Genomic DNA, 55100 nt, shown 5'->3' with positions numbered 1-55100 from the left:
GGCCGCAGCCGGGGCTCGACCGGGTCGCACCACTGGCCGTCGATGAAGAGTGGGTGGGTCGCCATGCTCGTCTCCTGGGTTCGGACTGAAGGTGGCGTCACTGTCGGCCAGGCCGCTGGCGTGCGGTTGATGAAATGCGGCGAAACGCTGGCGCATTGCGTCGGTTGAACGAACGCGCCAGGGAAGGTCGCTCCATATCAAGTCGCCCGGCTTCGGCTCCCTAGACTCGAAACCAGCAACCCACCCACATGGAGCCCCCATGGACAAGCTCGATCACTGGCAGGCGCGGGTCGACCTCGCCTGCGCCTTCCGCTGGGCCGCCCGCCTGGGCCTGCACGAGGCCATCGCCAACCACTTCAGCCTGGCGGTATCGGCCGATGGCCGGCAGTTCCTGATCAACCCCTATGGCAAGCATTTCTCGGAAATCCGCGCCAGCGACCTGATCCTGGTGGACGCCGACGACCCGGGCACCCTCGACCGCCCCGATGCTCCGGACATCACCGCCTGGGCCCTGCACGGCGCCCTGCACCGCAACCAGCCCCAGGCCCGTTGCGTGCTGCACACCCATTCGAAATACGCCACGGCCCTCGCCTGCCTGGCCGACTCGACGCTGCCGCCCATCGAGCAGAACTGCATGCGCTTCTTCGAGCGCGTGGCGATCGACGAAGGCTTCGACGGCATGGGCCTGGGTGACGAAGCCGAGCGGGTCAGCCGCCTGCTGGACGGCAAGCCGGTGCTGCTGATGGGCAACCACGGCGTGATGGTCGCCGCCACCAGCGTGGCCCAGGCCTTCGACGACCTCTACTACTTCGAGCGTGCCTGCGAGACCTACATCACCGCGCTGTCCACCGGCCGGCCGCTGCGCATCGCCAGCGAGGAGGTAGCGCGCAAGACGGCACGGCAATGGCTGGACTATCCGGACTTCGCCGAAAGGCACTTCACGGCGCTCCGGCGCATTCTCGATCGGGAAGAGGTGGAGTACCGGTTGTGAAGGTGACCTTGTGGGGGCGAATTCATTCACCAGGCTTTGGGAGCGACTTCAGTCGCGAAAGCAGGCCGAAGGTCTGCCCTTGAGAGTCCGAGCGGGGCTTACAACCCTCTCCCCCGCCCCCTCTCCCTGAAGGGAGAGGGGTGACTCGCGCCGGCCGCTCCGTGCTATCCGGCATGCACCGCCCCTGTGGGGGCGATTTCAATCACTTAGCGGATCGCAGATCCGCCCTTCCCTACGCGCCCTTTCGCGTCAGCGGCTGGCGCATCACCGGGGCGGTCCAGGTCTGGCTGCGGTCCTCGCTGGGTGGGCAACCGAAGCGGGCGCGGTAGGCGCGGGAGAAATGTTCCAGGGAGCCGAAGCCGGAACTGGCGGCGACCTGGGCGACGCTGAGGCTGGTCTGTTGCAGCAGGTTATGGGCACGGGCCAGGCGCAGGGCGATGTAGTACTTCAGCGGCGACAGCCCGGTGTGCTGCTTGAACTGGCGCTCCAGTTGCCGGCGCGACAGGCCGACGCGGCTGGCGATGGCCTCGCAGTCCAGCGGCTCTTCCAGGGTCTGCTCCATCAGCCGGACGGCGCGGCGCAGCTTGCCCTCGTGCAGCGGTTCGCCTTTCTGGCCGTCGTCCAGCTGGCTCTCCGTGGGCGCACGGACCTGGCCCACCAGCAGGTGCATGCCGATCTCCCGCGCCAGGTCCGCGTCGATCCGGCTGCCCAGCCAGGTCAGCATCATGTCCAGGATGGCGGCGGCACCGGCGCAGGTCAGGCGCTGGCGGTCCAGGCAGTAGAGCTGGGCGCGGGAGCGCACCTTGGGATAACTCTCCTGGAAGCCCGGCAGGTTGTCCCAGTGCACCGCAGCGTCATAGCCATCCAGCACGCCGGCGGCGGCCAGAAGTTCGGTGCCGGTCTCAACCCCCACGAGTACGGAGCCGAACAGCGCCTGCTTGCGCAGCCAGCTCTTGAGCAGGTTGTTGCGGCAATGCCGGTGCACGTCGAAGCTGGCGATGACGAAGCACAGGTCGAATTCCTGCTCCGGGCTGATGCCCGCCTCCACCTGGCTGGACAGGCCATTGCTGGCCTGTACCGGCTGGCCGTCCAGCGACAGCAGGGTCCACTGGAACAGGGTCTTCTGGCTCAGCCAGTTGGCGATGGCCAGCGGCTCGGCCACCGCCGCCAGGCCCAGGCTGGGGAATGACGGCAACAGCAACAGGCCGACACGCAGCGTGCTGTCGCCGCCCAGCGGGCGTTCCCGGGAGTTCAGGCCTTCCACGTTCGGCATCTCTGGTCAGTGCTCCGCTTATCGTTGTTGTCCACGCCAGTCCGGATGGGTCCACACCGGGACCCTGGCCGCAGGCAGGGGTGCCTGGCCCCGGATCATATCGCTGGCCTTCTCCGCGATCATCACGGTCGGTGCATTGGTATTGCCACTGACGATGATTGGCATGATCGATGCGTCCACCACCCGCAGTCCTTCCAGCCCGTGTACCCGCAGCTGCGGATCGACCACCGCCTCCGGGTCGGACGCCGGCCCCATCTTGCAGGTGCCGCTGGCGTGGTAACCGGTTTCGGTCACGCGCCGGGCCCAGGCGTCCAGGGCCTGGTCGCTGAGGTTCTCCGGCCCCGGCACCAGCTCCTGGCCTTTCAGCGCACGCATGGCCGGCTGTTCGATGATCTCCCGCACCAGCCGCGCGCCGGCGCGCATGTCGGCGCGGTCCTGCTCGGTCTGCAGGTAGTTGAAGCGGATGCGTGGCGGCAGACGCGGGTCGGCGCCGCGCAGGGTGACGCTGCCGAGGCTGGTGGGGCGCATCAGGTCGATATGGATCTGGAAGGCGTGCGCCGGCACCAGGTCGACACTGCCCGGCTGTACCGCGAGCGGCATGAAGGTGAGTTGCAGGTCCGGGTGCTCGACGCCCGCCCGCGAACGGATGAAGGCCCCGGCCTCGAAGTGGTTGCTGGCGGCCAGGCCGTCGTGGCTGGCGAACCAGCGTGCGCCGATCCACCATTTGCCCGGCGCGCGGGTCCAGGGGTAGATGGACACCGGTTGCTTGCACAGGTACTGCACCACGGTGTCGGGGTGATCGTTGAGGCGCCGGCCGACGCCGGGCAGGTCATGCACGACGGGCAGGCCATGGGCGCGGATTTCCTCCGCCGGGCCGACGCCCGACAGCAACAGCAGTTGCGGCGAGTTGATCGCCCCGGCGGCGAGTATCACTTCGCGGCGCGCTCGGGCCTGATGCACCTGGCCGTTCTGCTCGTACTCGATGCCGCTGGCGCGGCGCCCCTCGAAGAGAATCCGCAGGCTCAACGCGCCGGTGGCTACCGTGACGTTGCCGCGCTGCAGCGCCTCGGCCAGGTAGCCACGGGAGGTGCTCCAGCGCCGGCCCTTGCGGGTGGTGCGATCCACCGGGCCGAAGCCTTCCTGGCGGTAGCCGTTGAGGTCGCGGCTGCGCCCGTAGCCAGCTTCCACGCCGGCCTGGACGAAGGCGGCGCAGAGCGGCGTATCGATATTGCCCGCCGTCACGTGCAGGTGCCCGGCATCGCCGTGGTAGTCGTCAGCGCCGTGCTCGTGGTTCTCGGCACGGATGAAGTAGGGCAGCACTTCCTGGTAGCTCCAGCCGTGGCAGCCCTGCTCCGCCCAACTGTCGTAGTCGCGGGCATGGCCACGGATATAGACCATGCCGTTGATGGAGGAGGAGCCGCCCAGGGTGCGCCCGCGCGGGGTACCGATGCGGCGGTTGTCCAGCCAGGGTTCGGGTTCGGTGCTGTAGCTCCAGTTGTAGCGGCTGCCGCCCACCACTATGCCCACCGCCGAGGGCATGTCGATGGTCCAGCTGTGGTCCAGCGGGCCAGCTTCCAGCACCAGCACCTTCACGCCGGGCTCGGCGCCCAGGCGGTTGGCCAGCACGCAGCCGGCCGAGCCGGCGCCGACGATCAGGTAATCGAACTCGGACATGGCGCGTCCTCCGCAAGCGGGCTCAGGCCCGCTCCTGGCCGTGGATGCCCTGGAACACCAGGCGATGGAAGTGATGCACCAGGTGCTCGCTCTCGTTGCTGCGCTGGGCGTCGATCATGTAGCGGCCCTGGTCGTAGCCGAGGGAATGCAGGCCCTTCTGCACGGTGATGTTGAGCTCGATGTCCTCCGGGCCCAGCTCTTCGTTCATCCAGCGCATGCAGGCCTTGCTCACCTCGGCGGTCTCTTCGTTCGAGCTGTAGTAGCCGAAGCGCAGCAGCGAGCGCTCGGCGTCCAGCGGAATCATGATGAAGGTGCCGAGGAACTCGGAGAACGGGAAGGTATAGAAGGTGTTGTTCGGCCACATGCCGATGTTGAAGAAGCACTCGTCCGGGTTCAGGTCTTCCCGCAGCTTCACCCCGTAGGCTTCGCCGGCCTGGAGGTTGGCCGGGGCGATGTAGGTCCACCAGTTGTCCCGCTTGGTCAGGCGGTAGCCCTTGAAGTCGATCAGCTTGGCCAGGTCGATGTGGCAGGGTCCGGACAGCTTGAAGTGATAGCCCTCGATGGAGTTGTCCATGATCACCTTCCAGTTGGCCGGCACGATCACGTCCTGCTCCTCGATCAGGCGCATGCGTTCGAGGTCGGGGAAGACCCGGTGCATTTCCTCGTTGGCGCCGGGGAACAGCTCGTCCAGGGACGGCGCATTGGGGTCGAGGTTGAAGTAGATGAAGCCACCCATTTCCTCCACCCGCACCTGCGGGATGTTGAATTGCTGCATCTCGAAATCCTTCATGCGCTCGCAACGCGGCGCGCTGCGCAGGCTGCCGTCCATCTCGTAGCACCAGGAGTGGTAGGCGCAGCGCACCACCCCGCCGGTGGTGCCGCGACGGCCTTCCAGCAGGCGGTTGCCGCGGTGCTGGCAGACGTTGTGGAAGGCGCGGATCTCGCCCTTCATGTTGCGCGCCACCACCACGCTCTGGTCGAACAGGTCCACCACCACGTACTGGCCCGGCTCGCGGAACTCATTCTTGTGCCCGGCCACGTGCCAGGCGTGCATGAAGATGCGGTCGCGTTCGGCCTTGAACAGGCTCTCATCGAAGAAGTAGCGCGACGGCAGGGTGAAGGCGGTTTCCGGGTCCTGTTCGGCCCAGCCTTCGATGGAGGTTTGCAGCTTGATGGCTTCGACGGATTGCATGATCGGTACTCCTCCCAGGTGTTGTTCGTGCGGCTCGGCGGCCTGCTTCGGGAGCCAATCTAGGGGAGCGAAATTCAGCGGAATTGACGTCAAGCGACGAGTTGCCAGCGCAAAACATCAACACCTTCCCCCGCCATTCCTGGCTGCGGCAGAAGATGTCGTTTCCCATCAAGTGGCCGGTTCAGCCCTCCCTATGCTCGGGCAGGCGAAGGGGCCCGAAGAGCCCCGCTGCATCCCGCTGACTTCTGCCGTAGCCGCCCGATAGGAGCGTCAACCATGTCGAAGAAAGTCCTGTGCCTGCTCGCTGCATCCCTGTTCACCAGCCATTCGCTCACCGCCCTGGCGGCCGAGCCCGCCAGTTGCCGGACCGTGCGCATGGCGGAAGTCGGCTGGGCCGATATCTCCGCCACCACGGGCCTGGCCAGCACCCTGCTCAAGGGCCTGGGCTACAAGCCGCAGACCCAGCTGGCCTCCATCCCCATGGCCTACATGGGCATGGAGAAGAACAACATCGATGTGTACCTTGGGGCCTGGATGCCTTCGATGGAAGTGATCGCCAGGCCCTTCCTGGACAAGGGCAGCGTGGAGAAGGTGCGCACCAACCTGGTGGGCGCCAAGTACACCCTGGCGGTGCCGGAATACACCTTCGATGCCGGGCTGAAGGACTTCAAGGACATCGGCCGCTTCCGCCAGCAACTGGATGGGCGGATCTACGGCATCGAACCCGGCAACGACGGCAACCTGCTGATCCAGGGCCTGATCGACCAGGGCCAGTTCGGCCTCAACGGTTTCAAGCTGGTGGAGTCCAGCGAAGCCGGCATGCTGGTACAGGTGCGTCGCGCCGTGCAGGCGCAGAAACCCGTGGTGTTCCTGGCCTGGGAACCGCACCCGATGAACACGAAGTTCGCCATCCGCTACCTCAGCGGCGGCGACGCCAGCTTCGGCCCCAACTACGGCAGCGCGGTGGTGGATACCCACACCCGCAAGGGCTACAGCGCCGAGTGCGGCAACGTCGGCACCCTGCTGAAGAACCTGGAGTTCAGCCTGGCCATGGAAAACCAGATCATGGGCGCCATCCTCGACGACAAGGAACAACCCGAGGCGGCTGCCAAGGCCTGGCTGAAGGCCAATCCGCAGGTGCTGGAACAATGGCTGGCGGGGGTGAAGACCTACGACGGCGCGGAGGCGCTGCCGGCGGTGAAAGGAAGCCTGGGGCTGTAGGCAGGCCGCTCGCGGCATTCACGCAGGGTGAGCGGCGCGAATGAATGGGCTGTGTCTGCATTGGCTGTAGGAGCCAGCTTGCTGGCGAATGGCCCCGTTTCGCTAGCAAGCTAGCTCCTACAGGGGGACTTACCCCTCGATCTGCTCATCCAGCAGCGGCAACCCCGCTGCCCTTTCCAGCAGGTCATTGGGCAGGCTCTTGCTGGCGCGGGCGCCGAGAAGCTTGAGGTTTTCCGCCCGGCCGATGAGGTTGCCGCGGCCCTCCACCAGCTTGTTGCGGGCGTTGGCGTAGGCCTTGTCCAGCTGTTGCAGGCGGCTGCCCATCTCGTCCAGGTCCTGGACGAAGGCAACGAACTTGTCGTACAGCGCCCCGGCGCGCTCGGCGATCTCGCGGGCGTTCTGGCTCTGCCGCTCCTGGCGCCAGAGGCTGTCGATCACCCGCAGGGTAGCCAGCAGGGTGGTCGGGCTGACGATCACGATGTGCTGCTCGAAGGCTTCCTGGAACAATCCGGGATCGGCCTGCAGGGCGGCGGCGAAGGCGGCTTCGATGGGCACGAAGAGCAGCACGAAATCCAGGCTGTGCAGCCCTTCCAGGCGCTGGTAGTCCTTCACCGACAGGCCCTTGAGATGGCTGCGCAAGGACAGCACATGCTGCTTCAGGGCCTGGCTGCGGGCGGCCTCGTCGTCGGCGGCGATCAGCGCCTGGTAGGCGGTGAGGCTGACCTTGGCATCCACCACCACCTGCTTGTCCCCCGGCAGCTGGATCAGCACGTCGGGCTGGAAGCGCTCGCCTTCGGCACTCTTCAGGCTGACCTGGGTCTGGTACTCGCGCCCCTTCTCCAGGCCGGCATGCTCCAGCACCCGCTCCAGCACCAGCTCGCCCCAGTTGCCCTGGGTCTTCTGGCCTTTCAGGGCGCGGGTCAGGTTGGTGGCTTCGTCGCCCAGACGCTGGTTGAGCTGTTGCAGGCGCTCCAGTTCCTTGCCCAGGGAGAAACGCTCGCGGGCTTCCTGTTGATAGCTCTCTTCCACCCGCTTCTCGAAGGCCTGGATGCGTTCCTTGAGCGGGTCGAGCAACTGGCCGAGACGCTGCTGGCTGGTTTCGGCAAAGCGCTGCTCGCGCTCGTCGAAGATCTTCCCGGCCAGCTCGGCGAACTGCGCCCGCAGGTCGTCACGGGCCGCCTGCAGGTCGGTCATGCGCTGTTCATGGGACTCGCGCTGCTCCCGCAGTTCAGCTTCCAGGCTGGCGCGGTCGGCATCCAGGCGGCGCAGTTCGGCATCCTTGCGCTCGCGTTCCTGGTTCCAGGCCAGCAAGGCTTCCCGGGCGCTCTGGCGTTCGACTCCAAGCAACTCGGCCTCGCGGCGCAGGGCCGCCAGTTCGGCCTGCTGGGCGGCGTTGAGCTGGTTGAGCTCGCGATTTTCCTCGCGGCTGTCGTCCAGTTGCACGGCCAGACCGTCCTGGGCCAGTTGGGCATTGGCCAGGCGCTCTTCGAGCAGGGTGCGTTCGGTTTGCAGGGCAGTGAGCTTGCGCTGCTGTTGCCAGACCAGGCCCAGGAGGGGCACGGCGGCGACGAGCAGGCCGATCAACAGGTTGGGGATATCTAGGGGCATGAGCGGCTCCGCGCTGGAATGCCGGGAGTATACCCAGCCGCGCGGCGCGATCAGGAGTGCCGCGGGAGGCGGCTGAGCAGGTGCCTGGCTTCGTGGGAACCCTGGGAGGCCGCCTGTTCCAGCCAGTGGCGGGCCTGTTCCGGTTCGTTGACGCGGGGCTGGCTGCACAGGCGGCCCAATTCGAGCTGAGCGCAGCGGTCGCCGGCGCGGGCGGCCTGGCGCAGCATGTCCAGGCCGATGCGGCGGTCACGCGGGTTGCCGCAGTCGCGGCAGAGCATCTGGCCCAGGCGGCTTTGTGCCACGACCACGCCTTCCCGTGCCGGCTGCTTGAGCATCTTGCCGGCAATCCGCTTCACGCTCTGCGCCTGGCCCAGGCGCGGGCTGTCCAGCAGCCAGAGGGCAACGCGGGTGGGCAGGGTTTGCTGGCTGGAAACGGACTCAGCGGGGACGCGGAACTTCATGAAAAAGGGGCAGCTGGCGAGAAAGGCGCGCAACTCTACTCCTTTTTTCTGGCAGGTAAAGTCTTGCAATTGCCGAATGTGGCGTTCTAGAGCAAGTGCTCAGGACAATCCACAGAACCTGTGGATAACTCTGTTGAGAAGATGATCGAAACGTCACCGAGTGCTTATGGTTCGTGGCCTCCGCTCAAACTGATGATTTTTTCACCAATTATAAAATTCCTTATTTTTCATGTAGTTACGAAATCATCACTGCGAATCAAGCGCTTACGGGACATTTCAGCAGTCCTTTGCGAAGCTGCATCGCAACTGTGCACAACTTGAAACTGTCAACCCCCTGCCCGCTCCATTGCGGGGCATTTTGCTCCGAAAAGCGCCTGGAACCTGTGTTGTACGGGCGTTCCAGGCGGCGACAAATGGCACGAGAAAAGTACTCCGGGCACCCTGCTTAAGCTGGTACGGACGTACTCCTGCGCCAACACTGTGCACAAGTTCGTTCCCGTCTTGTACGAAGCCGTTTTCCTCCCGCACGGGAAGGCTTTTAGAATGCCGGCTCCAGCCCTTCGCCACCTCCTGCCTCCATGGACAAAGCCCGCATACATCGCCTGATCCTCGACAAGCTCGCCGCCGACCTGCAATTGCTGCAACGCGCGGCGCAGACCGCCTACGAGGCGGCGACCCACGAGGAAAACATCGCCGAAAACAAGTACGACACCCTCGGCCTGGAAGCCTCCTACCTGGCTACCGGCCAGGCGCGTCGGGCAGCGGAGATCAAACAGGCCCTGGGGCTGTTCGAGAACCTCAACCTGCGCCCCTTCGACCCGGCGCGCGGTATCCAGCTCAGTGCGCTGGTGCTGCTGGCCGCCGAGGATGGCAGCGAACAGCGGTTGTTCCTCGGCCCCGAGGCTGCCGGTCTGAAAGTGGTCGACAACGGCGAGGAAATCACCGTGATCAGCCCGCGTTCGCCCCTGGGCCAGGCGCTGCTGGGCAAGGGCGAAGGCGCCGAGGTGATCCTGACCATCGGCAATGGCCAGCAGGCCTTCGAGGTGCTGGAGGTACACTGATTTCCTGCCGCCCCACCGCTTCGGAGGCACCATGGCTCGCCCACGTCGCATCCTGCGCATCAGCTTCAACCCCCTGGTCCTGACCTTCAGCGTCGCCCTGGGGGTCTGGCTCGGTTTCATCGCCATCGGCCTGACCACCTACCTCGGTTACCAGCTCTATACGGACGGCAACCAGCCTCCGGTGGCCGAAGTCCTCACCCCGCCACCTGCCCCGCCACAAGCGGAACCGCAGCCGGCGCCCGTGCCAGGCACGGGCGACGAGCGCCTGCAGAAGTACGAGGAGAACTACAACGCCGCCCAGCGCGCGGACAACGAGCGCCAGGAACGGCTGGAGGAACAGCGCCGGCTGAACGATGCCAAGTGCCAGTTCTGGACCGAGCAGTACCGCAACGCGCCAACCGAGAAGGCCAAGCGCAACATGGCCCAGGAGTGTGGCTAGCAGGTGCACCTCGTCTGATTTCAGTGTGCCAGCCGACCAAAGGCAGCCGGCTTCGATCGGCCGTCATACTGACCCGGCTAGACTCTTGTCGTGCGCCTTCCACTTCGGCGCCAGAGGCGGTTCGCAATGGGTCCCGAAATTTTCATAGCCCTGATGATCATGGGCTGGCTGCTGGCAGCGGTCGCGTTGCTGTGGGCCATGCTCAGGATCTCCCACCATCACCACCACCATCACAGCCGGCCTTCGCCCCCCCACTCTTCCCGCTCGTTCCGACGGCACAAGGCGAAGAACGCACCGGTGGTTCCGCACTGAACGTCCTGTAGAGCCGGGGCGCTCCGCGCCCCTTGGCGAATGAATTCCCCCCTACAACATTGGCCAATGCGCACATCGCCCGGGCCTCACCCGCCCTTGTGGGGGCGATTTCAATCGCGAATGAATTCCCACAGTAGGTAGCCCGTATATGAAATCCGGGGAAGTTCCATCCACCGTTCCCGGATTTCATCCAGGCGACGATCTACCCAGGCCCGACCGTAGGATGGGTCGGGCGGCGTTCCGCAAGCGCAGCGATACCCATCTTTTTCAGCCAATGAGCAGCGATCTTCATCGATCTAGTGAAAATCGCGGCTTCTCACATCCAGCCCCGACAGCAGCGGTGTGAGGTCGTGCAGGCGGCGGGCGATGAGGTGGCGAACGCCGTCCACCGACTCCAGGCGACCGTCCACCTGCAATAACTGAGAGCCCACCAGAACGCGGCGCTGGCGTTCGGCCAGGTCGTGCCAGACCACCACATTGACCATGCCGTATTCGTATTCCAGGGTGACGAAGATCACCCCGCTGGCGGTCTGCGGGCGCTGGCGCCCGACCACCAGGCCGGCGACGCTGAGGTTCCTTCCGTGCTCCACCGCCTGCAACTCCCGCGAGCTGCGGCAGCGCCGCTTGCGCAAAGCCGCGCGCAGCAGGGAAAGAGGATGCGGCCCGAGGGTGGTGCCCAGGGTAGCGTAGTCGGTGAGCATGTCTTCGCCCACGCTGGGCAACGGCAGGGCCACCTGGGTTTCTTCCTGCTCCGGCAGGCCGGCGAAGAGCGGCGCCTGCACCTCCACCCCGGCGACCACCCAGCGCGCCCGGTGACGGTGCCCGGCCAGGCCGCGCAGGGCGCCGGAGTCGGCCAGGAGTTCGCGGGCGCGAGCGTCCAGCCGGGCACGCCGGACCAGGTCGCCGACGCTGCTGAAGGGGGCGGCCTGGCGCACGCTCTCCATGCGCCTGGCATCGTCCTCGCGAAAGCCCCGCACCATCCGCAGCCCCAGGCGTATGGCCGGTTCTCCAGCCTCTCCCGCCGGCTCCAGGGAGCAATCCCAGTCGGAAAAACGCACATCCACCGGACGCACCTCGATCCTGTGGCGGAGGGCATCCTGAAGCACCTGGTCGGGGCTGTAGAAGCCCATCGGCCAGCTGTTGATCAGGGCGCAGGCGTAGGCGGCCGGCTCGTGGCATTTCAGCCAGCAGCTGGCATAGGTGAGCAGAGCGAAACTGGCGGCGTGGGATTCGGGAAAACCGTAGCTGCCAAAGCCCTTGATCTGCTCGAAAATCCGCTCGATGAAATCCCGCTCATAACCCTTGGCGAGCATCCGCGAGGTCAGCCGCTGGCGGTGGTGTTCCAGGCCGCCATGACGCTTCCAGGCGGCCATGTTACGGCGCAGTTCGTCCGCCTCGCCGGGCGTGTAGTCGGCGGCGACTATCGCCAGCTGCATCACCTGTTCCTGGAACAGCGGCACGCCCAGGGTGCGCTTGAATACCGGGATCAGCTCAGCCTTGGGATAGGTGACCTTCTCTTCCCCCTTACGCCGGCGCAGGTAGGGATGGACCATGTTCCCCTGGATCGGCCCCGGACGGACGATGGCGACCTGGATCACCAGGTCGTAGAACGCCCTGGGCTTCAGGCGCGGCAGCATGGACATCTGCGCCCGCGACTCGATCTGGAATACGCCGATGGTGTCGGCGCGGCCGATCATGTCGTAGGTGGCCTCGTCCTCCTTGGGCAAGGTGGCGAGGGTCCACTGGATGCCGCGATAGCGCTCGATCAGCGCGAAGCAGCGGCGCAGCGCGCTGAGCATGCCCAGCGCCAGCACGTCCACCTTTAGCAGCCCCACCAGGTCGAGGTCGTCCTTGTCCCACTGGATGACGGTGCGCTCGGCCATGCTGGCGTTTTCCACCGGTACCAGGCTGTCCAGCGGCGCTTCGGAAATCACGAAGCCGCCGGGGTGCTGGGACAGGTGGCGGGGAAAGCCGATCAACTCGTTGGTCAGCGCCACGACCCGGCGCAGCACCGGGCTTTCCGGGTCGAAGCCCACTTCCCGCAGACGCTCCGCCGAAGGTCCCTGGTCGCTCCAGCCGCCGCAGCAATCGGCCAGGGTGTTGACCTGGTCCGGTGGCAGGCCGAGGGCCTTGGCCACATCGCGTACCGCGCCGGCGCCGTGGTAGGTGTTGACCACCGCCGTGAGTGCCGCCCGGCCCCGCCCGTAACGGCGGAACAGGTACTGGATGACCTCCTCGCGGCGCTCGTGCTCGAAGTCGACGTCGATATCCGGCGGCTCGTTGCGCTCCTTCGACATGAAGCGCTCGAACAGGAGTTCGGTGAAGACACAGGGGTCCAGCTCGGTGATGCCCAGGGCGAAGCACACCACCGAGTTGGCCGCCGAGCCGCGCCCCTGGCAAAGGATGCCCTGGCGACGGGCGAAATCGACGATGTCGTACACCGTGAGGAAGTAGCTCTCGTAGCCCAGCTCGGTGATCAGCGCGAGCTCCTTTTCCACCAGCGCTCGCGCCTTGGCCGGCACGCCGCCGGGCCAGCGTCTCAGCAGTCCCTCCTCGGTGACGGCGCGCAGCCAGGTGCCGGGGCTGTGCCCGTCCGGCACCAGCTCGCGGGGGTACTGGTAATCCAGCTGGTCCAGGCTGAACTGGCAGCGACGGGCAATGCGCACCGATTCGGCCATCAGCTGCGCCGGGTAGAGGCCGGCCAGCAGCTCACGGCGGCGCAGGTGGCGCTCGCCATTGGGGAACAAGCGGAACCCGGCCTCGGCTACCGTGCAGTGATGGCGCACGGCGGTCATGCAGTCCTGCAGGGCGCGGCGGCCACGGGCATGCATATGCACATCGCCGGTCGCCACGGGCGGGATGCCGACACCCGCGGCCAGGGCCAGCAGGCGCGTCAGACGGCCGGCGTCGTCCGGCCCCTGGTGCAGTTCCACCGCCAGCCACAGGCGTTCGGGGAAGCACTGGCGCAGCCAGGGGCCTTCGCGGTCGTCGTCTTCCCGGTCCGGCACCCAGAGGGCCAGCAGGCCCTCCGTGGGCTCGGCCAGGTCCTCGCGCAGCAGGCGGTACTCGCCCTTCTTCGCACGCCGCCGGGCCTGGGTGATGAGCCGGCAAAGGCGCTGGTAGCCGGCCAGATTCTCCGCCAGCAGCACCAGCTTCGGACCGCCCTCGACCCGCACTTCGCTGCCGATCACCAGGGGCACTCCGGCGTCTTTGGAGGCCTGCCAGGCGCGGACGATGCCGGCCAGGGTGCATTCGTCGGTGATCGCCAGCGCCGCGTAGCCATGTTCCCCGGCCCGCTTGAACAGTTCGCTGGCACTGGAGGCGCCGCGCTGGAAGCTGAAATTGGACAGGCAGTGCAGCTCGGCGTAGGCGTTCATGCGAACCAGCCGTGCAACAGCAGCGGCCCCTCCCCGTGCACCGGGCGAAAGGCCCAGCCACGCTGGCCGCCACGGGTTTCCACCAGGTAGTAGTCGCGGCGCACGTCGCCGCCATCCCACCAGCCGGACTCGATGCGTTCGGGGCCGGCGAGGATGCGCACGGACGATTCCCGCAGGGGCACGGGCTCACGCAACAACCAGCCGGGACGGGGCGGACCGGGCGGAAGCGGCGCCTGCGGGCCCTCGGCATCCAGTTGCCAGGCGCATTCGGGACGATGATCGGCACGGGCGGCCAGGCTGTGCACCGCGTCGTCTCCCAGGCGTGCCCGCAAACGTTCGCGCAACTGCTCCCAGGGCAGGGATTGCTGCGGGCGCTCGTCGAACAGCTCGCGCCGCTCCGGGACGAAGGCCGGCAGGTCCCGCGCCTGCAGGCGGAAGGCGCGCACTGGGGCCGGCACCTGCAACTGCTCCAGGCGCCCACGGGCCAGTTCGAAGAGCATGGCCGCCTCACGCTCGGCACTGAGCAGCCCCACCGGCACCCGGGTTTCCGGCAGGTCACGGTGTTCCAGATGGAGGGTGAAGCGCTGCACGCCGCTGTCACGGCAGGCGAGGAACGCGGCCAGGTCGGCGGTGAGACGGCGCAGGGGGAACAGCAATGCCTGGTGGGATTCCACCTCGAAGTTCAGCTCGATGCGCAGGTCGAACTCATCCGGAGGCCGATAGCACTCCAGCGCCAGGGGACGCTCGCCCAGCAGGGTGTCGAGGTGCTGCAGTACTTCGCCCGGAAAGCGCCTGGCCAGCGTCTCCCGGGGCAGCGCCAGCACCTGTTCCAGATGCCGCAGGCCCATGCGGGCGAAGGCAGTGGCGGCTTCCCGTGCCAGACCGGCGCGATCCACCGGCAGGCGCCCGAGGGCGGCACGCAGTTCATCCTGGTTCGCCACCGCCAGGCCATCGTAGGCATTGGCCAGCACCCGCGCCGCCGCCGGGTTGGGCGCCGCGACGATGCGATGGCGAAAGCCCAGGGCCGCCAGCTCCCGCCGCAAGCGGGCCTCGAAGCGCGGCCAGGGGCCGAACAGGGCGAAGCTGGATTCCACCTCCAGCAGCAGGCAGCGCGGATAGCGCAGGCTGACCTGGGAACTGAAGCGGTAGGCCCAGGCGGCCAGCAGTTGCTGCCAGTGCTCGATCCGCGCCGGGTCGTACTCCACCAGGGTGAAGTCGCGGGTCAGGGCATGGGCGGCGGTCAGCGACTGGCCGGGCCGCAGCCCCAGCGCCCTGGCGGCGGGGTTGAGGGCACGCAGCACGCGGCGCTGGGGCGTGCCCGTCACCAGCGCCAGGGGCGCTTCGGGGTCGGGGTGGACGCGCAGCACGCCATCCAGCGCCAACTGCGGCAGCAATATGCAGGCCCAGCGCATGACGGCATCACCGGGACAGGGCGATCGGCGCCGCGGGCGGCAGACCGCCCCGGCACTTGAGCACCCGCAGCTGCGCCGGCCAGCCGTCGACGGCAATGCGCAGGGCCGCCGGCGAGGGGTTCAGGGCGGCCTCCTGCGGGCGGTAGGCAAAGGCCAGGGTCTGGCCGGTTTCGGCGGCCACCTGCAGGCGGCGCAGGGCGCGATCATCGGCCTGTTGCGGCCAGCACAGCACCGCCCCGCAACTGCCGGAGCGCAGGCATTGCTCGGCCGCCCAGAGGGCATCGCGACCGCTGGCCTCCACCAGCGCCAGCCAGCGCAGGTCGACGCCGGCGGCCTGCCAGGCCTGGGGATAAGGGATATGTGGCGGCGCCACCAGTACCACGCGTTCGGCGCGGGAGGTCAGCCGTGCCAGGGTGGGCCAGAGCAGACGCAACTCGCCCAGGCCAGCGGCAGGGACGAGAATTTCGCTGAGTGCGGCCTCGGGCCAGCCGCCACCGGGCAGGACCCGGTCCAGGGCGTCGAGACCGGTGGGCTGGTCGCTGCCAGCCGCCAGCGCGCCGGGCTGTCCCTTCCAGACCCGCCGTTCGTTGAGCAGGGCATCGAGGGCTACGACGGCGCCCATCAGCCCTGCCCGTTAGCGGAAGAGAAAAACGGCAGCCCCGGGGCGGGGCTGCCGAAAGGGCCAGGAACAATCATCAAGGCCATTAGGGGAAATCCTAAGATCACTGTATTTATATACAGTAGATCGCAGAGGCCTTCTACGGTCAATTCAGAAAAGACGGAAGGCCTGCAAAAGCACGAGACTCCGCAGGCCCGCCGTCCTTCCGTCATTTCACGAAGTGATTACCCCAGCGCTCGGCCTGGCGCACCGACTGCATGCGCAAGGTCCTGGCGCCCTTCGCCTGCTCGGCGGCAGCGGCGATCTCGTCGTCGATGATCTTCGTCGACAGCGACAGCCAGCTGGTGGCGAAGGCCATGGCGTCCCCGTTGATCTCCAGGGCGTTCAGGTCGATGTTGGCGGTGTTGTCGCAGGCCTGGTGGTAGCAAGGGTCGAAGGGCTGGCCGGCAGCGCCGCCGTACTTCTGCGCCTGCTCTTCGCTCTTGATGTCTTCGGCGCCGGTGAACAGGCCGCCGAAGGGAATGCCCACCTCGAAGAACTGCGCATAGTCGGAGCGGAAGTCGATCTGGGTGCCTTCGGCAGACTCGCCACGCAGCTTGAAGTAGGCCTCGAACAGACGCTCGATGGCAGCCGAGCCGGGCGGGCCCTGCAGGCCGAAGGACGAGCCGTCGCCGTCATAGATGAAGTTGCCGAAGTTCGGCGACCCGATCATGTCGAAGTTCAGGTACGCCTTGATCTTCCTGCGTTCCTCATCGCTCAGGCTATTGACGTAGAAGGTCGAGCCCACCAGCCCGGACTCCTCCGCGCCCCACCAGGCGAAACGCACCTTGTTCTGCGGGTGCGCCTTGCGCAGCAGCACGGCCATTTCCAGCAACGCCGCGCTGCCCGAGCCGTTGTCGTTGATGCCGGGGCCCTCGAACACCGAATCCAGGTGCGCGCCGGCCATCACCACGTTCTGCGGATCGCCGCGCCGGGTTTCGGCCACCAGGTTGAAGGTCTGCGTCTTCTCACGGATCACGTCCGCCACCATGCGCACTTGCAGGCCGGGGGTCTGGGACCAGGCCACGCCGTTGTCATAGGTGGCGAACAGCGCCGGAATGCCGCCCTCGTAGGTATCGCCCAGGGTGACGTTCTCCAGGCCCTTGCGCTCCTCGGTGTTGCCCTGGTTGAAGATGATCACGCCCACCGCGCCAGCCGCCGCGGCGTTCTCCGCCTTCACCTCGAAGTTGCAGCTGCCACGCTGGATCAGGGCGATGGAGCCGCTGGGGAAACCGGCGAAGTCCTCCGCCTCGCAGCCGCTGGTGGAGGCGTTGCCGGCGCCGAGGGACAGGTCCACCGGCACCACCGGGGCGCTGACGTCGCCGGCATCGGTCTGCGACAGGTAGTTGAAGTCCTCCTCCCAGACGTATTCCACCGGTTGCGGCGTCAAAGCCTGCAGGGTGCCCGGCCCCTTGGGAAAGTAGGCGGTGAAGGGGAACGGCTGTACCCGCACTTGGTAGCCGGCGCGCTCCAGGGACTGCTTCACGTAGTCGATCGACGCCTGGTAACCCGGCAGGCCGGCAGCACGGTTGCCATCGTTGAGGGTGGCGATGTCCTGCAACTCCTGCAGGCGGTGCATCACGTTGCTCGCCTGCAAACATCGCGGCAGGCCCAGAGGCGTGCCGACCAGTACCGGTGAATTGCAGAGCGCGGGGTTGGGCTTGCCGGGAGTCCAGAATTCGCCGAAGGCTTCGCCTTCGGGCGCCGGAGCAGCAAGGGTGGACGTGGAAGCAGCGAGAATCAGGGAACCAACAACACGTCTGACGTTGTTCTTGTGGGTCATGACTTCAATCCTTTTGAAGTGGTTGTAGGCGGCCTGCCGTGGCATCGCGCCACTATCCTGTACGGCATCCTCGGGAGCAGGCCTGAGAGAACAGACTGGCGCAAGGTCATCCGGTTCTCCAGCCAACCGTAAAAAACGTGCACTTTGTCGCCTTTTTCGCTGCAACTTTCCGGAAATTAGCCACTGCATTGCCATCAAATAGATGGCCGCCTCATATCACCAGCCCATTTGGCAGGTACTCGGGTTCTATGCTGAAGGCATCCCCCGAAACAGGAACCAGCCATGTGCGGCCGCTACGTCAGCCCCTCCGATCGCGCCATAGAAGACTACTGGCACATCGGCGCGCGGGACTCGGGGCGCTGGATCCAGCGTTTCAATGTGGCCCCCACCAGCCAGGTGCCGATGCTGCGTCTGGATGAACAGGGAGAGCTGGAATTGGTGCCGGCGCGCTGGGGCCTGATCCCCTCCTGGTGGAAGGAGGCGAAGCCGCCGACCCTGTCCTTCTTCGCCCGCAGTGAAGAAGCCGCCGGCAAGCCCCTGTGGCGCCAGAGCCTGCGCAGCCACCGCTGCCTGATGCCCGCCAGGGGCTGGTACGAGTGGAACCCGAATCAGCAGGTGCGCAACGCCAGCGGCCGCCTGGTCCACCAGCCCTACTACCTCTACAGCCCGAATGACCCGCTCCTGGCCTTCGCCGCCATGTGGGCCACCTGGACCGGCCCGCAAGGACAGACCGTCATCTCCTGCGCCCTGCTCACCCGGGAAGCGGCACCGGCCATCCGCGCCATTCACTCGCGCATGCCGGTGGTGCTGCCGCCGGAACAATTCGCCTTGTGGCTGGCCCCCGACACACCCGGCGAACAGCTGCAGCAGGTCATCGCCCGGGCACGCGACGACTTCACCGGGCATGCGGTTTCCACACGGGTGAACAGTGCTCAGAACGATGACGAAGGATTGATCGAAGCGATTGCCGTGCCAGGCCGCTGAAGGGCCCGGCCTGTCGAAGGAGGCCTACTCGCTGGCTACCTGCCGCATTCCGGCCGGTGTCGACAAGCGCACGTCGATATACGAATAGAGCGTCGTGTACGCGCTGATGGCTATCCGCTCGGCCGCCAATAGCCGCTCGAACTCCAGCATCTGCTCATCCGACCAGGGCACTGTGGCCTCTTCCAGAAAGGCCACCACAGCGATGTGCGCAGCAGAAACGTTGAGCGAGAGGCGGCGCAGCTCCGCCCAGTAAACCGGTTCGATCACGAATCGCTCCTGGCGCATCACCTTTCCAGATGCACTTGATTAGCGATAGCGCACCCACTTCAAGCCCGCCAGCCGGGAAGCAGAAATCCGGTGAACGGCATTTGCCGACCCACAAACGGAGCTCTTCAAGACCAGTGCCCTTTCGTTCGCCCGATGCCGGCATACACTTGTCCGGCACAGGCAGCGGCCAACCGGGGGAGGACTCCCGCCCCCTTCGTCGACGGCCTCCGCCCCCAGGCGCCCTGCCCCAACGGCTAACCGACGACAAGCCGGGTAGCCACATGCACCAGCCTGGAGCAACAGCCATGAAAACCACCCACCCTGGCAACCCTTCAGTTTCATTCCTCGGCGGCAGTGTTCTGATCCTTTCCACCCTGCTGATCGCAACAGGCTGTGCGCAGAACCCCGATATCAGAAGCAGCCGGGACGGAACGTCCGGCGTCAGCAGTCGAGCCAATCCCGACTACATGAACTGCGTGAAAAGCGGCATCCGCCACGACGCCCAAACCTTTACCTCCGAAGAAAACAGCAAGACCCTCCTCTTCGTCGGCAGCACCGACCCCGAGAAGGCCTCGGGACTGGTGGAACTCTCCGACGCCCAGGGGCAGAAGCAGTTCTCCGTCTTCCAGCGCAACGCCTGGCAGGACAAGGGCCGGCTGATCAATGCAGCCATGATGTGCGCCAACTCCTGAGCCCCTGAAAGCGAAAAACCCCGCAGCCATTGGACTGCGGGGTTTTTCTGGGTATGCCGGGGGAGGGGGATTTGAGTCGTTCCGGGGGCTGGATCAGAGCGTTGCTGACCTGCTCAGTTTGGGGTTTCCAGCCATTCGCCCGCGTCGATTTTCGACAGGCTAATCGCTCTCATAAGCTAACCGACAATCGAAACCAGAGTTTCGAAACCCACCTGAATCGCCCTGCTGAATATCAAAATAGAAACCATCGTTTCGATTCGGCTGACCGCACCTTGCCCCCGGCCAGCCCGGCCGATGACAACTACTTCGCAGCACTGCGCAACCGGGTACGAAACGCCGAGGTATGAAGGACGGGGCTGTTCGCAGCGCACCGCCCGATCCATCCAGCGAACGGTTCGCGAGCAAGCTCGCACCTACGCAAACGCCGGGTTCATCCCGCAATCGAGGATTCCGGTCGTCACGGGTGGAGCCGCTGATTCATGGCAGTGCCCCTGGGACGTGGTTTTCCGGGCTCAAATGAAAAGTAAGCGCTCCACGAACCCCACCTTCAACTGAACTGTCCGCTTGCGGATGCTGGGCACCCGTTTTCCCAGTGGAGCCCCGTCATGATGCGTCCGAACGCCAAGGTCAAAGCCGTCTATCTCTATCCGAAGCCAGTGGACTTCCGGAAATCCATCGATGGCCTGGCGGCCCTGGTGGAGCTGGATATCAAGGTGGCCGTGTTCGACCCGGTGTTGTTCGTCTTCCTCAACAAAACCCGCAACCGGGTGAAAATCCTCTACTGGGAACGCAACGGCTTCTGTCTGTGGCTCAAGCGTCTGCAGGCCGAGCGTTTCAAGACCAAGCGCGATGCTGACGGGCCCATCGTGTTGACGGTGCGGGAACTGAATCAGCTGCTGGCCGGTTTCGACCTCTGGGGGAACCAGCCACACAAGGTACTGACCCCGCGTTTTGTGAGCTGAGCCGGTATAATCCGGCGCCATGAAATCCGGCGCTGACTCCCTTCCCGACGATCCCGTCCTGCTCAAGGCCCTGGTTCTGCAATTGCAGGAGCAGGTCGCCCTGCTGCGCCACAAGCTGTTCTCGCCCAAGTCCGAGCGCAGCCTCGAGGATGCCGACTCCCCGCAACTGGCCATGTTCAACGAGGCTGAAGAGCTGCTCGAAGAACCTGCCGGCGGATCAGGTGAGGCCGAAGCCGAAGAGGTTGTTGCCCCGGTGAAGCGCCGCGGCAAGCGCAAGCCGCTGCCGGCCAATCTGCCGCGCGTGGAGATCATCCACGAACTGCCTGAGCACGAGCGCACCTGTGCCTGCGGCGCCTGTAAGCAGGTGATCGGCGAAGAGACCAGCGAGCAGTTGGAGATCATCCCGATGCAGGTACGGGTGATCCGCCATATCCGCAAAACCTATGCCTGCAAGGCCTGCGAAGCCGCCCCGGTCACCGCTGACAAACCGGCGCAACTGATCGAGAAAAGCCTGGCCAGCCCTAGCGTGCTGGCCATGCTGCTGACCACCAAGTACGCCGATGGCATCCCGCTGTACCGCTTCGAGAAGATGCTCGACCGCCATGGCATCGACATCCCGCGCCAGACCCTGGCGCGCTGGGTGATCCAGTGCGGCGAGCAGCTACAACCGCTGCTCAACCTGTTGCGCGACCAGTTGCTCGGCTACCCGGTACTGCACTGCGACGAAACCCGCCTGCAGGTGCTGCACGAGCCGGGTCGCGATCCCAGCGCGCAGTCCTGGATGTGGGTGCAAAGCGGTGGGCCACCGGACAGACCGGTGATCCTCTTCGACTACACCACCAGCCGTGCGCAGGAGGTGCCGCTGCGCCTGCTCGACGGCTATCGCGGCTACCTGATGACCGACGACTACGCCGGCTACAACGCCGTGGCCGCGCAAGACGGTATCGAACGCCTGGCCTGCTGGGCCCATGCCCGCCGCAAGTTCGTCGACGCGCAGAAAGTGCAGCCCAAGGGCAAGATCGGACGCGCCGACATGGCCTTGAACCTGATCAACAAGCTCTATGGCATCGAGCGCGATCAGAAGGACAGCGGCGACCTGGAACGCCATGCCGTACGCCAGCAGCGCAGCTTGCCGATCCTGGAACAGCTCAAGGCCTGGCTGGACAAGACCCAGCCGCAGGTCACCGCGCAGAACGCCCTGGGCAAGGCGGTGAACTACCTGGCCAGCAACTGGAGCAGGCTCGTGCGCTATGTCGAAGGCGGGCATCTGCCCATCGACAATAACCGTGCCGAGAACGCCATTCGCCCCTTCGTGATCGGCCGCAAGAATTGGCTATTCAGCGACACGCCCAAAGGCGCCACCGCCAGCGCGCAGATCTACAGCCTGATCGAAACCGCCAAGGCCAACGGGCAGGAGCCCTATGCTTGCCTGCGTTATGTGCTGGAGCGCCTGCCGATCGCCAACAGCGTCGAGGCTATTGAAGCGCTGTTGCCGTGGAACTGCCCGCCGACAAGAGCATCCTGATCACGGCAACTCGTCAAAGGAAGACAGGGTTTATGGAGCGGATACAATGAAAAAGCCCCAGAGATTTGAATCTCTGGGGCTTTTTGAATATGGCGGGAAGATAGGGATTTGAATCATCCCGAGGGCTGGCTCAGTGCGTCGCAGCCCTGCTCAGTTCGAGCTTTCCAGCGATTCTCAGGTGTCGATGTTCGACAGTTTGTGCCTGTGATTTCGACAGTTTTTCGACACCTGCCGGCGGAACCAGGTGCGAATGTTCTTAGGCCAGCCGAGCCAATTTAGAATAGAAAAAGGGGCGCCTAAGCGCCCAAATCAAAACTTCAGAAAACTAACTATTCAATCCGTCAAATCCATCAAAAAACAATACCAAACTCCGTTATTATCTCACGCGCACCTTCTTTTTCTTTAAGTGGAAATGCATGACTCCGACTAACGTATTCACTAGCCGAAACATCTCTGTGCTTAAGACGACTGTAAATGACCCGGTAAGAATCCTCAAAAACGTAAGGAAGATACATCGGAGAAAGTTCAAAACTCTCCTTTGAGTCCTGTATTTGCGGAGGACTTTTAAGATATTTCTCAATTACTTGTTGAGAGTCATCAAACCCATCATAAATTTCAAACCACATAACATGATCAAAGCCAGTCTTATTGACCGGCACACTTACAAGAGGAACAACATTGCTTCTAAAGAAACCAGACAGAATAGACTCATCAACAACCGGAACATCTAGAACCGGAAACCCTACGTGCATTTTATTGCTAGATAGCACAAGCGGAACCACATTATACTCCCTTCCACTCCACTTCCAGCCAAGCGCACCAAACACCAACTCCAAATTATCCTTCACAAAACCAGCCTTCCGTTTAGCTTGTTTTGCCGCCCCCACTAGGATATCTAGAGTTCTAAAGTAGGAAATAGGAGAATCAGTAGTAACAATAGACTTCGCCTCACCAACCAATATCACATCGCCAAACCTAAAAATAAAATCAATTTCTTCTTCCGCAGGTTTTGCAACAGACTTTCCTTTTAACTTTATGCGTCTTGATGCCGGCCCATCAACATCATTAAATACCTCACTATCCCGAACAGCATCACCTACTAACTCGCACACTCGGCTTTCGTAGGTGGCGCCCTTCTCGCTAAGTTTCAAATCCAGTTCAGCCAACCAGTTCTCTACTACTCTCATGAGAACAGCGTCTGCCATTGCCCCAAGGATAACGTAATAATCGTCACCACCACCATGCACTATAGGATGGCACCAAAGGTCCTGCTTATTGATTTTGCTGAAAACAATAAAATCAAATATTTCATAAACCTTATCAGCAGCCAGTTCGGTGGCTTGAATTAACGCCAAGCACAATCTATTTTTATTTATCTTAACATTGTATTCCCGCAGTTTCCCGGGGGACATGCATTCACTATCTTGAGGCAACTTATCTTTGAGCTGAACGGCAAGCAGCCTTAAGTGACGAAACACTTGAATCAGCTCCACGACCGTAAAACCTGATTTTCCGTGCGCAGCCAAGAGCAGGCTCTCTGGAATACTTCTCAGCACAGTTTCAAAACTAGAAAAGTATTCCGAGTTCTTAAAAATCAAATCTTTTGAGGCATCACCTATCTTCGACACACTATAATTTTTTGTCTTTCCAGAACCTTCAGGAACCACATACAAAGTTTTATTAAACTGCGTATAAAAACCTGGATCAGCCGCTCGAATTGCCGCTTGAGTTTCGAGCTTCATTCGCCGCTTTTGACTTATCTCGTAGGCTATTTCAGGCTCACTTGAAGATTGCCGCACCTCAACAAATTTTCCATCTTTCAGCTCAAACTCATAGCCGCCCCACAAGAGAGCTTGCCAGTAATTCTCATACAACCCATACAATTGCGAAAGATAGGACTCAGCCTTAACGAACTCCAATTCATCAATAGGGCTTCTACCTTTATTTATATAATTTCCCGCAATGGCCTTCTTGTATGTAAAGCCAATGGCCTTATGGAGGCCGTCAATATTTACAGTAGCAGCCTCATCTATCGTAATTTCATTCCCGCCAGCATTATTCTTTGTTGAAAAACTATGAACATTTACCCTCCCATCACCTAGAGACCAGGTATCAGGAGATGAAATAATACTCCAGTCTCTGTTACAAACACCGCAGTATAGCTCCAAAAGCCTTTTCGGCTTTATTCCCGGCGAACTTTCTTCGTAGAGTTCATGCAACTTCTGGCGAACCTCACTCAGAAGTGTGTAAAAAACTATACCTGCCTCATACAGCTCGCTATCACTGGAATCTTTATCGGTGGTTTCATCCCACTTCTTCTTCCACGTATCCAAGCTAAACTTGTCATTTATTGGTTGAGCAATCTTTTTTTGACGTACAGCTTCCTTAAAAGAACCCACTAAAAACTCCTATTTACCAGAAACAACAAATACACAGAAATAATAGACAATATTATTTTTCTCACCCTAAAAACAATTTACCAATCGAATTAGAGCAATTAAATAAACCTTACCTTCCTTTTAAAGTCACCTTCCTCCAAGTATAAGCGCGGTCAAGTCACTCTCTTTCTTGCTATGCTTCCGTTCCAAAGACTTCAACTTAATTCTTGCATACTGCAAATAATAAAATGCAATCTTCCAGCAGCCTGAGTTCAAGATTCTAACCTTAGTTTCCTTCCTAATCTTTGCTAGATTCTTAAGATTTACGCCCTCCCCTGTTTCTTCAACGAGGTCTTTTTCGATCAACTCTTTTTCGTAGAAAATCTCAAGTTCTGACTTATCCTTACTCTTTTTGGCATACAACCTAGAGAACTCCTTACTCCAGATCCTGCTAAGAAGATGAAAAAAATGAGGATGGCTATTTTTAGTTCTATACAGTGTAAAAGCTATTCCAGGCTCATCATCATCATCACTGTAGTGAAGAGTTATATTGCTATAAAGGCGCTTCAGCATCTCCAGCCTTCCTAAAGGAGACTCCGGGATACTGGAAAGCTCCTCAATAAAAGACTTAAGCCTAGGCATTATCCAAACGCGCTCTACTAAATCGCTGTTTATATCGTAAGCCATAGAAATGACATCATCCCGATCATTCGTAAACGCGATCTTGTCAAAAATATCAAATTGCTTTTCGTTGGGAAAATTAACCAAAAATAAAGCCGTAAAATACTCTTGAAAGGAACGATGTGTAAAAGTAAACCCAACACCATCTCTCTGCATGATACATACACTATCCAAGAGGTCATTTAGGAACGGCTCTGGGTAGGCTTTTATATCACTAATTCTTACCGCATTTCTCAAAAAACCAAGCAACTCCTCCTCATAAAAAAAATACTTCTTCTCAGAATAACTTAGAGCAGAGAATATGGAGAGAATTCGCCTAAACTCATCAAGAGGTAGCCCAGAGAAAGATTTCCTCTTATAAAGAGATTTTAGAGAATCATGCTTATTAAAAAGCGTTAGGAAAGCCTGCTCATAGAACAGATGTATTTTATTTGGAATCTCCGCTATCTGCTCATAAGTAAGGAGCATCATGGTAAGCAACAGCGGCGTACTAGCGAAACTTTTATGCTTGTCATATAGAGACTCATCCAAAGCCGCTAAAAACTTCCGCTTCACAGACCGATCATATTCAAGCTTTCCTATTAAGGACTTAGCCTTCTCCTTATCAAGCCCCAATATCTCGTACTTGTAAAACTCCTCCCAAGACGAAAACCTGCTATCCGGCCGACTAGAGATAACGATCATAATTTCATTATACTTACTAGACAGCCCCAATATCTCCCTCTCGTAAACCTCCCTCTTTCCACTGTCAATTTCATCGAAGCCATCAAATATCAAGAGCATCTTTCCAACTGAAAGAGCATATTCAAACTGCTGCCGAGTAAAAGTTGGCTCAATCTCTGCCAGAGCCTTAATTATGTAGTCAACCAAGGAAGAATTTTGGTCTGTATTCAGCTGCCTAAGCTCAACAAAAATCGGCATAACACCGATACTCGATTCGATTATCTCGATGAAAGTACTCTTGCAAAAAGTAGACTTACCTGAGCCAGCGGTGCCGCTAACAATAATTCTCTTATCCTCTTTGATTCGATTCAAAAACTCCCTCTCTTCTACTACCCTCCCTCCTATACCCAGGTCAGTCCTAACGTAGAATTCCTTGATACTTACAGGACGCTCCCGATAAAGCAGAGTTTTTGTCTTTGAGTATCGCTCATGACTTCTCTCCAAGTATTTTTGTAAGCATAAATTCAAATTCACCTTTAACTTCGACAGCGCGTCCCTACCTAACCCATGCACACCAGCAACTATCTCTTTAGTAAAATCTCTGACAAGGTCTGCCGTCACTGCATTAATATCTAGATTTTCCATTTCTCACGCCCCTACCATCGGTACTACCAACTTACAAAATACTCAGAAATGTCTTTTGCAACTCAATTCACGCTAGCCGTATGATCTTCTACCTGCATCCCTGGCTATAATATATAGCATTGCTTCATTTACTTGGCCCAATGAAGTTTCACTCCATTACCGACCGCAGATTACTATTTCAGGCCAAAACTTCCGAGCCAATCCATTTAATTATCCCCCCCTGATAAAGTGCTCCCCTCGCCTTTTGCAGGCCAAAAGGCATTGAATAAAGGCGAACTGCCACTTTTGAAGGTAATAGGCAACTCAATCTCGTTCAACGGCTTTCTCATTTTCCTCGAGGAAATTTCTGATCCTTCATGCTCGGCAGAACGTGCTTTCATCACTGTGCTCTCCTCTCCAAGAACGCACGAGGAGAACCCTATGCAAATCCACGAAGGCGAATGTCGGAAGGGTGATGTTCTGTCGCTGAACATCCTGGAAGGCAGGGCGAGTGAGGAGCTGATGCGGTTGCTGCTCACTCACGGGATAGAGATCGAGGTTGCGGCGATTGAAGACAATGCGGTGCGGCTGATTATTCGGGCGCCCGCGAAGATGTTGATCGTTGAGGAGTTGATTGCTCCGCCGTGAGGTGGCGGAGCGAGGTGAGTTCAAGCGGTCCTGGACCGCCGGGAGAACCAGCGGTCCGCTACTGTGGCGGTGATTGCTAACCCGCGTTCGGAGTTGGCAAGTTTGAATGGGCTTCGTCGTATGCAGGACTTGTCTGGCCTGCTTCAGGTGCAACCTCCCCGCTAGCCAGCCACAAGGCGTACTGCGGGTACATCTTCACGAGCACGCCGATCTCCTCTGTGCTCATTCTGATTGCTCCCTTGCTGATGTTCTTCCATCGCTCGTGATTGGTCTCGCCAAGCAAGCTGAGCTTCTTGGGTCCGGCCATCCGGATCAATAGAACCGCTCTATCTCGTATCTCGTCCATAGTCACAAATACTAATCGAGGCAGTATTTACTCCCATAATGCATTGAGAGTAACCTTTGCCCCGGAGTAAATACTGCCCCTGCATGGGCATTCGCTAATAGCCACGAATAGTGACGGAACGAGCATGGAACTGGAAGAGCTCTCCCCGACCAACCTGGTCGGCCCGCAACAGGACGTAGAACCCATCGCCGCCTGGGCAGATCGCAACGGTGTCACCTGCGACACCGCTCGCGCCTGGGTGTATCGGGGAATCATCCCCTCGGTGAAGCTCGGCAAGCTGCGCATGGTGAACTGCGCCCTGCTCCGCCAATGGCTTCTGGAACAGGAGTGGACCGCATGAACGGCAACAACCAATCCCTCAACCTCAACAACCTGCCCGCTGGCCACTACGAAGCGGTGTGCAGCCCGGAAGCCTTCGCCGAGATGTGCGGCGTGTCTGACGACACCGTGATGGGCTGGATCAAGACCGGCACCGTCCCCGCCGTGCGAATGAAGGGCGCCCAGCTGGTGAACCTTGAGCGCCTGTGCCAGGACCTGGAGCAAGGCAAGGACCAGTTCGATGAGGGGGATTACGCCAATGACTAGCCAGCCCCTCGCCCTGAACGCCGCTACCGCCACTTCCTTGATTGGCCAGACCGTGATGATGGAGCTGGTCCTGGAAGACGAGCCCGAATCCCTCTGGCGCTGCTTCCACATCGTCGGGCTGGTAGCGCCGATACCGGGCCTCGTGAAAGAAGGCCACTTCCTGTGCTTCAACGCGCTCCAGGAAGAGCAGTTCCCGAACGAGATCTTCTGGTCGGATATCCGCACCCTGACCACGCTGCACCGCCGCCCGCTGGAAGGCTCCGACCAGCTCCCGCCCGCGCTCGGCGGCCTGATCCGGTCAGGGGCCGCGCTCCCGGCTCGTCGGAACAGCTCCACCGTTCCGGCGAACGGAAGCACGGGCGCAGCGCACCCTTGACCGCACTCCTGCCCGAACAGCCTCGGCTGGGGAGTGTGGGGCAGCTTTTCCGCCCCTCGCTCCCGAGCCCTCGGCGGCAAGAGCGGGATGACAAGGGCGGCGCCCTTGGTGTTTACAGGGCCCCGCTCTGCGCACTGGCCCTCTTCGCCGCACTGGCTTCACTGTCCCGCCTGCAGTTCCAGGACCCGCCCCCTCCGCTCGAAGCCCTACTGCTCCCCTGCATCCTGGAAGCAGATTCCCCCTCCCCTTCCGCGCACCTCGCTACCTCGATTGCTTGTGAAACCTCGCGCGTTCGCACGTTTTGCACGGATACGCGCGCAGCGCGTACCGCGCAAACGCGCGAGCGCGAGAGCGCCGCTGCTTGCGGGTGGAGCCCGCGCCCGGGAGGCCGGCAGGACGTCCCTGTAGCACGTCCTATCAATGGCTTAACGCCGTTTCAATTCGTGTCATTTCATGGAGTTTGACGACATGAGAAAAGCCGTAGACCAGATTCGCGTCGATTTGCAGACCGGCCAGGAGTGCCGGAACTCCCGTCTGTTCTTCGACCCGAAGGCAGCCCGGATGACCAACCTGTCGAAGGTCCGCCTGTTGGGCTGTCGCGTCGACACCGTGCGCCAGTTGTACCGGGGCATGGTCCGCCCCGAGGTGCTGGCCCTGTTCGAGGAAAGCGGTCTGGTCAGCTTTGCCGGCCACCAGTGGCATGCCGGGCGCGTCAGCCGGGATTCCGGCTACCAGTACAAGCTGCAGAACAACGACCTGGGCTTTGTGCTGCTGCTGAAGAACTTCAACGTGAAGGCCGATGTGATCGGCGCGCACATGAAGATCGAGGTCAGCCCGCATGCCATCCAGTCGAGCCCGCCCGACGTGCTTCAGGAGTGGATGGACCGCTTCGCCACGGCCGCCCTGCAATGCATGGAGGCCAACCAGTGCGCCGTCCACCTCGCGCTGGACGTACAAGGCTGGCAACCCCCGAAGGACCTGATGGACCGTCTGCTCTGCCGGGCCCGGACTCGTCGCAGCATCACCGGCATCAACGAAGTGTTCTACGACGGGGAAGCCGTCTCCTACGGCAATGGCCAGTCCTTCCTGTTCGGCTCCGCCTCGGGCATGCAGCTCGCGATCTACAACAAGACCCTGCAGGCCTACAGCATCGACAAGCTCGATTACTGGCAGTCGGTCTGGAAGACCATGGACAACCCCTTCGCCCCCGACGACGACCAGAACTACGACGCCAAGGCCCCAGTGTGGCGGGTGGAGCTGCGCTTCCACCACTCCATCGTCCAGCAGTTTGCCGACGGCTCGGCCAGCATGGACACCGGCGCCATGATCGACAGCCGCACCTACCGAGACCTCGCCCCGCACCTGGACGGGCTGTTCCAGTACGGCCTGGAATCCTTCCGCCTGTGCTCCAGCAAAGGCGTGTTCGATGCCTTCTGGACCCTGCTGCGCCAGGACACCAAAGTCTCCGTGCCAGCCGTCTCACTCGCTGGGCGTACCCACTACAAGCGCCACTACAAGACCTCGCAGGGCTTCTCCGGGAAGAACGTGGATCTGTTCATCGGCAACTTCATCAGCCTGGTCGCCCGTGAGCGGGTGGGGGCAAAAAAGGCCTTTGCCAGCCTCCGCAACTGGGAGTGCTGGCCGGTGATCCGTGACCACTACGCCCACAAGGGCATGGATGAACGGGCCCTCTACAAGCGCATCAAACAGCTCCTGGAGGAACGCGTCGTCCGATGGGGGCGTGCGGTCTGATGGCCATCGAGCAACTGCCGGATGGCCGCTGGAAAGTCGATACGGAGCCCATCAAGGGCAAACGCTTCCGCAAGACGGTGAAGACCAAGGGTGAGGCGCAGCGCTTCGAAGCCGTCTGCCGGGCCAAATGCATTGGCACCCCGGACTGGTCGCCCCGCCCCAAGGACAAACGCAGGCTCCTGGACCTGATCGACCGCTGGGCCGTGCTGCATGCCCACACTCTGGCGGATGGGGAAGCACGGCGACGCCTGCTCGACTCCATGGCCAAGGACCTGGGCAACCCGATTGCAGTGCGGATGACGGGCAAGGATTACGCGGAGTACCGCGCCTCAATGCTCAAGAAGGGGGCGAATCCGAAGACGCTGAACAACCGGCTCGCCTACCTGCGTGCGGTGTTCAACGTGCTGTTCCAGCTGGAAGAGATCGACTACCCCAACCCGCTTGCCCGGGTACGCCCGCTGCGCCTGCAGGAACGGGAGTTGGCCTATCTGAACGATGACCAGGTCCAACAACTCTTCGCAGTTATCCACAAGCGCTGCAAGACGCCTCACGTCGCCATGATCGCCGCGATCTGCCTGGCTACGGGCGCTCGATGGGGCGAAGCGCAGGCGCTGACTCCGTACCAGGTCAAGGATGGGCGCGTGCTGTTCGTGAACACCAAGGGGAAGCGAACCCGCTCGGTGCCGATCGATCCCGTCCTGGAGCAACGCATCCTGGATCACTTCAAGCAACACGGCCTGTTCTCGAAGTGCCTCAACAGCTTCGACCAGACCCTGGGCGTGTCCGGCATACCAATTCCTGCAGGGCAGTCATCACACGTGCTGCGGCATACCTTCGCCAGCCACTTCATCATGAACGGCGGGAATCTACTGACCCTGCAGAAGATCCTGGGCCACACGACAGTGGCGATGACGATGCGCTATGCGCACCTGGCGCCGGATCACCTGCAGGATGCCGTGCGGCTTGGCCCGGTCGCAGACTTTCGACACTTCTTCGACAGTTGGCAGAAGCCAGAAAGCAAAAACCCCTGAAACTCTAAGAATTTCAGGGGTTTAGGCTTTTGAATATGGCGGGAAGATAGGGATTTGAACCCTAGGTGCCATTGCTGACACAACGGATTTCGAATCCGTCCCGTTCGGCCACTCCGGCATCTTCCCGAACGGCGCGCATGATACCAGCTGAAAGGCCATTGGCGAAGCCCGTAGGGGAGATTTTTTCGCGTGGTTTCAGATGGTTGCGGTGCAAGAGGAATCGCTGCGCGATCCCTGGCGAATGGATTCGCCCCTGCGGGGAGGGGCGAATTCCAAGGGGGAGCGATCAGGACGTCAGCTTGGTCAGGGCTTCGCGGTATTTGTCGGCGGTCTTCTGCGCGACTTCGGCGGGCACGGCGGGCGCTGGCGGTTCCTTGTTCCAGCCGGTGGATTCCAGCCAGTCGCGGACGAACTGCTTGTCGAAGCTCGGCGGGTTCTTGCCTTCGACGTAGCTTTCCACCGGCCAGAAGCGGCTGGAGTCGGGGGTCAGCACTTCGTCCATCAGGGTCAGGGTGCCGTCTTCGTCGAGGCCGAATTCGAACTTGGTGTCGGCAATGATGATGCCGCGGCTGGCAGCGTATTCGACGGCGGTGCTGTACAGGGCGATGGCGGTGTCACGGACCTTGGCGGCCAGTTCCTTGCCGATGATGGCTTCGCACTGTTCGAAGGAGATGTTCTCGTCGTGGTCGCCGACGGCGGCCTTGGTCGAGGGAGTGAAGATGGGCTGCGGGAGCTTGGAGGCTTCCTTCAGGCCAGCCGGCAGCTGGATGCCGCAGACGGTGCCGGTCTTCTGGTATTCCTTCCAGCCGGAGCCAACGATGTAGCCGCGCACGATGGCTTCGACGGCTACGGGCTTCAAGCGCTTGGCGACCACGGCGCGGCCTTCCACCAGGGGCAGTTCGGCGGCGGGAACCACGTCTTCGACCTTGTCGCCAGTGAAGTGGTTGGGCACGACGTCCTTGAGCTTGTCGAACCAGAAGTTGGAAATGGCGGTGAGGATCTTGCCCTTGTCGGGAATCGGCTGGTCGAGGATCACGTCGAACGCGGAAAGGCGGTCAGTGGCGACCATCAGCATGCGCTTGTCGTCGATTTCGTAAAGGTCGCGGACCTTACCCGAGTAGATCTTCTTCAGGCTGAGGGTGGTGGGTGTGCTCATGTCGTTTTCCGCCTTTATCAAACGAAACAGGCGAAACCCGGGGGTTTCGCCTTGTTGTTTCCACGATCCGCCGCAGTGCGGCGTGCCGCTTGCTCTTAGCCGAGATTTTCCTGGATCAGGGTCAGCACGCGGCGCGCCACGTCGGCAGGTGCCACGGTGTTGATGTCCTTCTCCACGGTGACCTGCACGCTGTCGCCGACGCGGGTCAGGCGAACCTGATAGCGCTCGGCGCGGGCTTCGATCTCTTCCTCGCTGGGGTCGCTGCCCCACAGGCTGGCGAAGAAGCCGGGCTTCTCGTCTTTCTTCACGGCGCTTTCGGCGAGGTTGATGTAGTAGACGCCCAGGCTGCGGTTGAGGTCGTCGACGCGAACGTCGGCGGTTTCCAGGGCGCGGCCGACGCTGGACCAGGAACGGTCAAAGTCGGCGCCAAGGCTGAGCATGGGGTTGCCGCTGCCGTCTTCGGACAGGGACACGCGGCTCGGGGCGTCGAAGTCACGCGCGGCGAGCAGGGACACGGAACCACCCTGTTCGGAGCTGCGCGCCATGCTGGCGAGCATTTCATCCAGCAGTGCAGCTTCCAGGCTCGGGCTGTCGGAACGGCGCGGCCAACCGATGTCGGCGGTGCTGCCGGCCGGACGGGAAGTGGTCAGGACGAAGATTTCGCTGGTATTGCGCTGCACGCCCGGCTCGATGCGCACACGGGCACGGATTTCGCTGTCCGGCTCGATGCCACTGACGCGGCTGCCCAGGCGACGGGCCAGGGGACCGGAGAGCTGGTCGAGGCGCTGCCAGTCGGTGCTGAACTCGCCGGTCTGCGGACGCTCGTCGGCGATGCGGAAGCCGCCGTCCTCGAAGAACTGCCGGGCCACCGGCCAGACTTCGGCCGGTACGCGCTGGGCAACCACCCAACGGGAGTCGCCGCTCTTCTGCAGGCTGTAGTCGCTGACTTCACCCTTGGCCTGGAGGGCCTGCGGGCGCGGTACTTCGAATTCACCTTCGGAACGGCTTTCGGCGACGTTCATCGGCACCGGAAGCAGCGGGTCGAGGCGCTTGGCTTCGACATCCGGCGGGAGTTGCATGGGCGCGGTCTGGCGCGCCTCCAGGTAGTCGCTGCCACGGTCGCGGAAATAGCCTTCCGGCCCCCAGAGCCAGCCGCAACCGCTGGTGCTGGAAATGATCAGGGCGAGTGCGGAGAGTCCGGCCAGTCGCTTCATGCGGATTGTTTCCTTGGAATTAGGCCAGTACACCGGTCTGGCGCATGGCTTGACGCAGAGGCTCGTGGCAACGCGGGCTGAGCCAGGTCAGCGGCAGGCGGATGCCGTCCGGGATCAGGCCCATTTCGTGCAGGGCGAACTTCACGGGGATCGGGTTGGACTCGATGAACAGGGCCTTGTGCAGCGGCATCAGCTTGTCGTTGATGGCGCGGGCGGCTTCGGCCTCGCCACGCATGGCGGCGGCGCAGAGGTCGGCCATGGCGCGCGGAGCGACGTTGGCGGTTACCGAGATGTTGCCCTTGCCGCCCATCAGCATCAGCTCGACGGCGGTGGCGTCGTCACCGGAGTAGACGAGGAAGTCCTTGCTGACACGGTCCAGTACTTCCTGGCCACGCTGCAGGTCGCCGGTGGCTTCCTTGATACCGATGATGTTGCTGATCTTCGACAGGCGCTCGACGGTTTCCGGCAGCATGTCGCACACGGTGCGGCCCGGTACGTTGTAGAGGATCTGCGGAATAGCCACGGCTTCGGCGATGTGGCGGAAGTGCTGGTACAGGCCTTCCTGGGTCGGCTTGTTGTAGTACGGGGTCACCAGCAGGCAGGCATCGGCGCCGACCTTCTTGGCGGCGGCGGTGAGCTCGACCGACTCACGGGTCGAGTTGCCGCCGGTACCGGCGATCACCGGGATGCGGCCATTGACCTGATCGACCACCCGGCGGATCACTTCGACATGCTCGGTGACGTCCAGCGTGGCCGACTCGCCGGTGGTGCCGACGGCGACTATGGCGTTGGTGCCCTCTTGAAGATGGAAGTCAACGAGCTTGGAAAGGCTGTCCCAGTCCAATTGACCCTGCGCATCCATGGGCGTAACCAGTGCCACCATACTGCCCGCAATCATGCAACCGCTCCTGCCGGAAAAAGAGAGCCGTAATGGTACTGTCGGCTCTGGCCTTGCACAAGGTGAACGCAAGCGCCGTCAGGCGGTTGCGGCATTTCCCTCGGCGGCGCTTTTCGCTAACCTTCCCCGTTTGAACAGCGCGGCCCCGGTCGCCCTCCCCTCGTTTTAGGAATGCTGCATGTCCACCACCCCGCCCCGCGAACAATTCCTCTTGATCAGTGCCCTGGGCCGCAACCCGATGGAGCTGACCAACGTACTGTGCCGGGCCAGCCAGGAAAATCGCTGCGCCGTGGTCAGCAGCCGCCTGACCCGCCACGGCGAATTCAGCGCTCTGGTGCTGCAGATCTCCGGCAGCTGGGATGGCCTGGCGCGCCTGGAGTCGAGCGTACCGGCCCTGGCCAAGCGCCATGGCTTCACCGCCAACATGACCCGCAGCCACGCCATGGAGATTCGCCCCCAGGCCCTGCCCTACGTGGCCTATGTCAGCGCCGCCTATCGTCCGGACATCCTCAACGAGCTGTGCCAGTTCTTCATCGACCACCGCGTCGAGCTGGAAAACCTCACCTGCGATACCTACCAGGCCCCGCAGACCGGCAGCACCATGCTCAATGCCACTATCACCGTGACCTTGCCCGCAGGCACCCAGATCAGCTGGCTGCGCGACCAGTTCCTGGATTTCGCCGACGCCCTGAACCTGGATGCCCTGATCGAGCCCTGGCGTCCGCAACACCCTTGAGGAGCCCCGAAACATGGTCGTTTCCCTGAACCAGCCCGTCGCCGATTTCACCGCCCAGGCCACCAGCGGCGTGGAAGTCAGCCTGTCGGCCCTCAAGGGCAAGCAGGTCGTGCTGTATTTCTATCCGAAGGACAGCACCCCCGGCTGCACTACCGAAGGCCAGGGCTTCCGCGATCAGCACCAGGCCTTCCTGGCGGCGAACACCCTGATCTTTGGCGTCTCCCGCGATGGCATGAAGTCCCACGAGAACTTCAAGTGCAAGCAGGAGTTCCCCTTCGAGCTGATCTCCGACAAGGACGAATCCCTCTGCCAGCTGTTCGATGTGATCAAGCTGAAAAAGCTCTACGGCAAGGAATACATGGGCGTTGACCGCAGCACCTTCCTGATCGACGCCGACGGCGTGCTGCGTCAGGAATGGCGCGGGGTGAAGGTCCCAGGCCACGTGGATGCGGTGCTCGCCGCCGCCCAGGCGCTGAACAGGGGCTGATTGCCCGCGAAGGAAAAAGGCCGCGCTTGCGGCCTTTTTCATTTGGTCAGGTACGGGCCTGATCGGCGGGTTCATCCCCCTGCGGACACATTCCCCGGGCCCTCGCGGGGCCAGGCGTCCAGTACAGCCTTGAACAGGGTGGCCAACGGAATGGCGAAGAACACTCCCCAGAAGCCCCAGAGCCCACCGCACAGCAGCACGGCGCAGATGATCGCCACCGGGTGCAGGTTCACCGCCTCGGAGAACAAGAGTGGCACCAGCACATTGCCGTCCAGGGTCTGGATCACGGTGTAGACCACCATCAGGTAGATGAACTGGTCGCTCCAGCCCCACTGGAACAGCGCGATCAGCGCCACCGGCACCGTCACCACCACCGCGCCGATGTAGGGCACCACCACCGAAAGCCCCACCAGCAGGGCCAGCAGCGCCGCGTAATTGAGCCCCAGCCAGACGAACGCCACGTAGGTGACCCCGCCGCAGATGATGATCTCGATCACCTTGCCGCGGATGTAATTGGCGATCTGGATGTTCACCTCGTCCCAGACCTGGGTCATCAAGCCGCGTTCCCTGGGCAGGTAGCCACTGAACCAGCGCCCGATCAGCTCCCGGTCCTTGAGGAAGAAGAACACCAGGATCGGCACCAGCACCAGGTAGATCATGATGTTGACCAGCAGCGGCAGGCTGGAGAGCGAGAAAGTCAGCGCCCACTGGCCGAACTTGGCCACTTCATTGCGAGTGACTTCGATGGCCCTGAGTACCTGCTCGTCGGTCACGACATGGGGGTAGCGCTCGGGCAGGAGCAGCAGCAGCGACTGCCATTCAGCGAGCATGCCGGGCAATTCCTGGAACAGGGCACTGACCTGCTGCCAGAGCAGCGGCAGCAGAACGCCGAGGATCAGCGCCAGGACGCCGATGAAGAGGGTGAAGACGATCCAGACCGCGAAGGTCTGCGGCAGCCGCAAGCGCTCCAGCAGGTTGACCAGCCCCTGCATGAGGAAGGCCAGCACCATGCCCGCCAGCACAGGCGCGAGCATGTTGCCGAGGGTGAGGACAACGGTGAAGCCGAGAACCAGGACCACGGCCAGCACCACGGCTTCTTCATCCGAGAAGTAGCGCTGGATCCAGTCGCGAAGCACCTTGAGCATCAGAGTTCCTTGGATGGCCCGCCAGACGGGCCCTGAGTCAGGCCTTTCGCAGCCAGTAGCGGAATACGCCGTCTTCGACCTCTTCGCGCAGCAACTGGTGCCCGGCCAGCTGCGCGAAGGCACGGAAGTCCCGCTGGGAGCCGGCGTCGGTGGCAATCACCTTGAGCACCGCGCCGCTGGGCAGCCGGTTGAGTTCGAGCTTGGCCTTGAGCAGCGGCAAGGGGCAATTGAAGCCGCTGGCATCCAGCTCGACGTCGAAGGCTTCGGCTCGACTGGCGGTGTCAGTCATGGTGATTCTCCGGGAAAGGTGCCTGGCGGCTCGCTCGGGAAGGTCGCGGGGGCGGTAATACTTGAGCGGACGGTTAGGATACCGAAGGCGGGGCGCCGCTGGCTATCTAGCGCCGCTGAAGGCTACATTTACGCCTTTGCCGCCAACGAGCCCAGTGCATGAATCTTCTGCGCCCTACTCTGCTGACGCTTGCCTGCTTCCTCGCTTCACCCGTCATGGCTGACGACCTGCCTTCGCTCGGGGACTCCAGCTCGTCCATCGTTTCCCCGGAACAGGAACACCAGCTTGGCCGCGCCTGGCTGAGCCTGCTGCGCGGCCAGGTACCGCAACTCGATGACCCGCAGCTCAAGGACTACGTGGAATCCAGCGTCTATCGCCTGGCCGAGACCAGCCAGCTGCAGGACCGGCGCCTGGAGTTCGTCCTGCTCAACAGCCCGCAGTTGAACGCCTTCGCCGCCCCAGGCGGGATCATCGGCGTCAACGGCGGCCTCTTCCTCTACGCCCCCACCGAAGCCGAATACGCCTCGGTACTGGCCCACGAACTGGCGCACTTGTCCCAGCGCCACTTCGCCCGCGGCGTCGAGGCCCAGCAGCGCATGCAGGTACCGGTGATGGCGGCGATGCTGGCGGGTATCGTCGCCGCTGCGGCAGGCGCCGGCGATGCCGGCATGGCCGCGATCATGGGCACCCAGGCCGCGGCCATCCAGGAGCAGCGTCGTTTCTCCCGGCAGAACGAACAGGAAGCCGACCGCATCGGCCTGCTCAACCTGGAAAAGGCCGGCTATGACCCGCGCGCCATGCCGCGCATGTTCGAGCGACTGATGCGTCAGTACCGCTACGACGCCAAGCCGCCGGAATTCCTCCTCACCCACCCGGTGACCGAAAACCGCATCGCCGACACCCGCAACCGTGCCGAGCAACTGCCGCCCGGAGGTGTCGAGAACAGCCTGCGTTACCAGCTGATGCGCGCCCGCGTGCAGCTGATGTTCGAGGAAACCCCGGGAATAGCCGCCAAGCGCTTCCGCGCCATGCTCGACGAAGACCCGAAACTGGATGCGGCCCGCTATGGCCTGGCCATCGCCCAGATCAAGGGCGGCCAGCTCAATCAGGCGCGGGACAACCTGGCCCCCCTGCTGGCCAAGGCGCCGAACGAGATCGTCTACAACCTGGGCCAGGTGGATCTGGACATCACCGCCAATCGCCTGGCCGAAGCGCGGCAGCGCGTCGAGCGCCTGCTCTCCCAGTACCCCAGCAACTACCCGCTGAAGCAGATGCGCAGCGACCTGCTGCTCAAGCAGAACAGGCCGAAGGAGGCCGAGAAGGTGCTCGACGGCCTGCTCAAGAGCCGGCCGAACGACCCGGATGTCTGGTACCAGGTGGCCGAAGTCCGCGGCCTGGCCGGCAACACCATCGGCCTGCACCAGGCGCGCGCCGAGTACTTCGCCCTGGTGGGCGAATTCGACCAGGCGATCGAGCAGCTGGGTTTCGCCAAGCGTCGTGCCAGCGGCAACTTCCCGCTGGCCGCACGCATCGACACCCGCCAGCAGGAGCTGATCCAGCAGCAACAGATGGTCAAGCAGATGATGCGCTGATCAGGTCCCTGGAAATGAAAAAATCCCGGACATGTCCGGGATTTTTTCTGGGCGGGATTCAGGCGTTGCCGGCCTGCTTGAGGCGTGCGGCCTGGGTGAAGTCCAGCATGCGCTTGAGCGGCTTCACCGCACGCGGGATCAGCGCGGGCTCGACGAAGATCTCGTTGGTGCCCTCACGCAGGCACTGCAGGGTGCGCTCCAGAGTGTTCATCGCCATCCAGGGGCAATGGGCGCAGCTGCGGCAGGCCGCGCCGTTGCCGGCAGTGGGCGCTTCGATGAACTGCTTGCCCGGGCACAGCTGCTGCATCTTGTAGAAGATGCCGCGATCAGTGGCGACGATGAAGGTCTTGTTCGGCAGGGTCTGCGCAGCCTTGATCAGCTGGCTGGTGGAGCCGACCGCGTCGGCCAGTTCGATCACCGCCTCGGGGGACTCCGGGTGCACCAGTACCGCGGCATCCGGGTACAGGGCCTTCATGTCCTGCAGCTGCTTGGCCTTGAACTCCTCGTGAACGATGCAGGCACCGTCCCAGAGCAGCATGTCGGCACCGGTTTCACGCTGGATATAACGGCCCAGGTGCTGGTCCGGTGCCCAGATGATGGTTTCGCCGTTGTCCATCAGGCTCTCGACGATCTCCAGGGCGCAGCTGGAGGTCACCACCCAGTCGGCGCGGGCCTTCACGGCCGCGGAGGTGTTGGCGTAGACGACCACGGTACGTTCGGGATGCTGGTCGCAGAAGGCGGAGAACTCGTCCACCGGGCAACCCAGGTCCAGGGAGCAGGTCGCTTCCAGGGTGGGCATCAGCACGCGTTTTTCCGGATTGAGGATCTTGGCCGTCTCACCCATGAATCGCACGCCGGCAACGACCACGGTCTGCGCCGGATGCTGATTGCCGAAACGGGCCATTTCCAGGGAGTCGGAAACGCAGCCGCCGGTTTCCTCGGCCAGAGCCTGGATCACCGGATCGCAGTAGTAGTGGGCGACCAGCACGGCATCGCGCGCCTTCAGTTCGGTGGCAATGGCGGCACGGTAATGCGCCTCCTCCTCGGCCGTCAGCTGTTTGGGCTGCTTGGCGGCAAGATGGGCCTGGACCAGAAAGCGTTCGGAAAGCTGTGTCATGGGAGCTGAACCTGCGAGCGCGTGGCGCAAAGATAGTGTACACCCACTCCTTCTGACGCAAACGCCAGCGGGAGAGGGCGCGGATCATAACGCAGATTTGGCGGCTCCGGGACAGCCCTGGCAATCACCGTCCGTCCTCTGCCCCGGTAAAACTTCTCCTTCTCATTCTTCGACCTTCGCCCCCCCCGACTTTCTTGCGTGCGCGAAAGGCCTGGTGATTCGCCGCGAATAGGAACGCTGCGCCAAGCTGTGTTTTCCGAGCGGAAACAAAAAAGCCCGCCTGGTTCCAGGCGGGCTTTTCGATCTTGCGAATTTGGTGGGTCGTGTAGGATTCGAACCTACGACCAATTGGTTAAAAGCCAACTGCTCTACCGACTGAGCTAACGACCCAACGCGAGGCGCATGATACTGATTTTATTCAGGAATTCAACACCCCTTTTGAAAATAATTTACTGATAGCAAGTCGGATCCTCGACGCCAGCAGCAACAAAGCCCGCCGCACGCAGCCGGCAGCTGTCGCATTTTCCGCAGGCGCGGCCCTCGTCATCCGCCTGATAGCAGGAAACCGTGAGCCCGTAATCGACCCCATGGCGGATGCCTGCCTGGACGATTTCGGCCTTGCTCAGGTTCTGCAGCGGCGCCTGGATGCGGAAGCCATCCCCTTCCACACCGGCCTTGGTGGCCAGGTTGGCCATGCGCTCGAAGGCTTCGACGAACTCCGGGCGGCAATCCGGGTAGCCGGAGTAATCCACCGCGTTGACACCGATGAAGATGTCGCGCGCACCGAGCACCTCGGCCCAGCCCAGGGCCAGCGACAGGAACACCGTGTTGCGCGCCGGCACGTAGGTCACCGGGATGCCTTCGGTCGGGCTCTCGGGAACCTCGATGGACGTGTCGGTCAGGGCCGAACCACCAATGCCGTTGAGGTTGAGGCCGATCACCTTGTGCTCCACCACACCCAGTTGCCGGGCGACACGCTCCGCAGCATGCAGCTCGGCGCGGTGGCGCTGGCCGTAATCGAAACTCATGGTGTAGCAGGCGTAGCCCTCGGCACGGGCCAGGGCGACCACGGTGGCCGAGTCCAGGCCACCGGACAACAGGATGACCGCTTTCTTCTCGCTCATGGGATATCCCTCGAAATCAGCCTGCCGCGCATGCCATGCACGGGCAGGCAAGGTGAAGATCGTGCCGGATCAGTGACCCGGCTCGTCGTTCCAGAGGATCTTGTGCAGCTGCAGTTGCAGGCGCACGGGCAGGTTGTCGGCCACGATCCAGTCTGCCAGGTCGCGGGCGCTGACTTCCTTGTGGCTGGGCGAGAACAACACCTCGCCGGCTCGCTGCTCCAGGCGGTACTCGATCAGCTTGGACACGGCCCAGTCATAGTCCTGGCGGGAGCAGATGACGAACTTCACCTGATCGTTGGCCGTCAGGTGGGCAATGTTCTCGTAGCGGTTGCGGCCGACTTCGGCGGAGCCCGGGGTCTTGAGGTCGACCACCTTGCTCACCCGCGGATCCACGGCAGAAACGTCGAGGGCACCGCTGGTCTCGATGGATACCTCGTAGCCGGCGTCGCACAGGCGCTGCAGCAGCGGGATGCAATTGGGCTGGGCCAGCGGCTCACCACCGGTGACGCAGACATAGCGGGGTTTGTAGGCAGCGACGCGTTCGAGGATGGCGTCGAGCGCCATGATCTCACCGCCACTGAAGGCATAGGCGGTGTCGCAGTACTGACAACGCAGGGGGCAGCCGGTCAGGCGCACGAAGACCGTCGGCAAGCCGGCGGTACGTGTTTCCCCCTGCAACGAGTAGAAAATCTCGGTAATTCGCAGGGTTTGATGCATATCAGCCACGGGCGTGACGGCGAAACAGGCCATCCGCCTCCGTTGCGGGATTGAAGATTGGAGGTGGGCGATTCTAACGAAAAAACCCGCGACTGGCGCGGGTTTTCGTGAACCGGAGGCTCGGGATCAGGGCAGGCGCTGCAGGTCGCGCTGGGCCAGTTGGGCGGCCGAGCTGCCCGGGAACTGGCTGATGACCTGCTGGAGGATGGTCTTGGCCTTGGCGGTATTGCCCAGGCGCTGCTCGACATCCGCCAGCTTGTACAGGGAATCCGGCACCTTCGGGTGCTGCGGATAGGCCTGGCTGACCCGGGCGAAAGCCTGGCCGGCACCTTGCAGGTCGCCTTTGGCGAGGTTCACTTCGCCCAGCCAGTACTGCGCATTACCGGCGTACTGGCTGTTGGGGTACTTGCGCAGGAAGGCGTTGAAGGCCTGGCTGGCCTTGTCGAAGTCCTTCTGCTTGATCAGGTCGAAGGCAGCGTCGTAGTAGAGCTTTTCCTTCGCGGGATCACCCGGCTCGCTGCTGGCAGCCGCTTGCTGCGCAGGAGCGGCGGGGGCGCCGTTGGCAGCAGGAGCACCAGCGGCAGGGGAATTCGGAGCTACCGGTGCGCCAGCGGCGGCACCACCGGAAAGGCGGCGATCGAGGTCCTGGTAACGCTCCAGGCTTTCCTGCTTCAGGCGCTGGATTTCGTACTGTTGCTCCTCGAGCATGCCACGCAGGCGAGTGATCTCTTCCTGCATCTGCTGGAGCTGCATGAACAGCTCGCCCTGCGCAGAGATAGGGGCCGCGGGGGCCCCTGTCCCGGCGTAGGCAGCGCCAGTCGTACCGTAACCGGCCGGTGGATAACTGCCGCCGTAGCCGGCGTTGTTGTCCACCACGGGAACCTCAGCCAGCGCCGCGAACGGCAGACCGGAGAGGGCCAGGAAAGTCAGAGCACGACTGGACTTGCGCATAGCGAATTACTTACGCAGCTCTACGCGGCGGTTTTGCGCCCAGGACTGCTCGTCGTTGCCAGTGGCAACCGGACGCTCTTCGCCGTAGGAAACCAGTTCCAGCTGAGCCGGGGAAACGCCTTGCAGAACCAGGTAGCGCTGAACGGCCTTGGCACGACGCTCGCCCAGAGCCATGTTGTACTCACGGGTACCACGCTCGTCGGTGTGGCCTTCCAGGACAACGCGGTTGCCGTTGGCCTTCAGGTCCTTGGCGTGTACGTCCAGAGCGCGCATGGCTTCCGGCTTCAGGTCGGAGCTGTCGTACTCGAAGTAGAAGGTGGTGATAGCGCGCAGAGCGGCTTCTTCGCTCATGCTGCCATCTACACCGCTAGCACCGGCGTTGTAGCCAGCGTTCGGGTCAACGGCGCCTTCGCCAGTGCCTTCGCCGCCTTTGGACGAGCAACCAACGGCTACGGCCATGGCCAGAGCGAGAGCAGCAAATTTGCCGAATTTCAGCATTTCCATCATGTAACTCCTAATGAACCCCAGGTGTGTTTGGCAAAGGTATTTTTTAAGGACCGCTTCAGTTCAGGTACGGCGACCAGGACGGTTCGCGAATGTCGCCCTGAACTGTGGGAATCGGGACTCGTACACGCCCGTTTGTAGACACGAGCATCAGCACGCCGCCCCCCTGCTGGCGAGTTGCGTAGATTAGCATGGTGCCATTAGGCGCAACAGTGGGAGAGTCGTCCAGAGAGGTGCCGGAAAGGATGCGCGGAGCGCTGCCCGAGCGGGTCAGATCCTGGGCTGCCACCTTGAAGTTGGTGAAGCCGTCCTGACGGTGAATCATCACCAGCATCTTCTCGTCAGCCGAGAGTTTCGGGTTGGCGTTGTAGTTGCCCACGAAGGTCACGCGCTGCGGCTCGCCACCGTTGATGTTGACCTTGTAGATCTGCGGCTTGCCGGCACGATCCGAGGTGAAATAGATGGTCTGGCCATCGGCGCCCCAGAAGGGCTCGGTGTCGATCGCCATGTTGTTGGTGACGCGACGCATCTGGCGGCTGCCCAGGTCCATCACGTAGATCTCCGGGTTGCCATCGCGGGACAGCACGAACGCCAGGCGATTGCCCTCCGGCGACCAGGCCGGAGCGCCGTTCAGGCCTTCGAAGTTGGTGATCTGCTCGCGGCGGCCGGTGTCGATGTGCTGGATGAAGATGCGCGGACGCTTCTGCTCGAAGGACACATAGGCGATACGACGGCCATCCGGCGCGTAGCGCGGCGACAGGATCGGCTCGCGGGATTGCAGCAGGGTCACGGCGCGCTGGCCATCATAGTCGGAACGCTGCAGGGTATAGCGGGTGTTGTTCACCGAGAAGCGCTCTGCGGTCACGTAGAGCATGCGGGTGGAGAACGCACCCTTGATACCGGTGAGTTTCTCGAACGACTGGTCGGCGATATAGTGCGCCATGTCACGCAGCTGGTCGGTGGAGCCGCTGACATTGCCAGCCATGACCTGCTGCTCGGTGGTGACGTTGAACAGGGCGAACTGCACCTGCAGGCGGCCACCGGCCGGAACGACGCTGCCCACCAGGACGTACTGGGCGCCCAGGGCCTTCCAGTCGCGGTAGATCACTTCGCTGGCCTGGGTCGGCAGGCTGATCATGTTCTGGCGCGGAATTGGCTCGAAGTAACCGGAGTTGCGCAGGTCGTTTCCGACCACTTCGGAAATGTCGGTGGGCAGCACGGTGCCGCCCTGCCAGCCAAAGGGCACCACGGCGATCGGGGTCGCCCGGTCGGTACCGCTGGTGATCACCAGCGGGTCGGCGGCCTGGACAGAGCCGACCAACATGGCCACTCCGATCAGGACGATACGAATCAGGGTTTTCACAGACCTAAATCCTCCGGTTTGAAGATGGTGCGGCGCTGCCTGTACATCCGGTCAAAGGTAGCGCGGTCCAGTTGTTGCATTTCGGGGATGCGACCAACGCTGCGGACCGCACTCACGGCCGAGCTGTCGAAGGGCGCATCGCCGCTGGAGCGGGTGACACTGGCGTTGGTGATGGTGCCGTCGGGCAGCATCTCGATCAGTACCTCTACGCTCATGCCGTTACGTGCCGATGGCGGCCGGCGCCACTGTTCGCTGACCAGCTTGATGATCAGGTCATCGAGGCTACCGGCGACCTGGTCACCGACCTCGTCGGCCAGGGCCTGCTGGTGCCCCACATCCTCGGACAGCAGCTCGGCCAGGGCCGCGGCTTTCTTGTCCTCGGCAGCCTTGCGCTTGGCTTCGTCTGCCGCTTTCTTCTTCGCAGCATCAGCAGCAGCCTTCTTCTTGGCGTCTTCTGCGGCCTTTTTCTTCGCTGCTTCGGCTACCGCCTTCTTCTTCGCCTCTTCCGCGGCCTTTTTCCTGGCCTCTTCTGCGGCTTTCTTCTTCGCCTCTTCGGCCGCCTTCTGCTTGGCCAGCTCTTCGGCTTTCTTCTTGGCGATATCGGCCTGCTTCTTCTCTTCGGCCTTCTTGGCTTCTGCTACCTGCTTGGCTTCCTGGGCCTTCTTCGCCGCCTCGTCGGCCTTTCGAGCTTCCTCAGCTTTCTTTTGTTCCGCTGCCTTGGCCGCGGCCACCTTCTGTTCCTCGGCCTTCTTCTGCTCCAGCTGCTCGGTCTCATACTGAGGAGCAGTGGTCTGCTTCTTCTCGCCGGCGATCTTCTGGTTGGTCTGGGTGGTAGCCTGGCTCTGGGACTTGAGCTGGTACAGGGTAGCCTGCACGATCGGCCGGGAAGACGGCAGTTCCGGGGTGAAGGCGAAGCTGACGAACAGCATGCCGAACACCAGGGCGTGCAGGGACACGGCCCAGATGGTTGGCCAGAAGTAGCTTTCCGAGGAGGAGCGTTCGCTCTGCTGATGCATCAGGGCGCCTCGGTGATCAGCCCGACGTTGGCCACGCCGGCCTTCTGCAGGCCGCCCATCACCGCCATCACGGCGCCGTAGTCGACCGTTTTGTCGCCACGGACGAAGACCTGCACGGTCTTACCCTGGCGACTGTTCTCGGCCATGATGCCGGAGGCCGCCTGGACCAGCTGGTCGAGGGAAACCGAGGTCTCGCTCTGACGGGTCTGATCGGTCTGCACCTCTTCGCCCATGTTCCAGTAGTAGGACTTGTCGGCCTTGATAGAGATGGTCAGGACGCGGGCATTGTTGTCCTGCGGCAAGGCCTCGCTGGAGACCTTCGGCAGGTCGACCTTGACGCCCTGGTTGAGCATGGGCGCGGTGACCATGAAGATCACCAGCAACACGAGCATGACGTCGATGTAAGGCACGACGTTCATCTCGGCGACCGGTTTGCGTTTGTGGCGGATTCTGGCCATGGCTTGAAACCTTTCCTCTCAGGGTTCCGGCGGCTTACTCGTCGCTGGTATGCACCTTGCGGTGCAGGATGGCCTGGAACTCGTCGGCGAAGGTGTAGTAGCGGCCGACAAGGGTTTCACCACGAGCGGCGAAGCGGTTGTAGGCGATAACGGCCGGGATCGCAGCGAACAGGCCGATCGCGGTGGCGATCAGGGCCTCGGCGATGCCGGGGGCCACGGTGGCCAGGGTCGCCTGCTGCACCTGGGCCAGGCCGCGGAAGGAGTTCATGATGCCCCACACGGTACCGAACAGGCCGATGTACGGACTGGTGGAACCGACGGTGGCAAGGAACGGCAGGCTCTGTTCGAGCTTTTCTTCCTCACGGGAAATGGCCACGCGCATGGCACGGGCAACGCCTTCCATCACCGCGTCCGGGTCGACACCGGCCTGCTGGCGCAGACGGGAGAATTCCTTGAAGCCGGCACGGAAGATCTGCTCCACACCGCAGTCCGGGTCCGGGTTGCTGCCCGCCTGACGGTACAGCTTGGACAGGTCGATGCCGGACCAGAAACGCTCTTCGAAGGTCTCCAGGGACTTCTTGGCGGCGCGTAGCATGTTGCTGCGCTGGAAAATCATGATCCACGAGGTGACCGATGCGGCCACCAGGGTCAGCATGACCAGTTGCACCACGATACTGGCGTTGCTGATCAGGCTCCACATGGAGGTATGGTCGACGACGTTGGCTTCCACGCTTAATCTCCTGCTGGGAATAGACCCGGGTCGGCGACGAAGGCTTCACGCAGCGCTTCGGGAATCGCCCGGGGTTTCAAACTGTCGGCACGTACACAGGCAATCAGGAATTGCCCTTCACATAGCAATGCATCATCGGAGGCGCGCCTGACCTGTTGACGAAAACGCAAGCTCGCACGGTTCAACTCCACTACCTCGGCACTGACGTTCAGCTCGTCGTCCAGCTTCGCAGGCGCCATGTAGCGCGCTTCGGCCGAATGCACGACGAACAGCAGGTTCTCCCCGGCCAGCTCGGACTGGGCAAAGCCCAGACTGCGCAGGCGCTCGGTTCGAGCCCGCTCCATGAACTTGAGGTAATTGACGTAGTAGACGATTCCGCCTGCATCGGTGTCCTCGTAATAGACACGACAGCGATGCTGGAACGGCTGGGTTCCATTTTGCGCGCGCATACTCTAGTGCTAACTCCTAAGGTTGCCAATCCGGCGAGGCAACTGTTTTTCATGGCAGCGTCCCTGCCGAGCGCTTCGACCACAAAAGTCTCTAATCGTCACCCGAACCGAACAGATCAGCGGTCGGATTGTCCGCCATGCGCTTGGGCAGGTTCAGCCCGAAGTGCAAGTAGGCATGGCGGGTGACCACCCTGCCCCGCGGGGTCCGCATGATGTAACCCTGCTGGATCAGGTAGGGTTCGAGAACATCTTCGATCGTGTGACGCTCTTCGCTGATCGCCGCCGCCAGGTTGTCGACCCCCACCGGACCGCCATCGAACTTGTCGATCATCGTCAGCAGTAGACGCCGGTCCTGGTGGTCGAAGCCACGTTCGTCGACGTCCAGCAGGTTCAGCGCCTTGTCGGCGATGATGCGGGTGATCTGCCCCTCGCCACGGACCTCGGCGAAGTCCCGCACCCTGCGCAGCAGGCGGTTGGCGATACGCGGCGTACCACGGGCCCGCCGCGCGATCTCGAAGGCGCCCTCGGCCTCGATGTGCAAACCGAGGATGCCGGCGGATCGGGCGACGATGGTCGCCAGGTCCTGGGTGCTGTAGAACTCCAGGCGCTGGACGATACCGAAGCGGTCGCGCAGCGGGTTGGTCAGCATGCCGGCCCGGGTGGTGGCGCCCACCAGGGTAAAGGGCGGCAGGTCCAGCTTGATCGAACGCGCCGCCGGCCCCTCACCGATCATGATGTCGAGCTGGAAGTCTTCCATCGCCGGGTAGAGCACCTCTTCGACGATAGGCGAGAGGCGATGGATCTCGTCGACGAAAAGCACGTCGCCGGCTTCCAGGTTGGTCAGCAGCGCCGCGAGATCGCCAGGCCGCTCCAGCACCGGGCCGGAGGTGCTCTTGATGGACACGCCCATCTCGCTGGCGATGATATTGGCCAGGGTCGTCTTGCCGAGGCCGGGCGGGCCGAAGATCAGGGTATGGTCGAGGGCCTCGCTGCGCCCCTTGGCAGCCTGGATGAACAACTCCATCTGCTCGCGCACCACCGGCTGGCCGATGTAGTCGGCCAGCCGCAGCGGACGGATGGCGCGGTCCAGCTGCTCGTCGCGGTCGCGGCTGCTGGCGGTGATGAGGCGGTCGGCTTCGATCATGCGGACTTACACCATTCCTTTCAGGGCGCGGCGGATCATTTCTTCACTGGACAACCCGTCTTCCTTGATGGCGGAAACCGCGCGGCTGGCTTCCTGGGGTTTGAAGCCGAGGGCAATCAGCGCGGCCAGGGCGTCATTCTCCGCGCTGGAGACTGCCACGCCAACCCGGGGTTCGACCACCAGGGTGGCGATGGTCGGCATGCTCTCCCAGGCCTTGAAGCGGTCCTTGAGCTCCACCAGCAGGCGCTCGGCAGTCTTCTTGCCCACACCCGGAATCTTCACCAGGGTAGACGTGTCCTGGGCCTGCACGCAGCGCACCAGCTCATCCACTTCCAGGCCAGACATCAGCGCCAGGGCCAGCTTCGGCCCCACGCCGTTCAGGCGGATCAGCTCCCGGAACAGCTCACGCTCGCGCTTCTCGAAGAAGCCATAGAGCAGATGAGCATCCTCGCGCACCACCAGATGGGTGTGCAGAGTCACCGACTCCCCCACCGAAGGCAGGCGATAGAGGGTTGTCATGGGCACTTCCAGCTCGTAGCCAACACCGTTGACGTCGAGAATCAGGTGAGGCGGTTGCTTTTCCGCCAGGTTGCCGCGCAGGCGTCCAATCACGAATAGCGTCCTATGAATTGATTACAAACGGAGACGGCCACCGCGCCGTTTGGCACTGGTCAGTCCATGGGGAATCAGGCTCTGCCGGTGGTGCGCATGGCACAGGGCGATGGCCAGGGCGTCCGAGGCGTCGATCTGCGGCTTCTGCACCAGCTTGAGCAGGTGCATCACCATCATCTGCACCTGCTGCTTGTCGGCACCGCCGGTACCGGCGATGGCCTGCTTGACCTGGCTGGCGGTGTATTCGGCGATCTCGAGACCCGCTTCGGCCGCCGCGACGATGGCGGCGCCACGGGCCTGCCCTAGCTTGAGGGCGGAATCGGCATTGCGCGCCATGAATACCTGTTCGATGCCCATGGTCACCGGCCCGTAGGAGCGAATGACTTCACTGACACCGCGAAAGACGATCTGCAGGCGCTCGTGCAATGCACCGGAGCCGGTACGGATGCAGCCCGAGGCGACGTACTCGCAGCCTCGCCCGGTGTCACGAACCACGCCATAGCCGGTGATGCGCGAACCGGGGTCGATACCAAGAATCAGGGTCATGCAGCCGCCAACTCCACAGGCCGGGACGAAGCCGGCACACTGTCTATTTATCCAGCCGCGAGTATACGGAGCCGCCCGCCAACAAAAAAGCCGGAAGCGCTCGGGGCGACTTCCGGCTTCTGGATCACGCCAGCACTCAGCCGAGCTGCTCCATGATCTCGTCAGGAATTTCAGCGTTGTGGTAGACGTTCTGGACATCGTCCAGGTCTTCCAGCATGTCGATCAGTTTCATCACCTTCTGCGCGGTTTCCAGATCGGTGATGGGAGCGGTGATCGACGGGATCATCGCCACTTCGGCCTCGTCGCCCTTGAAGCCGGCAGCGGTCAGGGCCTCGTTCACCGAGAGGAAGTCGGCGAAGGTGGTGTAGACCTCGACAGAACCGTCTTCTTCAGCCACGACGTCATCGGCACCGGCTTCCAGGGCCGCTTCCATCAGGGCTTCTTCGTCGACGCCCGGGGCGTAGCTGATCTGGCCCTTGCGGTCGAACATGTAGGCCACCGATCCGTCGGTGCCCAGGTTGCCGCCGCACTTGCTGAAGGCGTGGCGCACTTCGGCCGCGGTGCGGTTGCGGTTGTCGGTCATGGCTTCGACGATGATGGCCACGCCGCTCGGTGCGTAACCCTCGTAGCTCAGCTCGACCATGTTGTCGGCGTCGTTGGAGCCGGCACCGCGGGCGATCGCGCGATCGATGGTGTCGCGGGTCATGTTCGCGGTCAGGGCCTTGTCGACGGCCAGACGCAGGCGCGGGTTGTCCGCCGGGCTCGGGCCACCGTGCTTGGCAGCGACGGTCAGCTCACGGATGAGCTTGGTGAAGATCTTGCCGCGTTTGGCGTCCTGACGTTCTTTGCGGTGCTTGATGTTGGCCCACTTGGAATGACCAGCCATAACTCACTCCGTACTTTCTGAATGGACGACGCCTTCAGGCGCCGTCTCGGGTTGGTTCTACTTATTCGGCCTTGGCCTGTTCGCGCAGGCGGATGTTCAGCTCGCGCAGGGCCTTGGCATCCACGGTACCCGGCGCCTGGGTCATGACGTCGCCGGCGCTCTGGGTTTTCGGGAAAGCGATGACTTCGCGGATCGATGAAGCGCCGGTCATCAGCATCACCAGGCGGTCCAGGCCGAAGGCCAGGCCACCGTGCGGTGGTGCGCCGTACTTCAGCGCATCGAGGAGGAAGCCGAACTTCTCTTCCTGCTCCGCGTCGTCGATGCCCAGCACGCGGAACACCGCCTGCTGCATCGCCTTGTCGTGGATACGGATGGAACCACCACCCAGCTCGGTACCGTTGAGCACCATGTCGTAGGCACGGGACAGGGCTGCGGCCGGGTTGGCCTCCAGCTCCTGCGGAGTGCAGCTGGGCGAGGTGAACGGGTGGTGCAGCGAAGTCAGGCTGCCGTCGTCGTTCTCTTCGAACATCGGGAAGTCCACGACCCACATCGGCGCCCACTCCTTGGTGAGCAGCTTGAGATCATGGCCGACCTTGATACGCAGCGCACCCAGGGCATCGCAGACAATCTTGGCCTTGTCGGCGCCGAAGAACACGATGTCGCCATCGACCGCGCCCACGCGATCGAGGATTACATTGAGGTTCTCTTCGGGGATGAACTTGACGATCGGCGACTGCAGGCCTTCGACGCCCTTGGCGCGCTCGTTGACCTTGATGTAGGCCAGGCCCTTGGCGCCGTAGATGCCGACGAACTTGGTGTAATCGTCGATCTGGCTGCGCGGCATGGAAGCGGCGCCCGGTACACGCAGGGCGGCGACGCGGCCTTTCGGATCGTTGGCAGGACCGGAGAAGACCTTGAATTCAACCTCTTTCAGCTGATCGGCAACGTCAACCAGTTCCAGCGGAATGCGCAGGTCGGGCTTGTCGGAGCCGTAGCGGCGCATGGCTTCTTCGAAAGACATGTGCGGGAACTCGTCGAATTCGACGTCCAGCACTTCCTTGAACAGCTGACGCACCATCTTCTCGGTGATTTCGATGATGTCGTGTTCGTCCAGGAAACTGGTCTCGATGTCGATCTGGGTGAATTCCGGCTGGCGGTCGGCACGCAGGTCTTCGTCGCGGAAGCACTTGGCGATCTGGTAGTAACGGTCGAAGCCGGCCACCATCAACAGCTGCTTGAACAGCTGGGGCGACTGCGGCAGGGCGAAGAAGTGGCCCGGGTAGGTACGGCTCGGCACCAGGTAGTCGCGAGCGCCTTCCGGCGTCGGGCGCCCCAGGATCGGGGTCTCCACGTCGAGGAAGCCGTTTTCGTCCAGGTAGCGGCGGATGCTGCTGGTGATGCGTGCGCGCAGCTTCAGCTTGGCGGCCATTTCCGGACGGCGCAGATCAATGAAACGGTAGCGCAGGCGGGTTTCTTCGCCCACGTCGGAGTATTCGTCCAGGGGGAACGGCGGGGTTTCGGCCTGGTTCAGGACTTCCAGCTCGTAACCGAGCACTTCGATGGCGCCGGAAGCCATGTTCGCGTTGCGCGCGCCTTCCGGACGCATGCGGACCTTACCGGTGATCTTGACCACGTACTCGCTGCGGACGCGGTCGGCGCGGGCGAAGGTTTCTTCGCGGTCCGGGTCGAACACCACCTGAGCCAGGCCTTCGCGGTCACGGATGTCGAGGAAAATGACCCCGCCGTGGTCGCGGCGGCGGTGTACCCAACCGCAGAGGGTGACTTCCTGGCCGTCCAGGCTCTCGTTCAGTTGGCCGCAATAGTGGCTGCGCATCATGGTCGTGTTTCGCTTCTCTTGAGTCGTGAATTCGTCCGCCCGCCCAGGGGCTGCGGAGCATCCGGCGGAGGTGCAACCCCCTGCCGGACGGGCCGGGGTTCGCGGCAAAGAGCGGGATTATATAGCGTAAATTGTCACCGCGCAGCCGCCCTCCCCGCCTAGCCCAGCCCGCCGACCGGGAGCGGGTTCGCTTGCCGGGCCACAGGGCAGTGTCCAAGCTCGCCTGCACTCGCCCGACGGACGGACACGCGACACACAAGGAAGGAGTGGAGATGCGAGCGCAAGCTCTCGCGCACCTCGGCACAACAGGCGACGCGGGCGATCATCAAGGGCGTGCCGGCCGGCCACGCGTCATGGTCGGCACCGCCGCCCGCTTCCTCGATCATTTGCTGCGTGTGCCGCCCGCCAGCCACCCGCGGCTGCCGGGCAAGTTGCTGAACAAGAAATGAAACCAGCCACAGCCAATGACTTCTAAGCATCGCATTCATTGATAGAAGACAAGGCTGCCAGGTACCCGGGCCGTGTTAGGCTTTCCCCCATCACGGGCCCGGTCCGGGCCACAAGCTACCGAGAGGAGAACAGGTATGGAAATCAACATCGGAATCGCCGAACAGGATCGCGCAGCCATCGCAGAGGGCCTGTCCCGCCTGCTGGCCGACACCTACACCCTCTATCTCAAGACCCACAATTTCCACTGGAACGTCACCGGGCCGATGTTCAACACCCTGCACCTGATGTTCGAAGGCCAGTACAACGAACTCGCCCTGGCAGTGGATTCCATTGCCGAGCGTATCCGCGCCCTGGGCTTCAACGCCCCCGGCACCTACGCCGCTTACGCCCGCCTGTCGTCCATCAAGGAAGAAGAAGGCGTTCCGGCCGCCGAAGACATGATCAGGCAACTGGTGCAGGGCCAGGAGGCGGTAGTCCGCACTGCCCGTGGCATTTTCCCGCTGCTGGACAAGGTCAGCGACGAGCCCACTGCCGACTTGCTGACCCAGCGCATGCAAGTCCACGAAAAAACCGCGTGGATGCTCCGCAGCCTGCTCGCCGCCTGACCTTCAGGCTTTTCAAAAGGCCCGGGAAACCGGGCCTTTCGCTATATGCGCCACAGCCCGCCTGATCTATGCTCTGGCCATTCGACATCTCGCCACAGTGAAGTGCATGAGCCAGCCTTCGAAACATCCGTCGCTGCTTGAGCTTTTCCCCGAAGAAACCCGTGAGGCCGCCGACCTGCTCAAGCAGGCCGTTCCTCACATGGTGCGTCATTCCATTCCGCCGAACCCGGTGCATTACGCCCTCTGGTACACCTACAGCAAGGGCGTGGAACCGGATCTCAATCGCCGCCTGGACAAGATCACCAACGACTTCGACGTCTTCCCCCCGGAATCCGCCCTCAAGCTGTTTCGCGAGTACATCATCCGTGGTGAGCTCGAGGAAGCGCGCCAGGGGCAGCAGCAGGTCATCGACCTGGTGGATGACATCGAGAGCGATGTCAGCCGAAGCGTCAGCGGCAGCCAAGCGTACCAGAACAGCCTGACGGCCGGCCTGGCGGCCCTCCATGAGCCCATCATCGACGACCTTCCCAGCGTGCTGAACCACCTGCAGGAAAGCACCCAGCTGATGCAGGAGCAGCAGGAGCAGTTTCTCTATCGCCTGACGGCTGCCCAGACCGAAATCCAGCACCTGCGCAACCAGCTGGAACGCGCGCAGCTGGCCGCCACGCTGGATGGCCTGACCCAGGTATTCAACCGCCAGGCCTTCACCCGCCTGCTGGAGCAATCCCTGAAGAACAACCAGGAAGGCCTGGCGCTGGTAATGCTGGATATCGACCACTTCAAACAGTTCAACGACCAGTTCGGCCATCCGCTCGGAGACCGCGTCCTCCAGCACGTCGGCCAACTGTTGCGGGAACTGCTGCCGCCTCGCGGCATGGCGGGTCGCTACGGCGGGGAAGAATTCTGCGTGCTGTTGCGTGACTGCCAGAGCCTGGGCGCGGCCCGCGCCTTCGCCGAGCAACTGCGCAATAAAATGCAGGCACTGCGTGTGAAGGTCCGCCGCACGGACCAGGTGCTCGACACCATCACCGCAAGCTTCGGCCTCGCCCTCGCGGAACCCGGCGACACCCTCGAAAGTCTCATCACCCGGGCCGACGACGCCCTCTACCAGGCCAAGCACAACGGTCGCAACCGGGTGCATCCCGCAGCCCCGGAAGCAGCGCTAACCGCTTGATTTGAGTAGCCCTGACCTTTGCTGTTAAATACAGCCGGTGCCGCAAGTCGATCCCCTGACCTGCGGCATAGGCCGGCTCCATGCTCTTTTCATCCCGCATGTACCGGCTCTTTCCGTCTGAGATTCCGTTTCCAAGGTGAATCCATTGAACATGTTGAAAATCGTCCATCTGCTGACGGGCGCTGCCGCATTATTACTGTCCTTCATTCCGAGCCTGCGCGCTGACGCCCCCCCCTACCTGCAACAACCCGATGCCCTTTACCTGGCATTCTTCGGCCTGCTCAACCTGCTACTGGCACCAGTGGTTCCAGCCTGGGCCAAGGGATTGCGCAACCAGCTGCAGACCCTCGTCTCCGCCCTGCTGGTCCTGGCCGTGATCCTGCAAACGCTGATCCTCCTGGCGCCAATGCCCGAAATCGGTGCGCAGCCGGCCGTACTCGCCAGCCTCCTGAGCGTGATCCTCGCCGTTGCCCTGCACCTGGCCATCAACCTGCGCAAGGTGACCCAGGCGCCGCCGCTGCCCCAGGACATGTCCAACCGCGAAACCGGCACGGTGAAGTGGTTCAACACATCCAAGGGCTTCGGATTCATTTCCCGCGACTCCGGGGATGACATCTTCGTGCATTTCCGCGCCATACGCGGGGAAGGCCACCGCGTGCTGATCGAAGGACAGCGCGTGGAGTTCTCGGTCATCCAGCGGGACAAAGGCCTGCAGGCGGAGGATGTGATTGCCGCGTTGCCCAGCCGACGCTGAGGCAGATGAAAAATAGCCCGCCGAATGGCGGGCTATTTCTTTCTGGGTGCGCCAGGCATGGCGCGTAGCGCCGTGACTGGCGCTGTTCGGTTCACTGTGGTGGTGAACTGGACGACTTGGAGGTGGAAGTCCTCTGCACGCCCGGCAAGGGGAAGTGCTAGCGGAAGGCA

At 62.5% G+C, this 55100-nt stretch carries 55 protein-coding genes and 2 tRNA genes (1 of these 57 running past the window's edge); 21 read left to right on the top strand and 36 right to left on the bottom strand.

The window, feature by feature from the left end; translation table 11 throughout:
* Window positions 1-65, bottom strand: partial view of an aldehyde dehydrogenase family protein gene (locus tag ACFW0B_RS18150; protein ID WP_449150395.1) — the start only. The gene continues 1408 nt to the left of window position 1, outside the view; only the first 65 of its 1473 coding nucleotides appear in the window; the start codon lies at window positions 63-65; its stop codon lies beyond the left edge, outside the window.
* A gap of 194 nt (window positions 66-259) precedes the next feature.
* Between ACFW0B_RS18150 and ACFW0B_RS18145 the strand changes: the two genes are divergently transcribed.
* Window positions 260-991: a class II aldolase and adducin N-terminal domain-containing protein gene (locus ACFW0B_RS18145; RefSeq protein WP_449150394.1), complete on the top strand. Its 732-nt coding sequence runs from the start codon at window positions 260-262 to the stop codon at window positions 989-991.
* A 232-nt stretch (window positions 992-1223) separates the two neighbouring features.
* Here ACFW0B_RS18145 and ACFW0B_RS18140 read toward each other — a convergent pair whose 3' ends face one another.
* The 3 genes from ACFW0B_RS18140 to ACFW0B_RS18130 are packed head-to-tail and all read right to left on the bottom strand — an operon-like array spanning window position 1224 to window position 5130.
* On the bottom strand, window positions 1224-2264 hold the full coding sequence (locus tag ACFW0B_RS18140) for a GlxA family transcriptional regulator (protein ID WP_449150393.1): 1041 nt from the start codon (window positions 2262-2264) through the stop codon (window positions 1224-1226).
* A gap of 18 nt (window positions 2265-2282) precedes the next feature.
* Window positions 2283-3938 (bottom strand): choline dehydrogenase, encoded by a 1656-nt coding sequence (locus tag ACFW0B_RS18135; protein ID WP_449150392.1) that lies wholly within the window; start codon window positions 3936-3938, stop codon window positions 2283-2285.
* Between the two features lie 22 nt (window positions 3939-3960).
* Entirely contained in the window at window positions 3961-5130 is a 1170-nt protein-coding gene (locus ACFW0B_RS18130; RefSeq protein WP_449150391.1) for an aromatic ring-hydroxylating oxygenase subunit alpha, read from the bottom strand.
* Window positions 5131-5406: 276 nt separating this feature from the next.
* Between ACFW0B_RS18130 and ACFW0B_RS18125 the strand changes: the two genes are divergently transcribed.
* On the top strand, window positions 5407-6351 hold the full coding sequence (locus tag ACFW0B_RS18125; protein ID WP_449150390.1) for a choline ABC transporter substrate-binding protein: 945 nt from the start codon (window positions 5407-5409) through the stop codon (window positions 6349-6351).
* A 129-nt stretch (window positions 6352-6480) separates the two neighbouring features.
* On the opposite strand, the gene ACFW0B_RS18120 is transcribed toward ACFW0B_RS18125, so the two are convergent.
* Complete coding sequence (locus ACFW0B_RS18120; RefSeq protein WP_459251719.1) at window positions 6481-7959, bottom strand: DNA recombination protein RmuC; 1479 nt, start codon at window positions 7957-7959, stop codon at window positions 6481-6483.
* Between the two features lie 50 nt (window positions 7960-8009).
* Window positions 8010-8420, bottom strand: coding sequence for a tetratricopeptide repeat protein (locus ACFW0B_RS18115; RefSeq protein ID WP_449150422.1), 411 nt, complete (start codon window positions 8418-8420; stop codon window positions 8010-8012).
* Between the two features lie 578 nt (window positions 8421-8998).
* Between ACFW0B_RS18115 and ACFW0B_RS18110 the strand changes: the two genes are divergently transcribed.
* Window positions 8999-9481, top strand: coding sequence for a GreA/GreB family elongation factor (locus ACFW0B_RS18110; RefSeq protein WP_449150389.1), 483 nt, complete (start codon window positions 8999-9001; stop codon window positions 9479-9481).
* Between the two features lie 31 nt (window positions 9482-9512).
* Window positions 9513-9920: a hypothetical protein gene (locus ACFW0B_RS18105; protein ID WP_449150388.1), complete on the top strand. Its 408-nt coding sequence runs from the start codon at window positions 9513-9515 to the stop codon at window positions 9918-9920.
* Window positions 9921-10528: 608 nt separating this feature from the next.
* Here the strand turns inward: ACFW0B_RS18105 and ACFW0B_RS18100 are convergent.
* The 4 genes from ACFW0B_RS18100 to ACFW0B_RS18085 all read right to left on the bottom strand — a co-directional run bounded on the left by ACFW0B_RS18100 (window position 10529) and on the right by ACFW0B_RS18085 (window position 17462).
* Window positions 10529-13609 (bottom strand): error-prone DNA polymerase, encoded by a 3081-nt coding sequence (locus ACFW0B_RS18100; protein ID WP_449150387.1) that lies wholly within the window; start codon window positions 13607-13609, stop codon window positions 10529-10531.
* Window positions 13606-15021: a Y-family DNA polymerase gene (locus tag ACFW0B_RS18095; protein WP_449150386.1), complete on the bottom strand. Its 1416-nt coding sequence runs from the start codon at window positions 15019-15021 to the stop codon at window positions 13606-13608. Before ACFW0B_RS18095 ends, ACFW0B_RS18100 begins: the two co-directional genes overlap by 4 nt.
* A gap of 7 nt (window positions 15022-15028) precedes the next feature.
* Window positions 15029-15643 carry a translesion DNA synthesis-associated protein ImuA gene (gene imuA / locus ACFW0B_RS18090; RefSeq protein ID WP_449150385.1) on the bottom strand — a complete coding sequence of 205 codons (615 nt, stop codon included), beginning with the start codon at window positions 15641-15643 and terminating at the stop codon, window positions 15029-15031.
* Between the two features lie 205 nt (window positions 15644-15848).
* The gene (locus tag ACFW0B_RS18085) at window positions 15849-17462 is read right to left on the bottom strand and encodes a M28 family metallopeptidase (RefSeq protein ID WP_449150384.1); all 1614 of its coding nucleotides are present in this window, start codon (window positions 17460-17462) and stop codon (window positions 15849-15851) included.
* A gap of 282 nt (window positions 17463-17744) precedes the next feature.
* Between ACFW0B_RS18085 and ACFW0B_RS18080 the strand changes: the two genes are divergently transcribed.
* Entirely contained in the window at window positions 17745-18446 is a 702-nt protein-coding gene (locus ACFW0B_RS18080) for an SOS response-associated peptidase (protein ID WP_449150383.1), read from the top strand.
* Window positions 18447-18470: 24 nt separating this feature from the next.
* On the opposite strand, the gene ACFW0B_RS18075 is transcribed toward ACFW0B_RS18080, so the two are convergent.
* On the bottom strand, window positions 18471-18713 hold the full coding sequence (locus ACFW0B_RS18075; RefSeq protein WP_449150382.1) for a hypothetical protein: 243 nt from the start codon (window positions 18711-18713) through the stop codon (window positions 18471-18473).
* A gap of 305 nt (window positions 18714-19018) precedes the next feature.
* Here ACFW0B_RS18075 and ACFW0B_RS18070 point away from each other — a divergent pair, with 305 nt between their 5' ends.
* The 3 genes from ACFW0B_RS18070 (at window position 19019) to tnpC (ending at window position 21892) form a co-directional block, all read left to right on the top strand.
* Window positions 19019-19405, top strand: a complete 387-nt coding sequence (locus tag ACFW0B_RS18070) for a hypothetical protein (RefSeq protein ID WP_449150381.1) — start codon at window positions 19019-19021, stop codon at window positions 19403-19405.
* 605 nt (window positions 19406-20010) lie between these two features.
* Entirely contained in the window at window positions 20011-20367 is a 357-nt protein-coding gene (gene tnpB / locus ACFW0B_RS18065; protein WP_449150380.1) for an IS66 family insertion sequence element accessory protein TnpB, read from the top strand.
* 19 nt (window positions 20368-20386) lie between these two features.
* Window positions 20387-21892, top strand: a complete 1506-nt coding sequence (gene tnpC, locus ACFW0B_RS18060) for an IS66 family transposase (protein WP_449150379.1) — start codon at window positions 20387-20389, stop codon at window positions 21890-21892.
* A gap of 350 nt (window positions 21893-22242) precedes the next feature.
* Here the strand turns inward: tnpC and ACFW0B_RS18055 are convergent, their stop codons facing one another.
* The 3 genes from ACFW0B_RS18055 to ACFW0B_RS18045 form a co-directional block, all read right to left on the bottom strand.
* Window positions 22243-24291 carry a hypothetical protein gene (locus tag ACFW0B_RS18055; protein ID WP_449150378.1) on the bottom strand — a complete coding sequence of 683 codons (2049 nt, stop codon included), beginning with the start codon at window positions 24289-24291 and terminating at the stop codon, window positions 22243-22245.
* Window positions 24292-24417: 126 nt separating this feature from the next.
* Window positions 24418-26259 carry an NACHT domain-containing protein gene (locus ACFW0B_RS18050; RefSeq protein ID WP_449150377.1) on the bottom strand — a complete coding sequence of 614 codons (1842 nt, stop codon included), beginning with the start codon at window positions 26257-26259 and terminating at the stop codon, window positions 24418-24420.
* A 206-nt stretch (window positions 26260-26465) separates the two neighbouring features.
* Window positions 26466-26639 (bottom strand): hypothetical protein, encoded by a 174-nt coding sequence (locus tag ACFW0B_RS18045; RefSeq protein ID WP_449150376.1) that lies wholly within the window; start codon window positions 26637-26639, stop codon window positions 26466-26468.
* A 40-nt stretch (window positions 26640-26679) separates the two neighbouring features.
* Between ACFW0B_RS18045 and ACFW0B_RS18040 the strand changes: the two genes are divergently transcribed.
* The 6 genes from ACFW0B_RS18040 to ACFW0B_RS18015 all read left to right on the top strand — a co-directional run bounded on the left by ACFW0B_RS18040 (window position 26680) and on the right by ACFW0B_RS18015 (window position 30976).
* A complete protein-coding gene (locus tag ACFW0B_RS18040; RefSeq protein ID WP_449150375.1) occupies window positions 26680-26886 on the top strand; it encodes a hypothetical protein in 207 nt (68 codons plus the stop codon).
* A gap of 470 nt (window positions 26887-27356) precedes the next feature.
* Window positions 27357-27572 carry a MerR family transcriptional regulator gene (locus ACFW0B_RS18035; RefSeq protein WP_120654973.1) on the top strand — a complete coding sequence of 72 codons (216 nt, stop codon included), beginning with the start codon at window positions 27357-27359 and terminating at the stop codon, window positions 27570-27572.
* Window positions 27569-27817 carry a DNA-binding protein gene (locus ACFW0B_RS18030; RefSeq protein ID WP_449150374.1) on the top strand — a complete coding sequence of 83 codons (249 nt, stop codon included), beginning with the start codon at window positions 27569-27571 and terminating at the stop codon, window positions 27815-27817. The genes ACFW0B_RS18035 and ACFW0B_RS18030 overlap by 4 nt, the downstream gene beginning before the upstream one ends.
* Window positions 27810-28193, top strand: coding sequence for a hypothetical protein (locus ACFW0B_RS18025; RefSeq protein ID WP_449150373.1), 384 nt, complete (start codon window positions 27810-27812; stop codon window positions 28191-28193). The genes ACFW0B_RS18030 and ACFW0B_RS18025 overlap by 8 nt, the downstream gene beginning before the upstream one ends.
* Window positions 28194-28661: 468 nt before the next feature.
* Window positions 28662-29945 (top strand): hypothetical protein, encoded by a 1284-nt coding sequence (locus ACFW0B_RS18020; RefSeq protein WP_449150372.1) that lies wholly within the window; start codon window positions 28662-28664, stop codon window positions 29943-29945.
* Window positions 29945-30976: a phage integrase gene (locus tag ACFW0B_RS18015; protein WP_449150371.1), complete on the top strand. Its 1032-nt coding sequence runs from the start codon at window positions 29945-29947 to the stop codon at window positions 30974-30976. Before ACFW0B_RS18020 ends, ACFW0B_RS18015 begins: the two co-directional genes overlap by 1 nt.
* Window positions 30977-31012: 36 nt before the next feature.
* Here ACFW0B_RS18015 and ACFW0B_RS18010 read toward each other — a convergent pair.
* The 4 genes from ACFW0B_RS18010 to dapA form a co-directional block, all read right to left on the bottom strand.
* Window positions 31013-31102, bottom strand: a tRNA-Ser gene (locus tag ACFW0B_RS18010).
* Window positions 31103-31262: 160 nt separating this feature from the next.
* A complete protein-coding gene (locus ACFW0B_RS18005; RefSeq protein WP_449150370.1) occupies window positions 31263-32132 on the bottom strand; it encodes a phosphoribosylaminoimidazolesuccinocarboxamide synthase in 870 nt (289 codons plus the stop codon).
* 95 nt (window positions 32133-32227) lie between these two features.
* Window positions 32228-33346 (bottom strand): outer membrane protein assembly factor BamC, encoded by a 1119-nt coding sequence (gene bamC, locus ACFW0B_RS18000; protein ID WP_449150369.1) that lies wholly within the window; start codon window positions 33344-33346, stop codon window positions 32228-32230.
* Window positions 33347-33365: 19 nt separating this feature from the next.
* The gene (gene dapA / locus ACFW0B_RS17995; protein WP_449150368.1) at window positions 33366-34244 is read right to left on the bottom strand and encodes a 4-hydroxy-tetrahydrodipicolinate synthase; all 879 of its coding nucleotides are present in this window, start codon (window positions 34242-34244) and stop codon (window positions 33366-33368) included.
* Window positions 34245-34422: 178 nt separating this feature from the next.
* Between dapA and ACFW0B_RS17990 the strand changes: the two genes are divergently transcribed.
* Together ACFW0B_RS17990 and ACFW0B_RS17985 are read left to right on the top strand one after the other, a co-directional pair.
* Complete coding sequence (locus tag ACFW0B_RS17990) at window positions 34423-34980, top strand: glycine cleavage system transcriptional repressor (RefSeq protein WP_449150367.1); 558 nt, start codon at window positions 34423-34425, stop codon at window positions 34978-34980.
* A 13-nt stretch (window positions 34981-34993) separates the two neighbouring features.
* Window positions 34994-35467, top strand: a complete 474-nt coding sequence (locus ACFW0B_RS17985) for a peroxiredoxin (RefSeq protein ID WP_449150366.1) — start codon at window positions 34994-34996, stop codon at window positions 35465-35467.
* 71 nt (window positions 35468-35538) lie between these two features.
* Here ACFW0B_RS17985 and ACFW0B_RS17980 read toward each other — a convergent pair whose 3' ends face one another.
* Both ACFW0B_RS17980 and ACFW0B_RS17975 read right to left on the bottom strand, forming a co-directional pair.
* Entirely contained in the window at window positions 35539-36612 is a 1074-nt protein-coding gene (locus ACFW0B_RS17980) for an AI-2E family transporter (protein WP_449150365.1), read from the bottom strand.
* Between the two features lie 37 nt (window positions 36613-36649).
* Window positions 36650-36901: a sulfurtransferase TusA family protein gene (locus tag ACFW0B_RS17975; protein ID WP_449150364.1), complete on the bottom strand. Its 252-nt coding sequence runs from the start codon at window positions 36899-36901 to the stop codon at window positions 36650-36652.
* A 158-nt stretch (window positions 36902-37059) separates the two neighbouring features.
* On the opposite strand from ACFW0B_RS17975, the gene ACFW0B_RS17970 reads away from it, so the two are divergent.
* Window positions 37060-38493, top strand: a complete 1434-nt coding sequence (locus tag ACFW0B_RS17970; protein WP_449150363.1) for a M48 family metalloprotease — start codon at window positions 37060-37062, stop codon at window positions 38491-38493.
* 58 nt (window positions 38494-38551) lie between these two features.
* On the opposite strand, the gene nadA is transcribed toward ACFW0B_RS17970, so the two are convergent.
* The 16 genes from nadA to aspS form a co-directional block, all read right to left on the bottom strand.
* Window positions 38552-39610, bottom strand: a complete 1059-nt coding sequence (gene nadA, locus ACFW0B_RS17965) for a quinolinate synthase NadA (protein WP_449150362.1) — start codon at window positions 39608-39610, stop codon at window positions 38552-38554.
* A gap of 314 nt (window positions 39611-39924) precedes the next feature.
* Window positions 39925-40000 (bottom strand) — tRNA-Lys (locus ACFW0B_RS17960).
* A gap of 59 nt (window positions 40001-40059) precedes the next feature.
* Window positions 40060-40734 (bottom strand): 7-cyano-7-deazaguanine synthase QueC, encoded by a 675-nt coding sequence (gene queC, locus ACFW0B_RS17955; RefSeq protein WP_449150361.1) that lies wholly within the window; start codon window positions 40732-40734, stop codon window positions 40060-40062.
* Window positions 40735-40803: 69 nt separating this feature from the next.
* Window positions 40804-41451 carry a 7-carboxy-7-deazaguanine synthase QueE gene (gene queE / locus ACFW0B_RS17950; RefSeq protein WP_449150360.1) on the bottom strand — a complete coding sequence of 216 codons (648 nt, stop codon included), beginning with the start codon at window positions 41449-41451 and terminating at the stop codon, window positions 40804-40806.
* A gap of 126 nt (window positions 41452-41577) precedes the next feature.
* Complete coding sequence (ybgF, locus tag ACFW0B_RS17945) at window positions 41578-42402, bottom strand: tol-pal system protein YbgF (RefSeq protein WP_449150359.1); 825 nt, start codon at window positions 42400-42402, stop codon at window positions 41578-41580.
* A 6-nt stretch (window positions 42403-42408) separates the two neighbouring features.
* Window positions 42409-42906 carry a peptidoglycan-associated lipoprotein Pal gene (gene pal / locus ACFW0B_RS17940; protein WP_449150358.1) on the bottom strand — a complete coding sequence of 166 codons (498 nt, stop codon included), beginning with the start codon at window positions 42904-42906 and terminating at the stop codon, window positions 42409-42411.
* Window positions 42907-42964: 58 nt separating this feature from the next.
* Complete coding sequence (gene tolB, locus ACFW0B_RS17935) at window positions 42965-44269, bottom strand: Tol-Pal system beta propeller repeat protein TolB (protein WP_449150357.1); 1305 nt, start codon at window positions 44267-44269, stop codon at window positions 42965-42967.
* On the bottom strand, window positions 44266-45285 hold the full coding sequence (gene tolA, locus ACFW0B_RS17930; protein WP_449150356.1) for a cell envelope integrity protein TolA: 1020 nt from the start codon (window positions 45283-45285) through the stop codon (window positions 44266-44268). The genes tolB and tolA overlap by 4 nt, the downstream gene beginning before the upstream one ends.
* The gene (gene tolR, locus ACFW0B_RS17925; RefSeq protein WP_449150355.1) at window positions 45285-45743 is read right to left on the bottom strand and encodes a protein TolR; all 459 of its coding nucleotides are present in this window, start codon (window positions 45741-45743) and stop codon (window positions 45285-45287) included. Before tolR ends, tolA begins: the two co-directional genes overlap by 1 nt.
* Window positions 45744-45777: 34 nt before the next feature.
* Window positions 45778-46473, bottom strand: a complete 696-nt coding sequence (gene tolQ, locus ACFW0B_RS17920) for a protein TolQ (RefSeq protein ID WP_190831225.1) — start codon at window positions 46471-46473, stop codon at window positions 45778-45780.
* Window positions 46474-46475: 2 nt separating this feature from the next.
* Complete coding sequence (ybgC, locus tag ACFW0B_RS17915; RefSeq protein ID WP_449150354.1) at window positions 46476-46922, bottom strand: tol-pal system-associated acyl-CoA thioesterase; 447 nt, start codon at window positions 46920-46922, stop codon at window positions 46476-46478.
* 91 nt (window positions 46923-47013) lie between these two features.
* Window positions 47014-48066: a Holliday junction branch migration DNA helicase RuvB gene (ruvB, locus tag ACFW0B_RS17910; RefSeq protein ID WP_449150353.1), complete on the bottom strand. Its 1053-nt coding sequence runs from the start codon at window positions 48064-48066 to the stop codon at window positions 47014-47016.
* A 6-nt stretch (window positions 48067-48072) separates the two neighbouring features.
* Window positions 48073-48678: a Holliday junction branch migration protein RuvA gene (gene ruvA / locus ACFW0B_RS17905; RefSeq protein ID WP_449150352.1), complete on the bottom strand. Its 606-nt coding sequence runs from the start codon at window positions 48676-48678 to the stop codon at window positions 48073-48075.
* Window positions 48679-48699: 21 nt separating this feature from the next.
* Window positions 48700-49224 carry a crossover junction endodeoxyribonuclease RuvC gene (gene ruvC / locus ACFW0B_RS17900; RefSeq protein ID WP_449150351.1) on the bottom strand — a complete coding sequence of 175 codons (525 nt, stop codon included), beginning with the start codon at window positions 49222-49224 and terminating at the stop codon, window positions 48700-48702.
* A gap of 136 nt (window positions 49225-49360) precedes the next feature.
* Window positions 49361-50110, bottom strand: a complete 750-nt coding sequence (locus ACFW0B_RS17895; protein ID WP_449150350.1) for a YebC/PmpR family DNA-binding transcriptional regulator — start codon at window positions 50108-50110, stop codon at window positions 49361-49363.
* A gap of 61 nt (window positions 50111-50171) precedes the next feature.
* A complete protein-coding gene (aspS, locus tag ACFW0B_RS17890) occupies window positions 50172-51947 on the bottom strand; it encodes an aspartate--tRNA ligase (protein WP_449150349.1) in 1776 nt (591 codons plus the stop codon).
* A gap of 272 nt (window positions 51948-52219) precedes the next feature.
* Between aspS and ACFW0B_RS17885 the strand changes: the two genes are divergently transcribed.
* The 4 genes from ACFW0B_RS17885 (at window position 52220) to ACFW0B_RS26015 (ending at window position 54930) form a co-directional block, all read left to right on the top strand.
* Window positions 52220-52396 (top strand): hypothetical protein, encoded by a 177-nt coding sequence (locus tag ACFW0B_RS17885; RefSeq protein ID WP_449150348.1) that lies wholly within the window; start codon window positions 52220-52222, stop codon window positions 52394-52396.
* Window positions 52397-52531: 135 nt separating this feature from the next.
* Window positions 52532-53002, top strand: coding sequence for a Dps family protein (locus tag ACFW0B_RS17880; protein ID WP_449150347.1), 471 nt, complete (start codon window positions 52532-52534; stop codon window positions 53000-53002).
* Between the two features lie 106 nt (window positions 53003-53108).
* Complete coding sequence (locus ACFW0B_RS17875; protein WP_449150346.1) at window positions 53109-54176, top strand: GGDEF domain-containing protein; 1068 nt, start codon at window positions 53109-53111, stop codon at window positions 54174-54176.
* Between the two features lie 151 nt (window positions 54177-54327).
* Window positions 54328-54930, top strand: a complete 603-nt coding sequence (locus ACFW0B_RS26015; RefSeq protein WP_459251720.1) for a cold-shock protein — start codon at window positions 54328-54330, stop codon at window positions 54928-54930.
* Window positions 54931-55100: the final 170 nt, after the last annotated feature.

Source organism: Metapseudomonas phytobenefica, assembly GCF_043392685.1.
Lineage (GTDB): Bacteria > Pseudomonadota > Gammaproteobacteria > Pseudomonadales > Pseudomonadaceae > Metapseudomonas.
The sequence above is the reverse complement of the archived record's forward strand: the minus strand, read 5'-3'. Positions and strand labels throughout refer to the sequence as shown.

What these genes read in the sequence shown, in the direction of transcription:
- pal (WP_449150358.1), bottom strand. Translation starts at nt 42,906, where the DNA reads ATGGAAATGCTGAAATTCGGCAAATTTGCTGCTCTCGCTCTGGCCATG.
- ACFW0B_RS18025 (WP_449150373.1), top strand. Translation starts at nt 27,810, where the DNA reads ATGACTAGCCAGCCCCTCGCCCTGAACGCCGCTACCGCCACTTCCTTG.
- dapA (WP_449150368.1), bottom strand. Translation starts at nt 34,244, where the DNA reads ATGATTGCGGGCAGTATGGTGGCACTGGTTACGCCCATGGATGCGCAG.
- ACFW0B_RS17895 (WP_449150350.1), bottom strand. Translation starts at nt 50,110, where the DNA reads ATGGCTGGTCATTCCAAGTGGGCCAACATCAAGCACCGCAAAGAACGT.
- ACFW0B_RS17970 (WP_449150363.1), top strand. Translation starts at nt 37,060, where the DNA reads ATGAATCTTCTGCGCCCTACTCTGCTGACGCTTGCCTGCTTCCTCGCT.
- queC (WP_449150361.1), bottom strand. Translation starts at nt 40,734, where the DNA reads ATGAGCGAGAAGAAAGCGGTCATCCTGTTGTCCGGTGGCCTGGACTCG.
- ACFW0B_RS17885 (WP_449150348.1), top strand. Translation starts at nt 52,220, where the DNA reads ATGCGAGCGCAAGCTCTCGCGCACCTCGGCACAACAGGCGACGCGGGC.
- queE (WP_449150360.1), bottom strand. Translation starts at nt 41,451, where the DNA reads ATGCATCAAACCCTGCGAATTACCGAGATTTTCTACTCGTTGCAGGGG.
- ACFW0B_RS18020 (WP_449150372.1), top strand. Translation starts at nt 28,662, where the DNA reads ATGAGAAAAGCCGTAGACCAGATTCGCGTCGATTTGCAGACCGGCCAG.
- ACFW0B_RS17985 (WP_449150366.1), top strand. Translation starts at nt 34,994, where the DNA reads ATGGTCGTTTCCCTGAACCAGCCCGTCGCCGATTTCACCGCCCAGGCC.
- ACFW0B_RS18140 (WP_449150393.1), bottom strand. Translation starts at nt 2,264, where the DNA reads ATGCCGAACGTGGAAGGCCTGAACTCCCGGGAACGCCCGCTGGGCGGC.
- ACFW0B_RS26015 (WP_459251720.1), top strand. Translation starts at nt 54,328, where the DNA reads ATGTTGAAAATCGTCCATCTGCTGACGGGCGCTGCCGCATTATTACTG.
- ACFW0B_RS18095 (WP_449150386.1), bottom strand. Translation starts at nt 15,021, where the DNA reads ATGCGCTGGGCCTGCATATTGCTGCCGCAGTTGGCGCTGGATGGCGTG.
- ruvC (WP_449150351.1), bottom strand. Translation starts at nt 49,224, where the DNA reads ATGACCCTGATTCTTGGTATCGACCCCGGTTCGCGCATCACCGGCTAT.
- ACFW0B_RS18015 (WP_449150371.1), top strand. Translation starts at nt 29,945, where the DNA reads ATGGCCATCGAGCAACTGCCGGATGGCCGCTGGAAAGTCGATACGGAG.
- ACFW0B_RS18110 (WP_449150389.1), top strand. Translation starts at nt 8,999, where the DNA reads ATGGACAAAGCCCGCATACATCGCCTGATCCTCGACAAGCTCGCCGCC.
- ACFW0B_RS17875 (WP_449150346.1), top strand. Translation starts at nt 53,109, where the DNA reads ATGAGCCAGCCTTCGAAACATCCGTCGCTGCTTGAGCTTTTCCCCGAA.
- ybgC (WP_449150354.1), bottom strand. Translation starts at nt 46,922, where the DNA reads ATGCGCGCGCAAAATGGAACCCAGCCGTTCCAGCATCGCTGTCGTGTC.
- ACFW0B_RS18030 (WP_449150374.1), top strand. Translation starts at nt 27,569, where the DNA reads ATGAACGGCAACAACCAATCCCTCAACCTCAACAACCTGCCCGCTGGC.
- imuA (WP_449150385.1), bottom strand. Translation starts at nt 15,643, where the DNA reads ATGGGCGCCGTCGTAGCCCTCGATGCCCTGCTCAACGAACGGCGGGTC.
- ACFW0B_RS18040 (WP_449150375.1), top strand. Translation starts at nt 26,680, where the DNA reads ATGCAAATCCACGAAGGCGAATGTCGGAAGGGTGATGTTCTGTCGCTG.
- ACFW0B_RS18005 (WP_449150370.1), bottom strand. Translation starts at nt 32,132, where the DNA reads ATGAGCACACCCACCACCCTCAGCCTGAAGAAGATCTACTCGGGTAAG.
- tolA (WP_449150356.1), bottom strand. Translation starts at nt 45,285, where the DNA reads ATGCATCAGCAGAGCGAACGCTCCTCCTCGGAAAGCTACTTCTGGCCA.
- ACFW0B_RS18085 (WP_449150384.1), bottom strand. Translation starts at nt 17,462, where the DNA reads ATGACCCACAAGAACAACGTCAGACGTGTTGTTGGTTCCCTGATTCTC.
- bamC (WP_449150369.1), bottom strand. Translation starts at nt 33,346, where the DNA reads ATGAAGCGACTGGCCGGACTCTCCGCACTCGCCCTGATCATTTCCAGC.
- ACFW0B_RS18120 (WP_459251719.1), bottom strand. Translation starts at nt 7,959, where the DNA reads ATGCCCCTAGATATCCCCAACCTGTTGATCGGCCTGCTCGTCGCCGCC.
- nadA (WP_449150362.1), bottom strand. Translation starts at nt 39,610, where the DNA reads ATGACACAGCTTTCCGAACGCTTTCTGGTCCAGGCCCATCTTGCCGCC.
- ACFW0B_RS18125 (WP_449150390.1), top strand. Translation starts at nt 5,407, where the DNA reads ATGTCGAAGAAAGTCCTGTGCCTGCTCGCTGCATCCCTGTTCACCAGC.
- tnpC (WP_449150379.1), top strand. Translation starts at nt 20,387, where the DNA reads ATGAAATCCGGCGCTGACTCCCTTCCCGACGATCCCGTCCTGCTCAAG.
- ACFW0B_RS18035 (WP_120654973.1), top strand. Translation starts at nt 27,357, where the DNA reads ATGGAACTGGAAGAGCTCTCCCCGACCAACCTGGTCGGCCCGCAACAG.
- ACFW0B_RS18115 (WP_449150422.1), bottom strand. Translation starts at nt 8,420, where the DNA reads ATGAAGTTCCGCGTCCCCGCTGAGTCCGTTTCCAGCCAGCAAACCCTG.
- ACFW0B_RS17990 (WP_449150367.1), top strand. Translation starts at nt 34,423, where the DNA reads ATGTCCACCACCCCGCCCCGCGAACAATTCCTCTTGATCAGTGCCCTG.
- ACFW0B_RS17975 (WP_449150364.1), bottom strand. Translation starts at nt 36,901, where the DNA reads ATGACTGACACCGCCAGTCGAGCCGAAGCCTTCGACGTCGAGCTGGAT.
- ACFW0B_RS18080 (WP_449150383.1), top strand. Translation starts at nt 17,745, where the DNA reads ATGTGCGGCCGCTACGTCAGCCCCTCCGATCGCGCCATAGAAGACTAC.
- ACFW0B_RS18100 (WP_449150387.1), bottom strand. Translation starts at nt 13,609, where the DNA reads ATGAACGCCTACGCCGAGCTGCACTGCCTGTCCAATTTCAGCTTCCAG.
- tnpB (WP_449150380.1), top strand. Translation starts at nt 20,011, where the DNA reads ATGATGCGTCCGAACGCCAAGGTCAAAGCCGTCTATCTCTATCCGAAG.
- tolR (WP_449150355.1), bottom strand. Translation starts at nt 45,743, where the DNA reads ATGGCCAGAATCCGCCACAAACGCAAACCGGTCGCCGAGATGAACGTC.
- ACFW0B_RS18045 (WP_449150376.1), bottom strand. Translation starts at nt 26,639, where the DNA reads ATGAAAGCACGTTCTGCCGAGCATGAAGGATCAGAAATTTCCTCGAGG.
- ruvB (WP_449150353.1), bottom strand. Translation starts at nt 48,066, where the DNA reads ATGATCGAAGCCGACCGCCTCATCACCGCCAGCAGCCGCGACCGCGAC.
- ACFW0B_RS18105 (WP_449150388.1), top strand. Translation starts at nt 9,513, where the DNA reads ATGGCTCGCCCACGTCGCATCCTGCGCATCAGCTTCAACCCCCTGGTC.
- ACFW0B_RS17880 (WP_449150347.1), top strand. Translation starts at nt 52,532, where the DNA reads ATGGAAATCAACATCGGAATCGCCGAACAGGATCGCGCAGCCATCGCA.
- ACFW0B_RS18070 (WP_449150381.1), top strand. Translation starts at nt 19,019, where the DNA reads ATGAAAACCACCCACCCTGGCAACCCTTCAGTTTCATTCCTCGGCGGC.
- aspS (WP_449150349.1), bottom strand. Translation starts at nt 51,947, where the DNA reads ATGATGCGCAGCCACTATTGCGGCCAACTGAACGAGAGCCTGGACGGC.
- ACFW0B_RS18135 (WP_449150392.1), bottom strand. Translation starts at nt 3,938, where the DNA reads ATGTCCGAGTTCGATTACCTGATCGTCGGCGCCGGCTCGGCCGGCTGC.
- ACFW0B_RS18050 (WP_449150377.1), bottom strand. Translation starts at nt 26,259, where the DNA reads ATGGAAAATCTAGATATTAATGCAGTGACGGCAGACCTTGTCAGAGAT.
- ACFW0B_RS18145 (WP_449150394.1), top strand. Translation starts at nt 260, where the DNA reads ATGGACAAGCTCGATCACTGGCAGGCGCGGGTCGACCTCGCCTGCGCC.
- ACFW0B_RS17980 (WP_449150365.1), bottom strand. Translation starts at nt 36,612, where the DNA reads ATGCTCAAGGTGCTTCGCGACTGGATCCAGCGCTACTTCTCGGATGAA.
- ACFW0B_RS18130 (WP_449150391.1), bottom strand. Translation starts at nt 5,130, where the DNA reads ATGCAATCCGTCGAAGCCATCAAGCTGCAAACCTCCATCGAAGGCTGG.
- ybgF (WP_449150359.1), bottom strand. Translation starts at nt 42,402, where the DNA reads ATGCGCAAGTCCAGTCGTGCTCTGACTTTCCTGGCCCTCTCCGGTCTG.